Raw genomic sequence first — 56,604 nt, forward strand, 5'->3', positions numbered from 1 at the left:
AGGGCATCGGCCAGCTGGCCTGGGACGCCATCGCCCGCAACGATTTCCCGGTGGTGCAGGCCATCGTCCTCTTGATCGCGTTGATCTATATCGTGCTGACGCTGGTGGCCGATCTGCTCAACGCCTTGCTCGACCCGCGCATTCGCGTGCGCTAGGAGGCTCCATGACCGTCGCCAATCCCTTCGTGCTCGACGACTATCTGCCCCCGCGCCCGACGCTGGGCCGCCAGCTGCGCCGCTGGTTCGGCCACCGCGGCTTCGCCCTGGGCGCCGTGCTGCTCGTCGTCATCGTCTTCGCCGCCCTGGCCGCGCCCTGGCTGGCGCCCCACGACCCCTATGCCCAGGACGTGATGCAGCGGATGAAACCACCGGTATGGATGGCCAAGGGCACCTGGGCCCATCCGCTGGGCACAGACAAGCTCGGCCGCGACTATCTCTCCCGGCTGCTCTATGGCGCGCGCATCTCACTGTTCATCGGTCTCGCCGCGGCGCTCATCTCCGGCGCCATCGGCACCTTGCTCGGGGTACTCGCCGGCTACTACGGCGGCAAGGTCGACGCCCTGGTGAGCTACCTGGTGACCACCCGCCTGGCCTTGCCGGTGGTGATGGTGGCCCTGGCCGCCGCCTCCCTGGTGGGTGGCTCGCTGCAGGTGGTGGTGATCCTGCTCGGCTGTCTGCTGTGGGATCGCTTCGCCGTGGTGGTGCGCGCCGCCGTGCAGCAGATTCGCGACGCCGAATACGTCGCCGCTGCCCAGGCGCTGGGCTGTTCGCCCTGGCGGGTCATCGTCGGCGAGATCCTGCCCAATGTGCTGGGGGCGCTGATCGTGGTGATCACCCTGGAGATGGCCCACGCCATCCTGCTCGAGGCGACTCTGTCCTTTCTCGGCGTGGGCGTGCAGCCGCCGTTGCCGTCCTGGGGCCTGATGATCGCCGAAGGCAAGCCCTACATGTTCTTTTCGCCCTGGGTGATCGCCATTCCCGGCATCGCCCTGATGCTGCTGGTGCTGGCCATCAACCTGGTGGGTGACGGTATCCGGGATCTGGCCGCGCCCAGCGGGCGCAACTAAGCGGAGGACTGACCATGGCACTGCTCGACGTAAGAGACCTGCGGATCGATATCCCCCTGGGGGATGACACCCTGCACGCCGTGCGCGGCCTGGACCTGCAGGTGGAGCGGGGCGAAATGCTCTGCCTGGTGGGCGAGTCTGGCTGCGGCAAGTCGCTCACCTCCCTGGCGCTGATGGATCTGCTGCCGCGCCAGGCCCGGCGCCAGGCGGCGCGCCTGACGCTGGGCGAGCACGACCTCCTGACCCTGGGCGAAAAGGGCATGCGCGACCTGCGCGGCAATCGCCTGGCGATGATCTTCCAGGAACCCATGACCGCCCTCAATCCGGCCTACAGCATCGGCGACCAGCTCGCCGAGGTGCTGCGGCGCCACCGCAGGCTGGATCGCAAGGCCGCCTGGGCAGGCGCGGAGGCCATGCTGGAAAAGGTCGGCATCAGCAACGCCGGCGAGCGCCTGCGCCAGTATCCGCACCAGCTCAGTGGCGGATTGCGCCAGCGGGTGGTGATCGCCATGGCGCTGCTCTGCGAACCGGACCTCATCATCGCCGACGAACCCACCACGGCGCTGGACGTCACCATCCAGGCGCAGATCCTGCACCTGTTGCGCGATCTGCAGCGGGAATTCGGCACGGCCATCGTGTTCATCACCCATGACCTGGGGCTGGTGGCGCGCATCGCCGATCGGGTAGCGGTCATGTATGCCGGCCAGATCGTCGAGCAGGCACCGGCCGCCGAGCTGTTCGCCGCCCCCCGACACCCCTATACCCGTGGGCTGCTGGCGAGCATCCCGGTACCGGGCCGGACCCGTCCCGGGCAGCCGCTGGGCGCCATTCCCGGCCTGGTCCCCAGCCTGGTCGGCGAGCAGCACGGCTGTGCCTTTCGCAACAGATGCCCGCAGGCGGTGGCGGTCTGCGCCGACAGCGTGCCCTTGTTGGAGGAGGGCGCGCACCTGGCGCGTTGCCATTTCGCCCTGCCCAGCGAACCCCTGCGCCGGGTCGGAGGTGTGCGATGAGCCGCGAGATCGCTCTGGAACTGTGCGACATCCGCCGCGAATTCACCCTGGGTCGCGGCCTGTTCCGCCCGCCGGCCACCCTCAAGGCGGTGGATGGCATTTCGTTGCGGCTCCATCGCGGCGAGACCCTGGGTCTGGTGGGGGAATCGGGGTGCGGCAAGAGCACCCTGGCCAAGCTGCTGCTGGGGCTGCTGGCACCCACCAGCGGCGACATCCTGGTAGGCGGCGAGCACCTGCGCGGGGTGGATCGCAAGCGAATGGCCCGGCATATCCAGCCGATCTTCCAGGACCCTTATTCGTCGCTCAATCCGCGCAAGACGGTGCGCGAGATCGTGGCATTGCCGCTCAAGGTGCATGGCCTGGGCTCGACGGCCGAGCAGCAACAGCGGGTCGCCGAGATGCTCGACGTGGTGGGTTTGCCACGGCGCGCCGCCGACAGCCATCCCGGCCAGCTCAGTGGTGGTCAGCGCCAGCGAGTGGCCATTGCCCGCGCCCTGGTGATGCGCCCGGACGTGCTGATCTGCGACGAACCCACCTCGGCACTGGACGTCTCGGTGCAGGCGCAGATCCTCAACCTGCTGCTGGAACTCAAGCGTGAATTCGGTCTGACCTATCTGCTCATCAGCCACAACCTGGCGGTGGTGGAGCACCTGGCCGACCGGGTGGCGGTGATGTACCTCGGCAAGATCGTCGAGGAGCGCGAGCGAGCGGCGCTGTTCGCCCAGCCGGCGCATCCCTATACCCGGGCGCTGCTGGATGCGGTGCTCACCCCTGATCCCAGCCTGGGCCTGCCGGCGCTGGGCCTGGGCGGCAGCTTTCCCAATCCCATCTCGCCGCCCAGCGGCTGCGCCTTCCATCCCCGCTGCCCGCGCTGCTTCGGCCCCTGCGCCGAGCGCTATCCGGAACGCGAACCCATCCCCGGCGGCAGCAAGCGCTGCCATCTGCCCGAACCTGCCTGACCCCGGAGTCCGCCATGACCAGCCGTACCCATGCCCTTGAGCTTGCCGCCGCGCACTTCGACAGCGGCGCCTTTCGTACGCGGCTCGCCACCGCGGTGGCCCATCCTACCGAAAGCCAGGCGCCCGAGCGCCAGGCGGAGCTGCAGCGCTACCTGGATGAATTCATCGCCCCCTATGTGGCCAGTCTCGGCTTCACCAGCCGGCAGCTGGACAATCCGGTCGCCGGCAAGGGGCCCTTGCTGATCGCCGAGCGAATCGAGGACTTGGCGTTGCCGACCCTGCTCAGCTATGGCCACGGTGACGTGGTGCGCGGTGATGCCAGCCGCTGGCGCGAAGGCCTCGCGCCCTGGACCCTGGTGGAGCAGGGCGAGCGCTGGTACGGCCGCGGCACCGCCGACAACAAGGGCCAGCACCTGCTCAACCTGGCGGCGCTGGAACAGGTGATCGCCGCCCGCGGCGGACGCCTGGGCTACAACGTCAAGCTGCTGCTGGAGATGGGCGAGGAGATCGGCTCGGTCGGCCTGCGCGCCTTCTGCCAGGAGCAGCGCCAGGCCCTGGCCGCCGATCTGTTCATCGCCTCCGACGGTCCGCGAGTCTCGGCATCCCGGCCGACGCTGTTCCTGGGTGCCCGCGGCACCTTCAATTTCGATCTGCACCTGGAGCTGCGCGAAGGCGGCCATCACTCCGGCAACTGGGGCGGGCTGCTGGCCAATCCCGGGATCATCCTCGCCCATGCGCTGGCCAGCCTGGTGGATGCCCGGGGCCAGATCCAGGTCGCGGGGCTCAAGCCCACCGAGCTGCCCGCACCGGTGCGCAGGGCGCTGGCCGACATCGAGGTGGGCGGCGCGCCGGGCGATCCGGCCATCGATCCCCACTGGGGCGAGCCCGGGCTGACCCCGGCGGAACGTGTCTACGGCTGGAACACCTTCGAACTGCTGGCCTTCACCACCGGCAATCCCGAGGCACCGGTGAATGCCATTCCCGGCAGCGCCCGCGCCCACTGCCAGATCCGCTTCGTCGCCGGCTGCGATTGCACGACCTTCATCCCGCTGATCGAGGCGCACCTGGCCGAACGGGGTTTCGCCGCGGTGCGCGTTTCCCGTGCCAAGGACGAGATCCTCCACGCCTCGCGGCTGGACCCGGAGAATCCCTGGGTGGATTGGGCGCTGACCTCCCTGACCCGCACCCTGGGCGAAAAGCCCGCCTTGCTGCCCAATTTCGGCGGTGGCTTGCCCAATGACATCTTTGCCGACATCCTCGAACTGCCCACCCTCTGGGTGCCCCATTCCTATCCCGCCTGCTCCCAGCACGCGCCCAACGAGCATCTCCTGGCCCCGGTCGCGCGGCAGGGGCTGCAACTCATGGCCGGGTTGTTCTGGGACCTGGGCGATCGCTGGAGCCGCAGCTGATGTCCCTTGCCAAGACCGCCGCCCTGGAGTGGCTCGCCACCCAGCGCGAGCCGATGACCCTTCTCCTGCAACGCCTGGTCGATACCGATTCCAACAGCTACGACAAGGCCGGCGTCGATGCCGTCGGTACGGTGCTCGCCGCGGCCCTGGCCGAAGACGGCATCGAGGTTGCCCGGACGCCGGTCGCCGACTTCGGTGACGTCCTCGCCGCCCAGGTGGGGCCCGCCACCGGCGCTGCGGTGTTGCTGCTGGGCCACCGCGACACCGTCTTTCCGCCGGGCACCGTGGCCAGCCGCGGCTTCACCCGCGATGCCAGCCAGGCCTATGGCCCCGGCGTCGCGGACATGAAGGGTGGACTGGTGGCGGGCTGCTTCGCGCTGCGCGCGCTCAAGCGCGCCGGCGAGCTGCCGTTTCCGGTACGGGTGCTCTACACCGGTGACGAAGAGATCGGCTCCGGCACGGCTCGCCCGCACCTGGAAGCGGCGGCCCGCGGCGCCCGGGCCGTGCTCAACTGCGAGCCCGGGCGCGTCAGTGGCAACGTGGTCAAGGCACGCAAGGGTGGCGCCACCCTCGCCATCAGCGTGAGCGGTCGCGCCGCCCATGCCGGCGTCAGCCACGCCGAGGGCGCCAGTGCCATCCAGGCGCTGGCGCTCAAGGTGGCCAAGCTGCACGCCCTGACCGACTACGAGCGCGGCATCACCACCAACGTCGGCCTCATCGAGGGCGGTACCTCCAGCAATACCGTCGCGCCCAGCGCCACCGCGCGCCTGGACGTGCGCTTCGTCGCCCTGGCCGACTGGCCCGAACTGCAGACGCGCATCGAGGCCATCATCGCCGAGGTGGAGGTGCCGGGTACGACCACCCGTGTCGAGCCCACCTGCCTGTTCCTGCCGATGGAGGCGCACCTGAGCTACGACCTGCTGGCGCTCTACCAGCGCGAGGCCGAGGACCTCGGCTTCAGCGTCGAGGGCGAATTCACCGGCGGTTGCGCCGACTCCGGGTTCACCGCCAGCCTGGGCGTGCCCACCCTCTGTGGCCTGGGCCCCGTGGGCGGCAAGGTACACACCGACGCCGAATTCCTGGTGCTCGATACCCTGGTTCCACGTACCCAGGCGCTGGTGGCGACCATCCTGGCCCTGGCCGTAAAGGCCTGACCCTCACGCCGGTTTCCGAAACAGGTGCGACTCCTGGTCGGGGAGGGCCACAATTGGCGGCTTTAGATCCTCGAGCTATCGATTCATAGCTGCCCTTGGTTCGGGGCAGCAATCGGCCAGGATCTGATATTGCTGGCGAAGACCTGCCTGTCGATGACAAGGGCGGTAGGGCAGCCATTCGTCAGCGAGACAAAAGGCCCTTCCTTGACAGCGAAGTTGTCTGGGCAAATACTCGCTGCAAGATTCATATAGATGACTAGATAACAAGGTGAATAAAGTCGATGAATTCTTTATCCAGTGATGCCCGACTGCCGCTGTACCAACGCCTGCGTGACCAATTGGCTGAGCAGATCGCCAATAATCGCTGGCGTCCGGGGGAGGCGATCCCTACCGAAGCGGCGCTTTCTGCGGAATATCAGCTGTCCACCGGCACGGTGCGCAAGGCGATTGATGCCTTGGTCAGTGAGGGCATTCTGGAACGTCAGCAAGGGCGCGGGACGTTCATTCGACGGGCGCAGTTTCAATCCTCATTGTTCCGTTTCTTCCGATTCCAGACTGTTTCCGGAGAGCGCCAGGTCCCGGAGAGTCGCATCCTCTCGATCGAGCCCGTTGCCGCACCTTCGGCCGTAGCGCAAGCGCTAGGGTTGCCTGCCGATGCGTTGGTCATTCGTATTGTCCGCGTGCGTCTGCTTGAGGTTAAGCCGGTGCTCGCCGAAGAAATCTGGCTGCCCCGCCAGCGGTTCCAGGCGCTGCTGGAGATCGATCTCAGTCGCGAAGGGCCGCTGCTGTATCCGATCTACGAAGAGGTGTGCGGACAGGTTGTTGCATCGGCCGAAGAAACGCTGACCGCCGAATCGGTGAATGACGTGCATGCCCGCCTGCTCCAGGTACCGGTCAACAGTCCGGTGATCGTGATCGAGCGGTTGGCCCGTGATTACGCGGGTAGCCCGCTGGAGTGGCGTCGCTCGCGCGGCCACGCGGAGCATTTCCGCTACAGCGTGGATATTCGCTGACGCCTGTCTGCGTAGCGAAGCGTTCTGCGGCGGCCAGATCGCCGGCCGATTGCTGTTTGGTTGCCAACGTCGACCCTGTCGCGGCGGGTTGGCCGTCGGCTGTCTTGCGTAACACCTATAAGGATAAGACTCATGTTCAGCTGGTATCGCCAAATCACTCCTCGTGAGCGCAAGACATTTTGGGCCTGCTTCGGCGGATGGTCGCTCGACGCCTTGGAAGTACAGATGTTCGGTCTGGCGATTCCGGCGCTGATCGCCGCTTTCGCGCTGACCAAGGGCGATGCCGGATTGATCAGCGGCGTTACCCTCGTCACCTCGGCACTCGGCGGCTGGGTGGGTGGGACGTTGTCTGACCGCTACGGCCGTGTGCGCACCTTGCAGTCGATGATTCTGTGGTTCTCGTTCTTCACCTTTCTCTCGGCTTTCGTCACGGGCTTCAATCAGCTGTTGGTGGTCAAGGCGCTGCAGGGTTTCGGGCTTGGCGGGGAGTGGGCGGCCGGCGCGGTGCTCATGGCCGAGACGATCAATCCGCGCTATCGCGGCAAGGTCATGGGCACTGTACAAAGTGCCTGGGCGGTGGGTTGGGGCCTGGCGGTCGGGGTGTTCACGCTGATCTATACCTCTGTGCCGCAGGACATGGCCTGGCGTGTGATGTTCCTTGTAGGGTTGCTGCCGTCGTTCCTGATCTTCTGGGTGCGTCGTAACGTCGAGGAGCCGGACAGCTTCCGGCGTCTGCAAGAAGGCAACGCCATTCCGCAGAGTTTCTTCACGTCGCTCGCGGGCATTTTTCGCCCGGAACTGCTTCGCGTGACGCTGTTTGGCGGGCTGCTGGGACTGGGCGCGCACGGTGGCTATCACGCGGTAATGACCTGGTTACCCACTTTCCTCAAGACCGAGCGCAATCTGTCCGTGCTGAACTCGGGCGGCTATCTGGCGGTGATCATCCTCGCCTTCTGGTGTGGTTGTGTGGCCAGCGGTTATTTGATCGATCGCATTGGCCGTCGAAAAAACATCGTGCTGTTTGCCTTGTGCTGCGTGGTCACGGTGCAGTGCTACGTGTTTTTGCCGCTGACCAATACGCAGATGCTGTTCCTGGGGTTCCCGCTAGGGTTCTTCGCCGCCGGTATTCCGGCCAGTCTGGGAGCGTTCTTCAACGAACTTTACCCGGCCGATGTACGCGGCGCCGGTGTTGGCTTTTGCTACAACTTTGGCCGGGTGCTGTCCGCTGTATTTCCATTCCTGGTCGGGCACATGAGTGATGCCATGTCCCTGGGTTCGGCGATCGGTATCGATGCCGGAATCGCCTACGGCGTGGGGGTGCTTGCCGCACTTTGCCTGCCTGAAACCCGGGGCAGGGACCTTGAAGCCAATGCCACCGCCGTTCCGGCCACTATCAACGGCAATCAGCGCGCTCGGGCGTGATGGTCCCAACCTTCAGTAGATAAAACCCATGTCAGCTCCCCGCTCCAAGTCGATCACCGGCATTGACGCCCATGCCCATGTGTTCAGCCGTGATCTGCAGCTGATCGGTGCACGCCGCTACAGTCCCGAGTACGACGCCACGCTCGACCAGTACCTTGAGCATTTGCAAACCCAAGGTCTGAGTCACGGTGTCCTGGTGCAACCAAGTTTCCTTGGCACTGACAACAGCTACCTGTTGGCGGCGTTGAAGCAAGCACCTCAGCAGTTGCGTGGTGTGGTCGTGCTGGAGCCAGGCATCAGTCGTTCTACCTTGAATGACATGGCGCAACTGGGCGTGGTCGGCGTGCGCCTGAACCTGATCGGCAAAGCGTTACCTGATTTTCGTGACAGTGCCTGGCAAGGGTTTTTCAGCGATATCGCCGATCTTGACTGGCATGTCGAGTTGCACCGGGAAGTCAGGGATCTGCCGGGCTTGATCCGGCAATTGACGCCGTTCGGGGTGAAATTGGTGATCGATCACCTGGGGCGGCCGGACGCGAATGCGGGTCTCGATCAGCCCGGGTTTGGCGAGTTGCTTGAGGCCGGATCGAAAGGCTCGATCTGGATCAAGGTATCGGGAATCTATCGTCTGGGAGGTACGCCACGACAGAACATTGATTTCGCTCGAAGGGCATTACCGTTGCTGGAAAAAAGCGTTGGCCTGCATCAGTTGGTATGGGGCAGCGACTGGCCGCACACGCAACATGAGCAAAGCGTTGACTTCGCCACCGTCGTCGACCAGTTGCAAGCCCTGGAGCTCTCCGCGCAAGCCAGCGCCGCGCTGCTGGTGAACGCGCCTCGCAGGTTATTTGGTTTCTAGGAAGACGAACGCTGCAACCTGGCCGTTGCAGAGGCCATTCATTTCACCCTCCTACAAGAGTTTGGCACCAGCCCAACCGAGAACCTTTCATGACTCCCTTAGATATAAATCTGTTACTGACTGCATTGATCAGCGTCGTGGTGCTGGTAGTGCTGATCGTCTCGCGCCTCAAAATGCACCCGCTGCTGGCGTTGCTGGTGGTTTCCGTCGGCGTAGGCTTTGCAACCGGTATGGAGCCAGATCGCATCGTCTCCCAGCTGGTCACCGGCGCCGGCAAGACACTGGGGGCTGTGGGGGTGGTCATCGCGCTGGGGGCGATGCTCGGCAAAATACTTGCGGACGCCGGCGTCACCGAGCAGATTGCCGCGGTCATCCTCAGGCGCACATCGGATCGGATGATTCCGTGGGCGATGATGATGGTCGCGTTCGTGATTGGCATTCCGATGTTTTTCGAGGTCGGCCTGGTGATCATGCTGCCGCTGATCTTTAGCGTGGCGCGCAAGCTGGAAAGTCAGGCGCGCTTCAAGGGGTCAGCCTATGTCTATGTGGGCGTTCCGGTGATTGCCGCACTGGCTGCCATGCACGGTATGGTCCCGCCGCACCCTGGCCCGTTGACGGCCATCGCCGCGCTGAAAACCTCGGTCGGGCCGACCATGCTCTATGGTTTCCTGGCGGCTATCCCGGCTATGATCCTGGGCGGCCCACTGTATGGCGCTTTCATTTCCCCGCGCATGAGCACTCGGCCCGATCAGGTGTTGCTGGATCAGTTCACCCTGGCTGAAAAAGCCGACGATAAACCAGGCCCCAGCGTATACCTTGGCGTACTGGCAGCCTTGCTGCCGGCGATCCTGATGCTGATCCATGCCGTCGCCGAGATGGTATTGGCCAAGGACAATGCGCTGCTGAAAATGGCCGGTTTCCTCGGCAATCCGCTGATAGCGATGCTGCTGGGTGTGCTGTTCGCCGGGGCAAGTCTGGTACTCGCGCGTGGCGGCGATGCGGAGCAATTGCGCGAATCGCTGGGCAAGAGCCTCAAGCCAATCGCCTCGATCATCATGATCATCGCCGGCGGCGGTGCCTTTCAGCAGCTGCTGACCAGCGCCAAGGTGGGCGATGCGATTGTCCACCTGACTCAGCAGTCGGCGTTCCCTCCGCTGGTCCTCGGCTGGTTGATCGCCATGTTGCTTTCGGTCTCTACCGGTTCCGCCACGGTAGGTATCGTAGGGGCTGCCGGCTTGCTGGCGCCGCTCGCCGGTGCCGATCCCAGCCTCAACCTGCCGCTGCTGGCCTTGTCCATTGGCTGCGGCTCGCTGTTCTTCAACTACGCCAACCATGCAGGTTTCTGGATGGTGAAGGAATCCTTCGGCATGACGATGGGCGAAGCCACCAAGACCATTTCGGTGGTGCAATCGATCGTCGCCGTGGTCGGTTTGATCGTGGTGTTGCTGTTGAACGTGGTCGTGTAATGACCTGAGGCGGCGTCAAATAAGGATGCCGCCCTCTGCGAAACCCCTTATCTGAACGGGCGCCGCTCGGTACCCGTCCCACCCTGGGCGCTACCCGCCTGTTCAGATAGGCAACAGCCCCTCGGTCTTGACTTCGTTCAGCACGAAAAAGGTGCGCACCTGGCGCACGCCGGGCAGGGCGATCAGCCGTTCGCTGTGCAGGCGATTGAAGGCGGCGATGTCCTTGACCCTGAGCTTGATGAAGTAGTCGACGTCGCCGGCCACCAGGTAGCACTCCAGCACCGGGGGCAGGGCGCGGGCGGCCGCTTCGAAGGCCTGAAAGGAATCCGGGGTCGATCTGTCCAGCACCACGCCCACCAGTACCGCGGTTTCCCGTTGCACCGCCTTGGGGTCCACATGGGCCCTGACGCTGGTGATGACGCCGCTCTCGAACAGCTTGCGCGTGTGGTTCCAGCAGGCGCTCGGGCTCAGGGCAACCTGGCGCGCCAGCTCGGCATTGCTCAGCCGGCCGTCCTGCTGCAGGGCGCGCAGGATCTTGCGTTCTACCGGGGTCAGTTCCGCGGCTTCGCTCATCGAAAGATTCTCCTTGGAAAGCGGTTGTTGGAGGAACATCCATGCGGATTCTTGGAGTCGTTCAAAAGGAAAGCAGATTTCGTACCGCTCATTCGAAAGCACATTTTTCAGGGTTTTCCCTAGCATTGAAGGCGTTCTCTCACCACTGGAGTCGCTGCTATGTCCCTGGATCTCGAAAAGCGTTTTCCCCGCGTCAAGCTCGGTTACTTCCCATCGCCCCTGCACAAGCTGGAGCGCATGTCGAAGGACCTCGGTATCGAACTCTGGGCCAAGCGTGACGACGTGTCCTCCGGTCTCGCCTATGGCGGCAACAAGGTGCGCAAGCTGGAATGGCTGGCCGCCGATGCCCTGGCGCAGGGCTGCGACACCCTGGTCTCCATCGGCAACATCCAGTCCAACCACACCCGCCAGGTCGCTGCCGTCGCCGCGGTGCTGGGCATGAAGTGCCGGCTGGTCCAGGAGGAGTGGACCAAGTGGGAAGACCCGGTCTACGACAAGGTCGGCAACATCCTGCTGTCCCGCCTGATGGGCGCCCAGACGCTGCTGGAAGGCGAGGGCTATTCCACCGCGGTGAAGGCCACCTGGGAGCGTGCCCTGGATGAGGTGCGGCGTGAGGGCGGCAAGCCCTACGCCATTCCCGCCGGCGCCTCGGATCATCCGCTGGGTGGCCTCGGCTATGCCCATTTCGCCGACGAACTGGCTGGCCAGGAGCGCGAGCAGGGCCTCTTCTTCGATACCGTGGTGACGGCCACCTGTACCGGTTCTACCCAGGGCGGCATGGTGGTGGGCTTTCGCGCCCAGGAGCGCGAGCGGCGCCTGATCGGCATCGACACGGCGGCGGACGCCGAGATGACCCGCGCCGCGGTGACCAAGATCGCGCGCAACACCGCCGAGATGATCGGCCTGAAGCAGGAGATCCGCGACGAGGATGTCATCATCGAGCCACGCTTCTGCGGACCGGACTACGGCCTGCCGGATGGCCCCACCGTCGAGGCCATCCGCTACACCGCGCAGATGGAAGGGATGCTCACCGACCCGGTCTACGAGGGCAAATCCATGGCCGGCCTGATCGCCATGGCGCGCAGTGGCGAGATCGCCAAGGGCAGCCGGGTACTCTATGTTCACCTTGGGGGTGCCCCGGCGCTCAACGCCTACCACAACGCCTTCGCCTGAACCCAGGCCACGACCGATCACCAGGAGGTCCCGCATGACGAGCCAATGCTGGACAGCGGTAGACGACCTCCGACCGGCCGTGGCGCTGGTCATCCTGCATGGCGATCTCGACCCCGCGGTGACGGCGGAATTGCGCAGCGGCTTGCCCGGCTGCAGCGACCTCCCGGTGCTGCAGCTGGAGGACGTCGGCGGGCTGCACGAGGAGTGGCTCACCCAGGGTCCGCAGAGCCGGATCGTACGGCTGTTGTCCCGGCTGGGCGGTGACTGCCTGCTGCTGGCGGTCGAGCCGGCGGGCTCGAACGAGCTGGAATGGCTGGGATCGGTCGCCGGTCAACGGCTGCAACAGTTCACGAGTGGCACATCCACGCGGGAGCTGATTGCCCGCCTGCAGCAGCTCAGACGCGAACGCCTGCTGGCGGTGTTGCCGCTTTGAGCGTGGCCGTCAGGCCAGCCGCTCGACCTGTTCGGCGATCAGCGCCCTGATCGCGCGCAGACAGCGCAACTCGCCGGCGAAGACCGCCCGCAGCTCCGGTCGCGCGACGGCCAGAGTCTGATTTTCCCGCTCGGTCTGTTCCAGCAACTGCTGAGCCTGCAGGGACAGGCGCTGGCGCAGGCGTTGCAACTGGGCAGCAGCCGGCGAGCGCTTGATACCCAGCGCTTCGGCTGCATCCAGCAGTCGCTCGCGGTCGATGGCCACCAGCCGGCTTTCACCCAGGATCGGCCAGGCGAGGGTGGTCGCGTCCGGCCAGCGCTGCTGATCGAAGGCGCGGCTCTCGTACACGGCCGTGCAGAGCAGGTCATAGCAGGGCGCGAGGGCCAGCCCACGGGGTGAGACCAGAAAGCCCAGATTCTTCAGATGGGCATCGGTATTGCCCACCAGCACGTTGAAGGCCAGCCAGTTGAACAGCCGCGTCCGGGTCACGGCGGGCGCCTCGCACAGCCGGGCCAGTTCGGCCAGGCGCTCCACGCTACCCGCCTGGTACTTGAAATGACGGTCCAGACCCAGCACCTGGCAGGCGTCGATGCCATGGCGTCGTTGCCAGCCGCCCGGGGTACGGACGCGGTCGAAGCGCTCGATCAGATAGATCGGCTCGGGCACGTAGCGGCGCTCGACGGCGGGAACCATCAGCCCGGCCAGACCCGCCAGGCGCATGGTGAACCACTCGTTGATCACCGAATGGGCGAAGGCCTCGTGGGGATGGTCCGGCTTGAGGATATGGGTGGAGGGCAGGGCGCCCACGGGTTCCTGCAGCCCCTGGTCATCGAGAATCACCGCCAGCTTGTGCTGGGCGCCGGCCAGCGACATGCGCTTGTGCGCCTCGTGGGTCAGCGGCAACTGCGGCATGGCCTGGATCCGCCGGGAGAGATCGGCATCGCTCAGGGGGCGGCGATCTCCCGGTGGCAGGTGCTGTCCTTCGGCGAGCAGGGTAAGGGATCCGGCGGATTCGGCGCCGTACCAGCTCAGCAGGGCGAAGGCATCGGCGGCATCCAGGCGCGCATCCTGGGCGAGCAGTTGCCGCTGGCCTTCCTCGGGCAGCAGGTTGTCGAAGTACCACTGCACCGGTCGCTGCGAACTGCCATCGATCAGTGGCGCTCGCTGCAAGGGCAATTGCGGACAGAGCCCGAAGGCCTGCCAATCGGACTCGTACCGGAACGACCAGATACCGTTCTCGTCAGCCAGCCGACCCACCAGCTGGTCGTCGATCCAGGCCAGGAGTTCACGCCTCATGGTGTCCGGGTATCCGGCTGGGCTTCCACTTCAGGGGGCAAATCCACGATCAGACGCACCCCCAGGCCTTCCAGTACCTGGAACAGCTTGCCCCATTGGACGGTTTCGCCACCGCGCTCGACCTTGCCGAGAAAGTTTTCACTGACGCCGAGACTGCCGGCGGCATCGTCCTGGCGCAGCGACTGGGCCTTGCGCGCCTGGCGGACGAGGGCGCCCAGGTCGGCGGCATTCTTGAGTATCACCTGCATGATTTATCCTCACGAGCGTGGGGATCAGGCTAACGCCAAAGGGAAAGGCAGCGCAATCCTCAAGGCCGTGAGGATTTCGGTTGCTGGTAACGCTGCAAATACGAAATCCTTTCGATCGTGAGGATTTTCACCTTCTACTAGCGTCGCGCCCCCAGTTGCTGGGGTGCCAGAAAGGCGCTGTGGAAGTAGCTGCGAAAGGCCTGCATGGCCGGTGTCAGGGGGTGTTCGCGGTGCCAGGCCAGCCCTACGCTCATGGGCGTGATGGGCTCCACCAGGGTGCGTGTCTCCAGGCGCTTGCCCTCCAGCGACCAGGGGCGATAGACCAGGTCGGAGAGAATGGCCACGCCGCTGCCGTTGGCCACCATGCTGCGCACGGCCTCCACCGAGCTGGTCCGCAAGCGCACCTGGGGTTCAAGGCCTGACTGGCGCCAGTAGCGCCTGGCACTCTGTTCCGCCTCGTCGACGGTCAGCAGCACATAGGGCTCGCGGGCAACATCGGCCAGGCTGACATTGGGTCGATCGCGCAGGGGATGACCACTGGGCAGCCAGAGACGGCGTTCGGAATTGAAGAGCGTCTCGGAGACGATGTCCTCGTGGGTCAGGTTGGCGGTCAGGACCACCGCCATATCGATGCGCCTGTCCAGCAGCGCCTCCTCGATGGCCTGGCGCTCCTGTTCGTGCACCGCCACCGTCACCTCGGGATAGAGCTGCGCCAGGCGTTGCAGATGGTGCGGCAGGAAGTAGCCGATCACCGTATAGCTGGCGGCGATGCGCAGTTCGCCGCTGGCGCGATGGTCGGGCAAGGCGCTGCTCAGGGCATCGTCGACCCCGCGCAGGATGCCATAGGCATGGTTGAGGAAATGCCGGCCGGCATCGGTCAGCGCCATTCCTTGCGCCGAGCGGACGAACAGACTGGCGCCCAGCAGACTCTCCAGTTCCTGGATGGCGCTGGTCACCGCCGACTGGGAAATGTTCAGGTGGATGGCCGCCTGGGAGATCTGCCCCAGTTCGGCGGTCGCGGTGAAGTAGCGCAGCTGACGCAGGGTAAGGGCCATGACAACTGTCCTGAGGTATCGATTTTTCCGAACGCTGGACCTTGGATAATAAATCTTCCCAAGGGGGCAGGGCAGTCCTAAGGTCGAGGACACCGCACCACTGCAAGGGAATACCGCAATGATCGAGGTGGACTTCAATTCCGACATGGGCGAGGGCTTTGGCGCCTGGACGCTGGGCGATGGCGTGGATGACCAACTGCTCGACCTGGTCAGTTCGGCCAATATCGCCACCGGCTTCCATGCCGGCGATCCCGCCCTCATGCAGCGCACCGTGCTGCAGGCCAAGGCGCGCAACGTGGCCATCGGCGCCCATCCGGGCTATCGCGATCTGGTGGGTTTCGGCCGCCGGCCCCTGCAGATGCCCGCCGAAGAACTGGTGGCCGATATCGTCTATCAGCTCGGCGCCCTGCGTGAATTCGCCCGGTTGCATGGCCTGCGGCTGCAACATCTCAAACCCCATGGCGCGCTGTTCATGCACCTGGCGCGGGACGAGACGGCTGCCCGGCTGCTGGTGGAGACGCTGCAACGGCTCGAACCCGGGCTGCTGCTCTATTGCCTGCCCGATTCGGCCACCTGGCGAATCGGTCGCGAGCTGGGCCAGCCCCTGATGCGCGAGTTCTATGCCGACCGGGACTATGACGCCAGCGGGTCCATCGTGCTGGTCCGGCGCATGGGCGCGCTCGATCCCCAGGCCGTGGCCGAACGGGTACTCAGAGCCTGCCAGCAGGGCAGGGTCGCCACGGTGGAGGGGGGCGAGGTCGAGGTGGCCTTCGAATCCATCTGCCTGCACAGCGATACCCCCGGTGCGCTGGGCCTGGCCCAGGCCATCCGCCAGCGCCTCGCCGCCGCCGGCATCGCCATCCGCGCCCCAGGCGCCGGCTAGTTTTCATGCGGACACCGGCGCCAAGACGCCGGGTCCTCCAGTCCTTCGCTACGCCTGCCTTTCCGACAACATTGCCTAGAAGAGGAATCGTCATGGCCGAACATTCGGTGCTCTCGCCCTTGCCCGGAACGTTCTATCGCAAACCCACGCCCGATGCGGCGCCCTATGTGGAGGTCGGGGAAACCGTCACCGCCGGCACGGTGATCGGCCTGGTCGAGGTGATGAAGCAATTCTCGGAGGTCCATGCCGAAGTGGACGGGACCCTGACGGCCTTCGCGGTGGAGGACGGTGATCCGGTCGAGCCGGGTCAGTTGCTGGCCACCCTGAGCGGAGCCGCCTCGTGAATACGCCAGGGAGCGGCATCCGCCGTCTGCTGGTGGCCAATCGTGGCGAGATCGCCGTTCGTATCCTGCGCGCCGCCAAGGCGCTGGACATCGAGACGGTGCTGGCCTGCAGCGAGGCCGACCAGGATTCGCTGGCGGCGCGCCAGGCCGATGCCGTGGTGGTGATCGGCCCGGCGCGGGCGGATCGCAGCTACCTCGATATAGAGGCGCTGCTCAAGGCCTTGCGTGACAGCGGCGCCGATGCGGTGCATCCCGGCTATGGCTTTCTGGCCGAGAACGCTGCCTTTGCCGATGCAGTGGAGGCGGCGGGTGCCGTCTTCGTCGGCCCTTCGGGTGACATCATCCGCCGCATGGGCGACAAGGCCGAGGCACGACGCACCGCGCAGGCGGCTGGCGTCCCGGTGGTCCCGGGCTCTGCCAGCGAACCGGCTGATATAGAGGCCGCCATAGCGGCAGCCGAGACGGTGGGCTATCCGTTGCTGATCAAGGCAGCGGCCGGGGGAGGAGGCCGGGGCATCCGCCTGGCGCGCGACGCCGCCGAGCTGGCGCGGGAATTTCCCGTCGCCCAGCGCGAAGCCCAGACCGCCTTTGGCAGCGGCGCCCTCTATCTGGAGCGCTTCATCGAGCGCGCTCGTCATATAGAGGTGCAGATCCTTGGCGATGGCCAGCGCGCCGTGCATCTGTTCGAGCGCGAATGCTCGTTGCAGCGGCGCCGCCAGAAGCTCCTGGAAGAAGCGCCATCGCCGGTGCTGAGCGCTGCCCAGCGCGAGACCCTCTGCGCCAGCGCGGTACGCCTGGCCGAACGCCTCGGCTATCGCGGCGCGGGGACCCTGGAGTACCTGTTCGATGAAGCCAGCGGCGAATTCTTCTTCATCGAGATGAACACCCGCATCCAGGTCGAGCACCCGGTCTCCGAGATGGTCACCGGTATCGATCTGGTCCAGGCCATGCTGCGCATCGCCGGGGGTGAACCCCTGGGGCTGCGCCAGGAAGACATCCATCTGCAGGGCGCCGCCATCGAGCTGAGACTCAACGCCGAAGATCCGGCGCGCAACTTCTTTCCCAGCCCCGGGACGGTCGAGCAGCTCGCCTGGCCGCAGGGCCCGGGCATCCGCGTCGACAGTCATCTCTACGCAGGCTATCGGGTGCCCCCTTATTACGACTCGCTGCTGGCCAAGCTCATCGCCCATGGCGCCGATCGCGGCGAGGCCCTGGCCCGTGCCCGCCAGGCGCTGGACGAATTGCGTCTGAGCGGCATGGCCACCACCGCCAGCCTGCATCGCCGTCTGCTGGACGAACCCTGGGTGATCGAAGCGCGCTTCGACACCGGTACCCTGGAACACTGGTTGGCCGAGGAGATCTCCGCATGACGACCGCGATCCGCTATAGCTTCGGTGGCGACGAGCACCTGTTCGTCGAATTGTCCGAAAGCATGTCCCTGGAAGCGTTTTTCCGTGGCCTGGCCATGACCCGTGCGGTGCAGGCGCTGCAATTGCCCGGCATCCACGACATCTGCCTGGCCAATGCCTCCTTCCAGATCCGTTTCGATCCCGATGTGCTGCCGCCCGACCGGCTCCTGGCAGCGGTCCAGGGCGTGGAAGACCAGGCGGTGGCCGAGCGCCAGCTGGCCACGCGGATGATCGAAATCCCGGTGCTCTACAACGATCCCTGGACCCACGAGACGCTGATGCGCTTTCGCGATCGCCACCAGGATCCGTCCGCCACCGATCTGGAATACGCTGCGCGCATCAACGGCCTGGCCGACGTCGAAGCCTTTATCGCCGCCCACAGCGGCGCGCCCTGGTTCGTGTCCATGGTGGGTTTCGTCGCCGGATTGCCGTTCATGTTCCAGATGGTGGAGTCCGAGCGGCAGTTGCAGGTCCCCAAGTACCTGCGACCCCGCACCGACACACCCAGGCAGACCCTTGGCCACGGCGGCTGCTTCGGCTGCATCTATTCGGTACGGGGCGCCGGCGGCTACCAGATGTTCGGTGTGACGCCGGCGCCCATCTACGATCCGGCGCAGCGCCTCGATTACCTGCAGGAGCACATGGTGTTCTTCCGGCCCGGCGACATCGTCCGTTTCCGCGCCATCGACCGTGCCGAGTACGACCGGATGCTGGCCGAGGTAGAGGAGGGTAGCTTCACCCTGAATATCCGGCCGGTTGACTTTTCCCTGGACGCCTTCCTCGACGATCCCCGTGGCTATCCGCGCACCCTGATGGAGGAGCCGGCATGATCAAGGTACTCAAACCCGGCCTGGCCACCTCGATCCAGGACCTCGGCCGTGAAGGCTACTACCACCTGGGCATTCCGCCGTCGGGTGCCATGGACAGCTATGCCTTGCGCGCGGCCAATCTGCTGGTGGGCAACGCAGCCGGCGCCGCGGCCCTGGAATGCACCTTGCTCGGTCCGGAGCTGCTCTTCGCCGAAGACGCGCTGGTCGCCCTGAGCGGCGCGCGCATGACGCCACGCCTGGACGGCGCCGAAATGCCGCTGGACGAAGCCTTCGGCGTACGCGCCGGCCAGGTGCTCAAGTTCGATTACCTCAAGGCCGGTGCCCGTGGCTATCTGGCCGTGGCGGGCGGCTTCGATGTGCCCGAGGTGCTGGGCAGTCGCTCGACGTACACCCTGGGCGGCCTGGGTGGCTTCCAGGGTCGAAGGCTCGCCGCGGGTGACGAACTGGCTGTCGGCACCCCGGCGACAGGCGTCAAGCCTGGCGTCCGGTTGCCAGGCGACCTGGTGCCGGCTTGCGGCGGCGAGGTGATCCTGCGGGTCGTGCCGGGTCTCTATCATCACCGCCTGACCGCGGACGCCGCCGAGGCGTTCTTCGCCGATACCTGGACGGTAGGCTCCGAAGCCGATCGCATCGGCTATAGATTCAAGGGCGGTCGGCCGCTGCAATTCACGCCGCGCGAACAACCCTTTGGCGCCGGCTCGGATCCGTCCAATATCGTCGACAGCTGTTATCCCATCGGCTCGATCCAGGTGCCGGCGGGCCTTGAACCCATCGTCCTGCACCGAGACGCGGTGTCTGGCGGCGGCTACGCCATGATCGGCACCGTCATCAGCAGTGACCTGGATCTGATCGGCCAGCTGCAGCCGAATCAGAAAGCCCGGTTCGTCGCCGTGACCCTGGAAGACGCGCTGGCCGCACGGCGTGTGTACCGGGAACGTCTGCAGCGACTGGAGCAGGTCTTGGCGACCTGAGGGTCGCTGGGCGTTGCGGCGATCGGTCTGGAGATCCTGAAGACGTCGTTCGTAACGGACACGTCTTCAGGATCGTCACTCAAGGAAATCCTGCTCGAAGCTGCACGTCTTGCAAAACATGCTGATCGGCAGCGTCAGGGTAGGGAAGCGAGAGTGGAGTCTGCTGGCTGGATTGGCGAGAACGTTAAACGCCGAGTGGGATGGCAAAGGGCAGTTGTCAGCCCAGGCCTATATCCAATTTAACATAATATACATTATGCGAAGTCATGGTTATGGAGTGCTGCACCAGGTGGCTGCGTTTTCACGCTGGCGGCTTCCTCCAATTCGTCACGACCTCGCCACGTTGCCTGCCATTACGACTCCAGGGATTCAGATCGCCGCTTACCGTACACCTGCACCGCAAATTCCGCAGCGCCCGTTTGTACAAGACGCCGCTGGCGGCTTTAATCGGATGGCGTCCGTTCCCGGAGTTCCTTCCGGTTGTCGCGCCTCTGCCTGTGTCACCGCGCGCGAATGTCCTGGGTTTCCAACACGTATTCCATCCCAAGGAGTTTTGCATGGCTTATCAAGCCGCTTCCGATCGCTATGACCGTATTCCTTACCGCCGCGTGGGTCGCAGCGGTCTCGTGCTGCCGGCGCTTTCGCTGGGCCTGTGGCACAACTTCGGCGACACCACGCCGCTGGATCGTCAACGCGCCTTGCTGCGCACCGCCTTCGATCTGGGCATCAATCACTTCGACCTGGCCAACAATTACGGGCCGCCCTATGGCAGCGCCGAGATCAATTTCGGTCGGCTGCTGCGCGAAGACTTCGCGGCCTACCGCGACGAACTCATCATTTCCAGCAAGGCCGGCTGGGACATGTGGCCCGGACCCTATGGCCAAGGCGGCGGCTCGCGCAAATACGTCCTGGCCAGCCTGGATCAGAGCCTCAAGCGCCTGGGCCTGGATTACGTCGACATCTTCTATTCGCACCGTTTCGACGAACACACGCCGCTGGAAGAAACCGCCAGTGCCCTGGCCACGGCGGTTCAGCAAGGCAAGGCGCTCTACATCGGTATCAGCTCCTATTCGGGGACCAAGACCCGGGAAATGGCCAAGCTGCTGGCCGACTGGAAGATCCCGCTGCTGATCCATCAGCCGGCCTACAACCTGCTCAATCGCTGGATCGAAAAGGATCTGCTGGAGGCGACCAAGGACATCGGCAGCGGCGTGATCGCCTTTACACCTCTGGCCCAGGGGTTGCTGACCGACAAGTACCTCAATGGCGTTCCGGCCGAAGCCCGGGTCAATCAACCCGGTGGCCAATCGCTGCAGCAAGGCCATCTGTCCGCCGAGAATCTGGCCCGGGTCTGCGCCCTGGATGCCATCGCCAAGCGCCGCGGCCAGAGCCTGGCGCAGCTGGCCCTGGCCTGGACCCTGCGCGACCCGCGCATCACCAGCGCCCTGATCGGCGCCAGTCGGCCCGAGCAGATCGTGGAAAACGTGGCAGCTCTGGACAACCTGACCTTTACCGCCGAGGAACTGGCCGAGATCGATACCCATGCGGTCGAAGGCGACATCAATCTCTGGGCCAAGCCGTCCAGCGCGGAATAAGGCGCCGCTTGGCGTAGCGGGCGCTCCAGCGTCAGCTACGCCTACCTTTATAAGCTCCTGGCAGGGCATAACCACCCTCGCCCGCCCTCACCTCTGCGGCTGCTGACGCCGCGTCCCGATCTGTTCCTGGCGATACTGGCTGGGCGTCTGTCCGGTCTCGTTGCGAAAATGCCGGTTGAAATTGGACAGGTTGGAATAGCCCACCTCGAAGCAGATGGCTGCAATGGACAGCTCCGCCTGCCGCAGCAGACGACAGGCCCGCTGGATGCGCAGCTTGCGCGCCAGTTCGATGAAGCCGTGGCCGGTAACCTTCTTGAAAAAGCGTGAAAACCCCGCCTCGCTCATGCCGACGCGCCTGGCGATCACCGGCAGCCGGATATCCTCGGTGAGTTCGCTCAGCAGATAGTCGAAGGCCTGATGCACCCTTGCGGAACTGCGGGCATCCAGCGCCGGCGCATAACAGGCACTGGCCAGGACGAGCCTCTCGCTTTGCGGTGCTTGGGACAGCAAGCCCAGCAAGGCGAACAGCCTGAGTAGCCGCTCGGCGCCCCGGGCCTGGCCCATCGCCTCGATCAAGGTAGCCGCCTGCCGGGCCGTGTCGCCGCTGAACTCCAGCCCGCGGCGGGCCTGTTCCAGCAACGGCAGATAGTCACCCAGCTCCGGAGCGACCGCACTCAGCGAGCGCAACAGTTCGCCGTTGAACTGGACGACCACATCGCGGCCGGCAAGCACCTCGCCAGGTGGCAGATCACCGATCCAGTCATGTGGCAGATCCGGTCCGATCATGGCTACGTGACCTGCCGCAAAGGGCCCGACATAGTCGCCGGCCAGCAGTCGTCCACTGCCCTGGCGGATCAGGTGGATCTCGTATTCGGGGTGATGATTCCAGCGCGCCAGGGCGTAGGGATAGTCGTGCTCGTACCAGCGAAAACTCTGGTCGGGCGCGGCAAGGATTACTTCCAGCTCTGCCGGCCGCGGTTCGAGGAAGGCGGTCGCCTTCATGATGTACCTCTGCGTGTTCTGGTAAGGCCGCACCCGTCCGCCTGGCTATCGATGCTTTTTTGACCTCGGCGCGCTGTGCGATCCAGGTCAAAAATGTATCGGCAACTGGTCAATGCCAGGTTAGCCAGCGGCTTGGCCCTGCTGTTGTAATCCTCTCCAGCGGGCCTGTCGAGATCAGATTTATATCGGCGGCCAGCCGCTCATAACAACAACAAGCTGCCCGCCGTGGCAGTCACGGAGAGAAGAAGATGAAGCGCCCTATCGCGTTGCTGCTGCTGGCCGGTCTCGGACTGACCGGTGTTGCCCAGGCCGTCGAATCGGTCACCGTTGCCACCGTCAACAACAGCGACATGGTGCGCATGCAGCGCCTGTCCCAGGTCTTCGAAAAACAGCACCCCGATATCAAGCTCAACTGGATGGTGCTCGAAGAAAACGTGCTGCGGCAGCGGCTGACCACCGACATCACCACCGGTGGTGGCCAATTCGATGTCCTGACCATCGGCACCTACGAAACACCGCTCTGGGGTGCCAAGAACTGGCTGGAGCCGCTCGACAACCTGCCTGCCAGCTATGACGTCGAAGACATCTTCCCGGCGATCCGCCAGGGGCTGTCGGTCAACAACCGTCTCTATGCCCTGCCGTTCTACGGCGAAAGCACCGTCACCTACTACCGCAAGGATCTGTTCAAGGCCGCCGGCCTGCAGATGCCCGACAAACCGACCTGGACGCAACTCGCCGCCTTCGCCAGCCAGCTCAACCAGCCGGATAAGGAGCAATACGGTCTCTGCCTGAGAGGCAAGGCCGGCTGGGGGGAAAACGTCGCGTTGCTCAGCCTGATGGGCAACGCCTTCGGCGCGCGCTGGTTCGACGAACAATGGCAGCCCGAACTGACCAGTCCCGAGTGGACAGCAGCGGCCAATTTCTACGTCGACAATATGAAGAAGTACGGCCCGCCCGGGGCTTCCAGCAACGGCTTCAACGAGAACCTGGCCCTGTTCAACAGCGGCAAGTGCGCGCTCTGGGTGGATGCCAGCGTCGCCGGCTCCTTCACCACCGACAAGAGCCAGAGCAAGGTGGCCGATGCGGTCGGCTTCGCCGCCTCGCCCCATGAGGTCACCGACAAGGGCTCGTCCTGGCTGTATGCCTGGTCGCTGGCGATCCCGGCGAGCGCCAAGCACAAGGAGGCTGCCAAGACCTTCATCACCTGGGCGACCTCCAAGGAATATATCCAGCTGGTGGCCGACCAGGATGGCATCTCCAACGTCCCGCCGGGCACTCGCCAGTCGACCTACAGCCAGGCCTACCTGAGCGCTGCGCCCTTCGCCAGGATCGCCCTGGAGATGATGCAGCACGCCGACCCGGCCCAACCCTCGGCCAAGCCGGTGCCCTATGTCGGCATCCAGTACGTGACCATCCCCGAGTTCCAGGCCATCGGCACCTCGGTCGGCAAGTTGTTCTCCGCTGCCCTCACCGGCCAGATGAGCGTCGAGCAGGCCCTCAACGCGGCCCAGACCTCGACGACCCGCGAAATGAAACGCGCGGGCTATCTCAAGTAACGTCCCTTTATCCAAGACCTGACTGCGCGCTGCATCGCGCGGTCAGTCTCTCGATCGGAGCCAAGACCATGAACAGACTGGAAGGAAAAAGCGCCCTGATCACCGGCGCCGCGCGCGGTATCGGCAAGGCCTTCGCCGAGGCCTACCTGCGGGAAGGCGCAAGGGTGGCCATCGCCGACATCAATATCGAAAGAGCCCGTGAAACGGCCGAGGAACTGGGCGAGCGCGCCTACGCCCTGGCCATGGACGTTACCGACCAGGTGTCCATCGACACGGCCATCGCCCAGGTGGTCGCTACCGCCGGCAAGCTCGACATCCTGGTCAACAATGCCGCCCTGTTCGACCTGGCCCCCATCGTCGAGATCTCGCGGGAAAGCTATGACCGGCTATTCGCCATCAACGTGGCCGGGCCCTTGTTCACCCTGCAGGCCGCTGCCCGGCAGATGATCGCCCAGGGTCATGGCGGCAAGATCATCAATATGGCCAGCCAGGCCGGGCGCCGCGGTGAAGCCTTGGTTGCCGTCTATTGCGCGACCAAGGCTGCGGTCATCAGCCTGACCCAGTCGGCCGGCCTCGACCTCATCAAGCACCGCATCAACGTCAATGCCATCGCCCCCGGCGTGGTCGACGGCGAGCATTGGGAGGGTGTGGACGCCCTCTTCGCCCATTACGAGCAACGGCCGCTGGGCGAGAAGAAGCGCCTGGTCGGTGAAGCTGTACCCTACGGCCGCATGGGAACCGCCGAGGACCTGGTCGGCATGGCACTGTTCCTGGCGTCCAGCGACAGCGATTTCGTGGTCGCCCAGACCTACAACGTCGACGGCGGCAACTGGATGAGCTGATCCACCCTGCGGTCAGCTCAGGTCATGCAGTTCCTTGACGATCGCCCGACCGATCTGCAGGTCGGCGAAGCTGACCTCCAGGCCCTCGCGCTGCGGCGAGCAGCAATAGGGCCCGACCTGCAAGTCCGCGCCCTCTTCGCTCGCGAACCGGCACAGCCGCAACAAAGGCCAGGTCAGACCATCCAGGGAATACTGGAGGCGCAGCACCTCGTCATGCAGTGTCATCCGCAGCCAGAAGCCGCGCAAGGCATCAGGCATGGGCCCGAGGGCCCAGTCGGAATGCCCCAGGGTGAGGACGCTGCCCAGATGGGCGATGCCATCGCTGATCTCGAGCCCGGTCTTGCACCACTGCTCGGGGCCCTGCCGCACCATCAGGCCGGCCTGGTCATACAGCTCGGAAAAGGTCCCGGTGATCCGCACCTGGGCGGTGAAGTCCGCTCCGGCCGCATAACCGCGGAAATGTCCGCTATCACGCTCGAAGCCGTATTGGGTCTTCTGCCAGAAGTCGGTCTCGCGATCGGTACAGATGTGCAGCAGGCCATCCGTGTCGGACCAGCGCTTCGGCTCGTTCAGCCAGTGGGCGGGCAAGGTCTTCGCAAGGGTCATGACGGTTATCCGCGGCGGATGGGCTGCGCACACGATAGATCAAGGACGCGGGATGCGCCAAAGCTGGAGGTTAATCGTGCTGTCAGGGCAGCCATCCCCTGCCCTCTAGCGACCTTCTTGCAGGCATGAAAAAAGGGAGCCCGGAGGCTCCCCTGTTCAAGTACGTCTGCTGTCCTCTTGTTTTTGTTGTCGGACATCAACGTCATCGATCTTTAGTACGCCCCACCAAGCAGGTGGGAAGTGAACAGATTACTTTGGTTGCTCTGCAGCGTTCCAAAATGATCGGTTCGCGAGCCTTGGCCGTCTTGTTCTTGTTGTGGGCGGTTAGCGGCGCATCTTGTTGTTCTTGTGCCAGTAATAAAGCACTCTCCGTGCCAACATTCATAAGTCTTTGAAATAGCTAGATCTTATTGATTTGAGCCTGACATTGGGACAACTGTTGCGGAGGATTTCGTTACCTTTTCACTCGGCGGTGAAGGATCTGGTTACGACATCCACCCGCTCGGTAACGTCAGCGGCGCTCAGCGGCTGTAGGTCGAACGCTTGAGTGTCGCCTCATTGTTGCGCTGGGCGGCAGGTCGTTCGGGATTGTCGGTAGGCAGGTACAGCAGCCGTGTGGCCAGCACCTCGCGACGCGGCTTGATGTCGGGTCGCAGCGCCCCGCGCTGGGTACGGTCGAAATCGCGCAGGTCGACGACCTGCATGCCGTCCTGGGCCGGTACCACGAAGACCGGCAGGTTGGCGTGGATCATGGCGTCATAGCGACTTTCCTCGCCGAACCAGAGCATCGCCCGTGGATGCGGGGCGATCTTCTTGTGCCGGACCAGGATGTCGTCGTCCGCCATGCGATTGAGTGCCTGATGCTCCTGCCATTCCGGCGTGCGATCCAGGGCGGTCCGCTCCCGATCGGCGCGGGCCATGGCGAGGGTCTTGAGTTGCTCGCGTACCTTGGACACCTTGACCCGCTCTCCTCCGGAGGTATGGCCGGCCCAGGTAAAGGTCAGCTGCCGGACCGGATCGGGAAAGCCATGGACTTTGCGGATCAGTTGCTTGGTATTGAAGGCGCCGCCCAGGGCCTTGCGCATGATGCGCGGTCGCGCCTCGGGCGCCAGCTCCAGCTCCAGGCGCGTCTGTTCGATGGCCGCACTGAAGGCCGCCTTGCAGGTGTTGATGGCCAGGATCTCCTCCATCAGGGGTTCGGTCAGGGCGATATAGCCTGGCAGGCGGCTGACGGTACCCGGCGCCTGGCCGGGCTGCAGGTGGAAGGCCAGCAAGGCATCACGGGTAAGCTCCACCGCAGCGCTACCCTCGAAGGACTCCGCGGCGATGTGGTCCGGCACCCGCTGTTGCGCCAGCAAAGGCAGCCGCCAGACCCGGGCGGCTATCACCTTGCTGGGCCAGCGCTCATTGAAGGTTGCGATGCTCCGCTTCAGCTCTTCGAACGCGTTCTTGATGTCTTCGTGCATAGCCAACTCCAGCCTAATATCTACCAGATTGTAGCATTTGCACGAACTTCACCCTTCTTATTGATTACCTTGCAGAGGGATATCCTAGCAGTAGCACCTATGTAGGGGTGGTATTGATCTAGACCGACTGCAACTTCTGGCTGAACTGCGGTCGGCCGTCCTGATCTCTCAGGGTGACCTGCAGCTCGGCGGTCTTCCCGTCGATCTCGACTTCGCCGAAGAATTGGAAATTACTCAGCGGCGAGGTGTTGGCCTGGGGCGGTGCCTTCTGGAAAACCACCTCGGGACCAAAGGTGGCATCCAGTGGATTGGGCCCGAAGCTGCCTGCATTGAGCGGGCCTGCCACGAATTCCCAGAAGGGTTCGAAATCCTGGAACGCTGCCCTGTCCGGGTGATAGTTATGCGCGGCGCAGTAGTGCACATCAGCGGTAAGCCAGACGGTATTGCGAATCCCCTGCCTTGCGATGAAGCTCAGCAGATCGGCCGTTTCCAGCTCCCGCCCCTTGGGGGCGCCCGGATCGCCATTGGCGATGGCCTCCCAGCGGGCCTGCCCTTGCGCGTCCTTGCCATCCGGGACCTGCAGCCCGATGGGCATATCGGCCGCGATAACCTTCCAGGTCGCCCTGGACGCCTGCAGCTCCTTCTTCAGCCAGTCGAGTTGCTCCTGACCGAGGAAGGCACCCTGACCGCCCTCCTCGTCCCCCAGGTTGTTGTCATTGCCGGCGCGATAGCTGCGCATGTCCAGCACGAAGACATCCAGCAAGGGGCCGTAGGCGATGCGGCGGTAGATGCGCCCTGCCCCGTCTGCCGAGACGCCGCGCATGGGTGCGTACTCCAGGAAGGCCTGGCGCGCCCGACCACTCAGGACAGCGATGTCCTTGACCTGGTAGCGCTCGTCCAGCGTCTTGCTCGGCGACCAGTTATTGGTGGTCTCGTGGTCGTCCCACTGCCATATCTGCGGGACTTCGGCGTTGAAGCGCTTCAGATGGTCGTCCATCAGGTTGTAGCGATAGTTGCCGCGGAATTCGTCCAGGGTTTCCGCCACCTTGCTCTTGGCCTCGGTGGTGATATTGCGCCAGATGCGCCCTTCTTCCACCGTCATTTGCGCTGGCACCGGCCCGTCCGCATAGATGGTGTCGCCACTGTGCAGGAAGAAGTCCGGTCGCCGCTCGCGCATGGCGTTGTAGATGCGCATGCCGCCGATATCGGGATTGATGCCAAAGCCCTGCCCCACGGTGTCGCCGCCCCAGACGAAACGGATATCGCCACGCTGACTCGGCGCCGAGCGCAGGTGACCGGCGACAGCTTCGCTGAGGGCACCACTGTCCACGTCCTCGAAGCGAACGCGGTAGAAGATGTGCTGATCGGCCGGCAATCCGGCGAGGTCGATACGCGCCGTATAGTCCTGCGCGGCCGTGGTGACGGCACCGGCCACCTTGCGCGGTGAGCGAAAGCTCTCCTGGGTATCCCACTCCACCAGCAACCGGGCGGGGCGGTCCGTGCGACTCCAGATCAATGCGCTGCCGTCAGTGACATCTCCCGCCTGGATACCGTCGGGTATTGCTGGACGTCCGGCCGGCGCGGCCCAGGTCCTTTGCCCCAGGGCCGGTAACAGAAGCGAAGCACCCAGGCCTTGCAGGACACGACGACGATCAGGACGAAGAAGGGACATGGCATAGGCCTCTACTGGAAAACCGCTAGCACTACCCCGCCTTGATTACTTGTTCATGACATCAGAGGTATCAGATAAACCGTTTTTACCTTATAGGGGTGGTATTAACCAACAGGCGCTTTGGCCTGGCTCCCCGAAATGGCATCATGGCGCCCCTGTTACGAACCGCCGTCACGGCCGTCGCGAAGTTGCTTGGAGCCTCCATGTCCGCCAGACCCTTTATCACCGTCACCCCGCCCAACGTCGCGCTGCACGGACGGATCGCCCCGCCCGGTTCCAAGTCCATCACCAATCGGGCACTGCTCCTGGCCGCGCTGGCCAAGGGCACCAGTCGCCTGACCGGCGCCCTCAAGAGCGATGACACCCGGCACATGTCCGAGGCCCTGCGGCAGATGGGTGTCACCGTCGACGAGCCCGATGCCACCACCTTCGTGGTGACCAGCTCCGGTCATCTACAGCAGCCGGCCCAGCCACTGTTCCTCGGCAACGCCGGCACGGCGGTACGCTTCCTCACCGCGGCGGTGGCGACCGTCGCGGGCGCCGTGACCCTGACCGGTGACGCCTATATGCAAAAGCGCCCCATCGGTCCCCTGCTGGAAACCCTGAGGGCCAATGGTATCCAGGTGGACGCCCCTAGCGGCTGCCCGCCGGTGACCGTCACCGGCCAGGGCCGCCTCACCGCCCGCCGCTTCGAGGTGGATGCCGGTCTCTCCAGCCAGTACGTCTCCGCCCTGCTGATGCTGGCCGCGCTGGGCAGCGAACCGGTGGACGTCGCCCTGCGCGGCAGCGACATCGGCGCCCGTGGTTATGTCGACCTGACCGTCGAGGCGATGCGCGCCTTCGGGGCCCAGGTCGAGCAGCTGGACGCCGCCACCTGGCGCGTCGCCCCGACCGGCTATGTCGCCCGGGACTACTTCATCGAGCCGGACGCCTCCGCCGCCACCTATCTCTGGGCGGCCCAGGCATTGACCGGCGGCGCCATCGATCTGGGTGTGGCCGACGACGCCTTCACCCAGCCCGATGCCAAGGCCCGCGACCATATCGCGGCCTTCCCGCGGCTGCCGGCGGTCATCGACGGCTCGCAGATGCAGGATGCCATCCCTACCCTCGCCGTTCTTGCCGCCTTCAACGAGACGCCGGTGCGCTTCGTCGGCCTGGCCAACCTGCGGGTCAAGGAGTGCGACCGGGTCGCGGCGCTGCACGACGGCCTCAACGCCATTCGCACCGGCCTTGCCCGCGTCGAGGGTGACGACCTGCTGGTAGCCGCGGACCCGGCCCTGGCCGGTACCCGGACCGATGCCGTAATCGAGACCCACGCCGACCACCGGATCGCCATGTGCTTCGCCCTGGCGGGCCTGAAAGTGGCAGGCATCCGCATTCTGGACCCCGAATGCGTCGGCAAGACCTATCCTGAGTACTGGAATGCCCTGCGCAGTTTGAACGTCCAGCTGAGCGAGGGTATCGAAGCCTAGGAATCGCTAGCCACACGCCCGCTCGCTGAATGGAATCTACGCATGTCGATCTCGCTGCTCGAACAGCAGGCGCTTCTGCAGTTGACGTCCCACGCCCTGGTCATCACCGACCACCACGGGTGCGTCGAGCGCTGGAATCGGGGCGCCGAATTGCTGTGTGGCTGGCCAGCCAGCGAAGCCCGCGGTCAGCGCTTCGCTGACCTTCTGGCGCCCGATCGGGATGATCGGGATATCTCGTTCCTGACCACGGCCCAGCATCAGGCGCTGGTCGATGAACATGGCCAGGGCGCCGGCTGGATCACGGTAGAGGGCGGTACGCCGCGCTGGGTGGAGATCGCCACCACGGCCCTGAAGGACGCCGATACCGTACTCGGCTTCGTGCATGTGCTGCAGGACCGCACCGAACAGCTGATGGCCGAGGAGCGGGTACGCCTGGCCCAGGACGTCGGTCGCGTCGGCACCTTCGAATTGCTGCCCGGAGAGGCCCGCTTGCTGGTGTCCTCGGGGTTCTGCGAGCTGTGGGGATTACCGGTCAGCCGCAGCTATTCCCTCGATGAGCTGGTCCGCCAGCTGCATCCCGACGATGTCGCCAGCCTGCGAACCCTGACTGCCGCGCCGGACGACGACGCCCTCGACTATCTCGAATACCGCATCCGCCGGGCCGACACCGGCGAGGAGCGCTGGCTCGGTCGCCGCGGCCAGCTGATGACCAGCCAGGGCAATGGCCGCTACCTGGGCGTGTGCTACGACATCACCGAGCGCAAGCTCAACGAAGCCGCCATCACCGAGCGCGATCTCTGGCTGCAGGAGCTGTATCACGGCATGCGCGAAGGCTTCTACATGGCCCAGGCGATCCGCGATGCCAGTGGCCGGATGGAGGACTTCCGTTTCCTTGAGGTCAATCCGGTCTTCGCCACCCTGACCGGCATCCCCCTGGATCAGGTCCTGGGGCGGACGCTGCGCGAATCCCTGCCGCAGCTGGAAGCCGATCTGCTGCCCGCCTATATCGACTTCATGAACGGCGATGCCGAATTCACCCAGTTCGACATCCTGCTGCACCTGCAGCACGAACACTGGTACGAGGTGCGCGCCCACAAGCTGCCGGGCGATCGCTTCGCGGTACTCTTCATCGACATCAGTGGTCACCGGCGCCAGGCCCAGGAGCTGGCCCGTAACGAGGCGCAGCTGCGCGCCATCATCAACTCCATCGACCAGATGGTCTGGGCCACCCGCCCCGATGGCCACCACTTCTATTTCAACGATCGCTGGTACGAGTTCACCGGGGTGCCGGAAGGCTCCACGGAGGGCGAAGGCTGGGCCAACGTCTTCCATCCCGACGACCAGGAGCGCACCTGGAAGGTCTGGCACCACAGCCTCAGCACCGGTGAGCCCTACCATATCGAATACCGCCTGCGACATCGTTCGGGCCGTTATCGCTGGGTGCTCGGTCGAGCGCAGCCGGTGCGTGACGCCAAGGGGCGCATCGAGCAGTGGTTCGGCACCTGCACCGACATCCAGAGCATTGTCGACGCCCGGGAAGTGCTCACCCGCTCGCGCCAGGAACTGGAACAGCAGATCGAGCTGCGCACCCGCGAGCGGGATCGGATGTGGCGTATCAGCCATGATCTCATGGTGATCTGCCGCGCCGACGGCGAGGTGAAGACGGTGAACAGCGCCGCCACTCGCCTGCTGGGACGACGCGAAACCGACCTGGCGACCGTCCAGCTCACCGAATTGATCCATCCGGACGATCAGCGCCAGGTCTTCGATACGCTACGCTGCCTGGGCCGCCAGCAGGGCTCGGCGAATCTCAGGGCGCGGGTGCGTGCCCGCGATGGCAGCTATCGCATCCTCGACTGGACCGCCAGCGCCGAGGACGATCTCATCTACGCCGTGGGGCGTGACGTCACCGAGCAGCAGGAGCTGCAGGAACAGCTGCGCCAGGCGCAGAAGATGGAAGCTGTGGGTCAGCTGACCGGGGGTATCGCCCATGACTTCAACAACCTGCTGACCGGCATCATGGGCAGCCTCGACATGCTGCAGCGGCAACAGAAGGCCGGCCGGCAGGACAAGTTCGACCAGTATCTGCATTCGGCGCTGACCTCGGCCCAGCGCGCGGCCGCCCTCACCCAGCGTCTGCTGGCCTTTTCCCGGCGCCAGGCGCTGGATCTGCAGCCCATCCATGTCAACGACAGTGTGCGCTCCATGGAGGAGCTGCTGCTGCGCAGTCTGCGCGGCGACATCGAGCTGGTCCTCGACCTCGACAAGGATGTCTGGCAGGCACTGACCGATGCCCACCAGCTGGAGAGCGCCCTGCTCAACCTGGTCATCAATGCCCGCGATGCCCTGCCCCATGGTGGCACCATCCGCATCGAGACCCGCAATGTCTATCTGACCGACAGCGGCAACGGCCTGGACGCCGTGAGTGCCGGCGACTATGTGGCGCTGCTGGTAGTGGACGATGGTACCGGGATGCCGCCCGAGGTCATGGCCCGCGCCTTCGACCCCTTCTTCACCACCAAGCCCATCGGGCAGGGGACCGGCCTGGGGCTGTCGATGATCTACGGCTACGCCAAACAGTCCAAGGGCCATGTCCGACTCGACTCCCTGCCCGGCAAGGGTACGACCGTCGGCCTCTATCTGCCCCGCTACCTGGGCGCCGATGTCGAGCCGCCGCGGCTGACGTCGCCCACCGTCACGCCCCAGGGCGCGGGCAAGACCGTGCTGGTGGTGGAGGACGAACCCGTGGTCCGGCAGATGGTGGTGGATCTGCTGCGGGAGCTGGGCTATGCCACCCTGCAGGCCGAAGACGCCCGTGGCGCCCTGCCATTGCTGGAAAGCGGACGTCCGATCGATCTGCTGCTGTCCGACGTCGGGCTACCGGGTATGAACGGTCGCCAGCTGGCCGAGATCGCGCGGCAGCGCCGGCCCGGCCTCAGGGTACTGTTCGCCACTGGCTATGCCGAAGGGGCGCATCTGGACGGCTATCTCGACCCCGGCATGACGCTGATCACCAAGCCCTTCAACCTCGACGCCCTTGCTGCGCGGGTCGGCGAAACCCTGGCAGCCGTCAGCCCTGCCGTTGCTGGCCCGCCAGACGCCGATAATTGAGCGGGCTCTGCCCGGTGCCGCGGCGAAAGAAGCGCGCGAAGTAGGCCGGATCGGCGAAGCCGAGGGCATCGGCGATCTCGCCCACCGACGCCTGGGTGTAGCTCAGGGTGCGGCGCGCCTCCAGCAGCAGGCGCTGGTGCACGATGGCCAGCGCCGAGGCACCGGCCAGCTGCCGACACAGACCGTTCAGGTGTACCCCTGAAATACCGAGCGCCGTCGCGTAGCGACCCAGACTCCAGTGCTCGCGATAATGCTGCTCGACCAGCGCCAGGAAACGTCCCAGGTGCTGTTCGGCACGCCGCGGCAAGGCCGTGCCCTGCTCATGGCGATGTTGCCGCAGCAGCCAGATCGCCAGGCTGTCGAGCAGGGCCTCGAGCACTATCTCGCGACCCGGCTTGTGCCCTTCGTATTCAGCGACCAGTTGGCCGATCAACTGATCGATCCAGAGGGCATCGGGCGCTGCCAGGTCCAGGCACTCGGCCCCCAGGAACAATCCCTGACCGGCTCGCTGGCAGCGCTGCTTCAGCCGCTCCACCTGGGGTACCGGCAGGGTAATGACGAAGCCTTCGACCGCCGGATCGAAGTCAAAGGCATGGACGCACAGCACCGGCAGCACCACCAGCAGCGGTCCGCGCCTTTCCCCCTGCCAGTCTTCCAGCTGCAGGCGCACCCCACCGGTGCGCACATAGAGCAGTTGCGCGAGATCCGCGTGGCGATGGGTGTCGATATGCCAGGCATGCAGCCGACTGCGACTCTCGATGGTCTCGCAATGCAGCAGATCCGGTGCCGGCCAGGCCTGAGCCTCGCCATACAGCTTGAAGATGGGTGGAAAGGCGTTGGTCATCGTCAGTCCCTGGGCGATAGCCGCACGAATCATTGAAAAGTACCAGAAAGTATCGGAAAGGTCCCTGTCGATACCAGCCAAAATCGTCCAAAAATACCGGAGCCCTATAACAAGACGGCGATCACGCCAGACAAGAGGACAGACTCCATGCGTACCCAAGTCGTCATCATCGGCGCGGGCCCATCCGGGCTGCTGCTGGGTCAACTGCTCACCCGTTCGGGCATCGACAATGTCATCGTCGAGCGCCAGAGCGCCGATCATGTGCTCAGCCGCATCCGCGCCGGCGTGCTCGAACAGGGCACGGTCGATCTGCTGCGCCAGGCCGGCGTCGCCGAGCGGCTGGAACAGGAAGGCCAGGTACACGAGGGGGTCGAGTTCGCCATCCATGGCCAGCGCGAGCGGCTGGACCTGAACGATCTGCTGGGCGGACGCTGCGTCACTGTCTATGGCCAGACCGAGGTCACCCGCGACCTGATGGCCGCCCGCGAGGCCAGCGGCGCCCCTACCCTCTACCAGGCCAGCGATGTCCAGCCCCATGAGCTCAAGGGCGAGCGCCCCCATGTCACCTGCCAGGTTGCCGGTGAGACCCTGCGCATCGACTGCGATTACATTGCCGGCTGCGACGGCTTCCATGGCGTCTCGCGCCGCAGCATCCCGGACGGTGTGCTCACCGAATACGAGCGGGTCTATCCCTTCGGCTGGCTGGGACTGCTGAGCGATACCCCGCCCGCCGCCGATGAACTCATCTACGTCAACCACCCCCGCGGCTTCGCCCTGTGCAGCATGAGATCGGCGACTCGCAGCCGCTATTACCTGCAGGTGGCAGCCGGGGACTCGGTGGAGAACTGGCCGGACGAGCGCTTCTGGGCGGAACTCAAGGCCCGCTTGCCAGCCGAGACGGCGGCCCAGCTGGTGACCGGTCCGTCCCTGGAAAAAAGCATCGCCCCACTGCGCAGCTATGTGGTCGAGCCCATGCAGTACGGCCGCCTGTTCCTGGTCGGCGATGCCGCCCATATCGTCCCGCCCACTGGCGCCAAGGGGCTCAACCTGGCCCTGGGCGACGTGCGCAATCTGCATCTGCTGCTGGAGCAGGCCCTATCGCACCGGCGATGCCGCCTGCCTCGAACGCTATTCGACGCTTTGCCTGAAACGCATCTGGGCGGCGGTGCGCTTTTCCTGGTGGATGACCACCGCCCTGCACCGCTTTCCGGATACCGACGCCTTCACCCAGCGGGTGCAGGACGCCGAACTCCAGGCGCTGCTCGATTCCAGAGCGGGTCGCACGACCATCGCGGAAAACTACGTCGGACTGCCCTTCCCCGCACTGGACTGACCAGGGGCGGCGACAGGTGGTGACGGCTGCGCGTCTGATGCATGATGGCGCCCCCGTTCCATCTGGCGCCCTACCCCATGCTCGAATTCGCCCTGGACCCCATGACCCTGACGCTGCTGGCGGGGGTCGCCTTTCTGGCCGGCTACATCGACGCCATCGCCGGCGGTGGTGGCCTGCTCACGGTGCCGGCCCTGCTGATGGCCGGTGTGCCGCCTCATCTGGCGATCGGCACCAACAAGCTCAGCTCCACCTTTGGCAGCGCCACCGCCGCCTACACCTTCTATAGACGCAAGCTGTTCCATCCCCGTCAGTGGCGGCATGCCCTGGTGGCTACCGCCATCGGCGCGGGGATCGGCGCCCTGGTCGCCCACCATCTTTCCGCGGACTTCCTCAATCAGCTGTTGCCGGTCGTGGTGTTCAGCTGTGCCCTCTATCTGCTGTTCGGCGGTACGCCCAAGGCGCCGGTGCTCAGCGATGCGCCCGTGCCGCAGCGGCGCCAATGGCCCCAGGGCCTGACGTTGGGCGCCTATGACGGCCTGTTCGGACCGGGCACAGGCGCCTTCTGGACCGTCAGCAGCCTGCTGCTCTACCCGCTGGACCTGCTCAAGGCCAGTGGCGTGGCCCGCACCATGAATTTCGTCAGCAACGGCGTCGCCCTGGTGATGTTCATCGCCCTGGGGCAGGTGCTCTGGGTACTGGGGCTGACCATGGGCCTATCACTGACCCTGGGTGCCTATCTGGGCGCGCGCAGCGCCATCGCCGGCGGCGCCAAGTTCATCCGCCCGGTGTTCATCTGCGTCGTGCTGGCCTTGACCGTCAAGCTAATCTGGCAGCACTGGTTCAGCGCCGCCTAGCCGCTCGACGCGATAGCGATCGATCAGAAAGCGCGAGATGGAAAAGGCCGGCGGCAGCGTCGGCAACTCGCGCAGATGGAACCAGCGGGCGTCTTCGATTTCCTCCGGCTGGCAACGGATGTCGCCACTCAGATAATCGACGTGGTAACCCAGCATCAGGGAATGCGGATACGGCCAGTTCTGGCTGCCCTGGTAGCGCAGGTTGGTGACCGCAACGCCCACCTCTTCCATGATCTCCCGGTGCACGCAAGCTTCCGCCGACTCGCCCGGCTCGACGAAGCCCGCCAGGGTGCTGAAGACGCCGGGCGCGAAACGGGGCGATCGCGCCAGCAACACCTCATCGCCACGGGTGACCAGGGCGATCATGCTGGGCGACAGCCGTGGGTACTGGGTGAGCTGGCAATTCGGGCACTTGAGGCCGCGCTGGCCATCGAGCGCGAAGGTCCGGGTACCGCACTGGCCGCAGAAGCGATGCTGCCGCGCCCAGGTTCCGATCTGGTTGGCATAGCCCAGCAACTTGAACAGCGCATGGGGCGATTGCAGCATCAACGGCCGCAAGGGCTGCCAGAGGCAGCCATCGATATCCTCAGGGGTATCCAGTTCGAGCAGCGTGACCGGCTGCGCCTGCCACTGCCCCAGCCCATGGCGCTCCCCTTCGAAGCCCTGGACGCGCGGATCATCCAGGGCGAAGAGCACCTCGGTGCCCGAGGTCAGAAACGCCTGGCCGCTGTGGACGACCAGCCAGCCACCGGAGGGCTGGGCGGTCTGGAACCAGCCAGGCTGCCAGACACTCATGCCGCAGCCGAGGTCCAGCCCAGGGCGCGAATGCTCTGCGCCGCGATATCGAGAATCTCCGGGGTGCCGTCCTGGCTCTCGGTGCCACCGCTTTCGACAAAGAACTCGATGCTGCTGAGGGCATCCGCCAGCACTTCGAGGGTCGCCGACTCGCAGGCCTGACCACCTTCGATCAGGCAGCGCTGGATGTAACCGGTACAGGCCCGCACCAGCTCGGCCGCGCGGGGATTACCCAGGAAGAACAAGGCACCGCGGACGGTATCCAGCAGCGCCGGCACGGTGGCCAGGTGCAGGGTATCGCCACGGGAATCGAGAAAGGCGCCAATGGCGCGCTTGGCGTCGGTCAGGCCCTTGTAGGCCTCCCGGTGCAGCAACGCCTGGGCCTCGCCCAGCTGATAGTTGGCGACGCTGACCTGGACACCCTCGGCTTCCAGCGGCACGTCGATCAGCGAGCCCTGCCCTTCGGGCTGGCCTAGCAGGCTTTCCACCAGCAACAGGGCATCGGCCAGGGGCGCCAGGTCCTCCAGCACGACCGTCCGGTCGCGGAACTGGGAGATATTGGGCAGGCACTGCTGCAGCACCTGACCGGCGTTCTCCTGCCCGACCATCTCCAGGGTCTTGCCCAGCAGGCCGACCTGGACATACAGCCGGGAGAAATTATCGGAGCGAGGCAGGCGATTCTGCTCGGCGCCGGTGCGCAACTCGGCCTCGATGAGGTCGATCAGGTCCTTGACCGTCTCCACCTCTTCGCGGATCGCCGCGGACAGCGAATGCATCACCGCATGACCGGGGCCGGCGAGCCGCTTCTTGCCGGCTTCGAGCTGGGCATCGGTAAAGCCGAGTCGCTCGAAGCCGTAGGCGTTCATGACCTCTTGCGGATGGGCGCCTTCGACACCGGCCAGCGCCAGCAGATAGAGCAGCTCCTTGAGAGTGCTGCGAGCCGGCTCGTGCAGCTCGCTGCCCAGCATCTGACGCAGTTCACGATCGACCCGGGCGAACAATTGTTTGCGTTCACGGGTGGCCGTCAGGAGGCCCTGAGCGAAGCCCTCGACCGTGGCCGCGGCGACCCAGGGCAGGTAGCCGCCGACATGATCGTGCAGCAGCGCCGCGGAGCGCTCCAGTGCCCTGGCCATGAGCCTGAGGCTGGCCACGCCATTGATGTCGCGCAGGAAACCCAGCAGGCCGACCTGGTACATCTGACGCATCCGGCGCGCCTGGGCCTGACGCTCACGCACACCAAGACTGGTGGTCTCGCTGATCAGGGGACGCTGATCGAGACGGACACTGAAGAAATAGCTTTCCGGGAGTTCGGGTTCGCCGCCAGCGAGTCGCAGGGCGTTGATCGCCGGCAGCAGCAGTTCAGGCATCTCGTCCTGACCGCTACGCAGTTGTTCGAGATAGCGGCGCAGCACATGCAGTCCACGGCAGATCGCCATGAGGTGCTCGTCATGTTCGGCACCGGCGCCGGCAGGAATGTCGTTGGCGATCTGCAGCGTCTGATGGGCGAGCAACTGGGCACCAGTCAGCTCTATCAGCGTGAGGGCGCCACGAATCTGGCCGATGCTCTCGACCGCGCGCTGCAACAGGCTGCTGCAGTGCCGCTCGACGATGAATCGCTCGAGATGGGATTCAGCTTCCTCGATGGTCGCGAACAGCTGTTCGCGGACCAAGCTCAAAGCTCTTGCTCCGGTCACCATGGTGCCTTACGCCTCCTGCGCCATTACAACCTCGCCAACGCCATTTTAAAACGGGAAAAAAGGCTTGCTATTCCAACTGGAGCCTAGGTACCTGCGTCTTCCTGACCGGGTCACACTAATCATTCCAGGCGGACGGGTATGGGACTACTCGCCACGCCAAAGAACCTTGCTCTGGAACGCTAGACCTGTAAATCCACAACAGCGAAGCGATAATTCCGAATCGTCATATGATTTTGAGGAACAAATAAAGTTCCGCGCAATTCGAAATTCGAGGCTTCATGCGGGCTCAAATGACCAGCCTGCAGCATCTTAGTTGAACAATAGCTGAAAATTGTGAGGTCTTTCAGCTTATTCAGACGAACGCGAACGCCCGTTCCCGGACCGAGCGGGCGTCTGGCGAGCGTTGAAAGGCGCTATTCGGCGTCGGCGCCGGCCAGCCAAAGGGGGGGCCGGCCGCAGCTCTTTTCGATGGCCGCCATGCGCGCCGCATGGGCATCGAGATCGGTGCTGGTCGCGCTGATCACCCGGGTCCGCGGGCGATCGGCCGGCAACCGCCTGATCGGCATGACGTAATTGCCGTCACCATTGCCTTCCTGGCCGTGGGCGGCCAGCGACAGGCTGGTCTGGCCACCGGTCATGGCCAGGTAGACGTCCGCGAGGATCTCGGCGTCCAGCAGGGCGCCATGCAGCTCGCGGTTGGAGTTGTCTACGCCATAGCGCTTGCAGAGGGCATCCAGGCTGTTGCGCTGGCCGGGATGCCGGCCGCGGGCCATGACCAGGGTGTCGAGCACCGAGCAGTGCTGGGAGATGTCGGCGCGCTCGGGATGGACACCCAGCCGGGCGAACTCCATGTTGATGAAGCCCACGTCGAAGGGCGCGTTGTGGATGACCAGCTCGGCACCTTCGATGAACTCGAAGAAGCTGTCGGCGATCTCGGCGAAGCGCGGCTTGTCGGCGACGTAATCATCGGTGATGCCGTGGACCGCGATGGCGCCCTCGTCGATCTGCCGATCCGGGTTGAGGTAGACATGGAAATGCCGCCCGGTCAGGCGCCGGCCGACGACCTCGACCCCGCCGATCTCGATGACCCTATGGCCATCGGTCACCGGCATGCCGGTGGTTTCGGTATCCAGAACTACGTATCTCATCGCTAACCTCTTGCCTGGTTACGCCTTGGCGGCCTGCTTGGCCTGCCGGACGTCGTCGACACCGCGGTTGGCCAACTGGTCGGCTCGCTCGTTCTCGGGGTGGCCGGTGTGGCCGCGCACCCAGCGCCACTCGACCTGGTGGCGCTGAACCTGTTCGTCCAGGGCCTGCCACAACTCGGCGTTCTTCACCGGCTGGCGCGCGGCGGTCTGCCAGCCCCGCTTCTTCCAGTTCACCAGCCACTGGGTGATGCCCTTCATCACGTACTCGGAGTCGGTGGTCAGGCGGATCTGGCAGGGGCGCTTGAGCGCCGCCAGGGCCTGGATGGCCGCCATCAACTCCATGCGATTGTTGGTGGTGTTGGCTTCGCCGCCCCAGAGCTCTCGCTCCGCACCCTTGAACTTCAGCAAGGCGCCCCAGCCACCGGGGCCGGGATTGCCCTTGCAGGCGCCGTCGGTAAAGACCTCGACGATGTCGTCACTCATTGGATTCACTCGATTCGCGGCGGCTGATCTTGGCCACCGGCATGGGCACCAGCTTGCCGCGCGGTTCCTTGCGCGCCTGGGGCACGGGGCGCAGGCCGAACATCAGCTTGCGCGCCGACAGCAGATAGAAGCCCGCGCCCGCTGCCTGCTCGCAGTTGGGTTCGGCTTCACCCTGCTCCATCCAGGCCAGCCGCTGCTGCCACTTGGGGGATGAAAGCGGCGGACGATAACACCCGAAGCGCCGTTTCTCCAGCGCGAAGCCCAGCACCGACAGCCAGTCGCCGACCCGGCTGGGGCCGAAACAACGGGCCTTGCGCAGGGCATCCCGAGCCAGGTAATGGCGCACGCCCCAGAGACTCCAGGGATTGATGCCCACCACCACCAGGTGCCCGCCCGGGCGCACGCTCAGTGCCGCTTCACGCAACAGCCGATGCGGCGCCAGGGAGAAATCCAGACCGTGCTGCAACAGGACCACGTCGGCCGCGTGCTCGCCCAGGGGCCAGGCACCCTCTTCGCAGACAATGTCCACATCACCCAGCGGCGGCCCTATGCGCACCGCATGGCGGAGCTGACCGCAATTGGCCGGCGCCTCGGGGTGCGGACCGTAATGGATCAGGTAACTGCCGAAGTGACGCTTGAGCTCTTCGTCGATCAGCACGCGCTCCTGCTCCAGCAGCAGTTGGCCCAGTGGACCGGCCAGCCAATCCCGCGCCGAGCTCATCAGCCTCAGCCAGCGCGGATCGACCTGGGCGGAGAATTCATCGTGCATCGTCTGGTCCTCTCATATTGAAGCCTTAGCCCTACCACCCACTGCTACCCTAGGGGCCTGCAGTCCGACCAGAGAGCTCGTCCATGTTCGACATTCTTCCGCTGCCCGCTTTCAACGATAACTACATCTGGCTGATCAAGGACGCCGCGACAAGACAGGCGGTTGTGGTCGATCCGGGCGATGCCGCCCCCGTCCTGGCCTGGCTCGATGCCAATCCGGACTGGCGCCTGACCGATATCCTGATCACCCACCACCATAACGACCACACCGGTGGCATCACTGCGCTCAAGCAGCGCAGCGGCGCCCGGGTCAGTGCGCCGGCTGACGAACGCATCGCCGCGGTCGACCTCCCGCTGGCGGACGGCCAGCGCCTGGAGGTGCTGGGCGTTCCCTTCGAGGTCCTGCGGGTGCCCGGCCATACCGCCGGCCACATCGCCTTCCATGTCGCGGGTGAGCGACCCCTGCTGTTCAGCGGCGATACCCTCTTCTCGGCCGGCTGCGGCCGGCTCTTCGAAGGTACGCCCAGCCAGATGCTGACCTCCCTGCAACGCCTGGCCAGCCTGCCGGACGCCACCGAAATCTACTGCGGCCACGAATACACCCTCAGCAACCTGCGCTTCGCCCAGGCGGTAGAACCGGAAAACCCCGCGGTGCAGCAGGCCCTGGCCGAGACGCAGCAGCTGCGGGAGACCCAGCGTCCCACCCTGCCCTCCACCCTGGGCCGCGAACGCCGCATCAATCCCTTCCTGCGTACCGCCGAAAGCAGCGTACGTCTGCGTCTGCAAGAGGAGCGCGGGGTGGCGGCAGATGCGCCGGAGGATACCTATTTCGCGGCCTTGAGAGGCTGGAAGGACACGTTCTGACACCTATTGCCCAGACCCCGTCAGCACGCTGTAAGCCAGGGTTTGCGGTCGTCGTACAGGTCACAGGCCAAGGGGTTGTTCCTTGACCCCCCGGGATGCGGTTCCTAGAATCGCCCATCCTCCAGCTCCCGGAAAGCCCAGACCGATGCCGCCAGCGACGCCGAAAACCCGCGAACCAGACGTGCTGGCCACCTCCTTCAAAGTCTCGGCGCTCTGCCTCGCCGTCTTCCTCGCCGGCTGCCAGAGCAACCAGCAGCCAGACAATCGTGCCTATCAGGCCGATCTGCACATGACGCAAAGCAAGATGCAGCGTCCGCCGGAATGGCTGCGCAAGGCACCGACCGCGGCGGCCACCAGCGGCGACATCTGGGACCGGGTGCGGGACGGCTATCAGCTCCAGGGGGCCGGTGACAACGGCACCAACCCGCGCATCGATCGTCAGCGCCTCTGGTACGCCAGCCACGAAGCCGCCCTCGCGCAGTCCTGCAGCCGCGGCGCGCCCTATCTGCATTACATCGTCGAGCGCCTCGAAGAACGCAACATGCCGCTGGAACTGGCCCTGCTGCCGGTGGTGGAAAGCTCTTTCAATCCCAACGCCCTCTCGCGCAGCGCCGCCTCCGGTCTGTGGCAGTTCATCCCGACCACCGGCAAGTATTTCAATCTGCGCCAGACCCGCTTCTATGACGGTCGCCGCGACATCACCGCCTCGACCAACGCCGCCCTGGACTACCTGAGCAAGCTGCACGACATGTTCGGTGGCGACTGGCTGCTGGCCCTGGCTGCCTACAATGCCGGCGAAGGCACGGTCAGCCGCGCCATCGAGCGCAACCAGTCGCTCGGCCTGCCCACCGATTACTGGAACCTGTCGTCGCTGCCGCCGGAAACCCAGGACTACGTCCCCAAGCTGCTCGCCGTCTCCCAGATCGTACGCAATCCGGACGCCTACGGCCTGGCCCTGGAATCCATCCCGGACGAACCCTATTTCGAAGTCGTGGACATCAAGCAGCACCTGGATCTGGCCCGGGTGGCGGAACTTGCGGATCTGGATGCCAACGAACTCTATCGCCTAAATCCCGCCTATACCCAGCGTGTGACCATGGACGGCCCCAAGCATCTGCTGGTGCCGGCGGAAAAGGCCAAGCGCCTGGTCGCGACCCTGCCCAACATCGCCTCTGATGCCGTGGTGCAGTGGCAGGAATACCAGGTGCGCCGCGGCGATACCATGCGCAGCGTGGCCAAGCGTAATCGTGTGAGCGTCGAGCAACTTGCCGCGCTCAACAAGCTCAGCAGCAGCAGCCGCCTGTCCGCTGGCCGGGAATTGATGATCCCGCGGCGCGAGACCGGCAAGACCACGACGCCCCTGGAAACCATCGCCGTGGCCGAAGAACCCGTGGTGCGCACCTACCGGGTGCGCACCGGCGACAGCCTCTGGTCCATCGCCCGGGCCAACGAGGTGGAACTGGGTGACCTCAAGCGCTGGAACGATCTCGGCAAGCGTGGCCTCAAGGTCGGCGAAACGCTGAAGCTGCATGGCACGGGCAGCAGCACCGCCACGGCCGTGGCGATGCCGGCCTCCTATACCGTCAAGACCACCAAGCCGGCGGTAAAGACGGCCAAAACGACCAAGGCCGCCCCCACCTACTATCGGGTCAAGGCCGGTGATTCCCTCTATCAGATCGCCAAGCGTTACAACATCGGCGTGCAGGCGCTGCAGGACTGGAATCCGCGCAGCGCTTCCGCCCTGACCCCTGGTCAGACCCTGACGCTGTTCCTCAACTGAGGCGCGACCGCGCACCGCAGCGGTCAACCAGCGCTTTTGTCCCGGGTATCGACCTGCTACCTTACCGCCCCACCCGTGCCTGACCCCTAGCGGAGCCAGGCCAAGATCTCGCTCTGACCTGCGCAGAGCCCTGCCCAACCCGGACCTCAGCCCCTGGCTGCTGCCTGGGATTCAACACAGAAGAGGAAAAAACCATGGGATTTCTCGCCGGTAAGCGCGTTCTCATCGTCGGCGTCGCCAGCAAGCTGTCCATCGCCTCCGGCATCGCCGCGGCCATGCACCGCGAAGGCGCCGAGCTGGCCTTCACCTACCAGAACGAGAAGCTCAAGGGTCGCGTCGAAGAATTCGCCGCCGGCTGGGGTTCCAATCCCGAGCTGTGCTTCCCCTGCGACGTTGCCGACGACGCCCAGATCGAAGCCGTGTTCGCCGCGCTGGCGAAGAAGTGGGATGGCCTGGATTGCATCGTCCACTCGGTCGGCTTCGCCCCCGGCGACCAGCTGGACGGCGACTTCACCGCCGTGACCACCCGTGACGGCTTCAAGATCGCCCACGACATCAGCGCCTACAGCTTCGTCGCCCTGGCCAAGGCCGGTCGCGAGATGATGCGCGGCCGCAACGGCAGCCTGCTGACCCTGTCCTACCTGGGCGCCGAGCGCACCATGCCGAACTACAACGTCATGGGCATGGCCAAGGCCAGCCTCGAAGCCGGCGTCCGTTACCTGGCCGGCAGCCTCGGCCCGGAAGGCACCCGCGTCAACGCCGTGTCCGCCGGTCCCATCCGCACCCTGGCCGCATCGGGCATCAAGAGCTTCCGCAAGATGCTGGCCGCCAACGAGCGTCAGACGCCCCTGCGTCGCAACGTGACCATCGACGAAGTCGGCAACGCCGGTGCCTTCCTCTGCTCCGACCTGGCATCGGGCATCAGCGGCGAGATCCTCTATGTCGACGGCGGCTTCAACACTACCGCCATGGGTCAGCTCAACGACGACGAGTGATCGAAGCAGCTACCTGATCACCGCGAAGGGCCGGCAATTTGCCGGCCCTTCCGCTTTCAGGTGTCGCTGCGCACCTGGGCATGGCTGATCAGCGCGAAGATCAGACTGCCCCCGACGATGTTGCCGGCCAGGGTCGGCCCGGCGAAGGTCAGCCAGAAATCGCCCCAGCTCGCCTCTCCGGCGAACACCAGGTAAGCCACCTCCAGACTGCCGACCACGATGTGAGTGAAGTCCCCCAGGGCCATCAGGTAGGTGATGAGCACGATGATCCAGATCCTGGCGTGCTCTGCAGCGGGCAGCATCCAGACCATGGTGGCGATCATCCAGCCGGATACGATGCCCTTGGCGAACATCGCCGAGGCATCGTTCTCCATCACCTTGGTACCGATTTTCAGAAAAGCGGCGTCGGCCTTGGCATCGAACAGCGGCAGATTGAGGATCACGTAGGCGACTAGGATGGTCCCGATGAGATTGCCCACCAGTACCACACCCCACAGCCGCCCCAGGCGACCGAAATTGTGCAGCGTGGGTTCGCTCATCACCGGCAGTACCGCCGTCAGGGTGTTTTCGGTAAACAGCTGCTGACGCGCCAGGATCACCGCCAGAAAGCCAGCCGAATAACCGAAGCTGGCGATGGCCTTGCTGTAGCCACCCTCGGGCAGATTGGCATTGAGTAGCCCCATCGCCATCAACGACAGACCCATGGTCAGGCCGGCGGCCAGCGCCGACCAGAACAGCGCCGCGATCGTTCGTTCGAGTTCGTGATCACCCTGGGTACGGATGATCTCGTGCAGCACCACGGCGCGTGGCAGCTGGTTCTCGTCGACGTCCTCTTCTTCCTCGCGACTCAGTTCAGGGTCGTCCGGACCGGATTCATGCCGCTGTCGGGGTTCTTCGCCCTGTTCCTGGTCTCTCTTCATCAGACGGCCCGCTCGTCCCAGAGGAGTTCATCGTCGTCGCCGATCTCGGTCACGCGATTGAGCGCGGCATCGGCGGCCTCCTCCGCCTCGGAGGCCAGATCGAAATGACGCTCGGTGGCGACCTTGTGAAAGGTCGGATGGGCATCCTCGCGCCGCGCCTTGACGGCGATGACCGCTTCGAAACCCTGTTCAGCCGGAACGGCGGAGGAAATCGCTTCGTGATGATTGAAATGCTTGATAGCCATGGGCGCCGTTATCTCCAACCTGAGGCGACCGGATTGGTCGCACCTGACAGATAGACTGTGCCGGCGGAAAAACGATCTGTGGCGAGGGAGCGGATCAGGCGCCGAGCAGCTTCTGCACCTGCAGGTGGAGACGCTCGAGGGAGAATGGCTTGGTCAGCAAGGGGACCTTGCCCAGCAATGGCGAGCCGGTATCGATGATTTCGGCTGGGTAGCCGCTGATGAAGAGCACCTTGAGATCGGGGCGCAACTTGAGCGCGGGCTCGGCGATCATCACGCCAGAGACGTCGTCGGGAAGGCGGAAGTCGGTGATCAGCAGATCCAGGCGTGGCCGACCGGCCAGGATGCGAAAGGCTTCGAGTGACGAGGGCGCCTGCAGGACGGTGTAACCCAGTTCGGAAAGATAATCCGCCAGAATCATCAAAATCTGCGGCTCATCTTCGACGACCAGGACAACCTTGCTCTGTTCCGCACTCACCATCTGACCCCTGTACCCACACGCTCGGCCCCCTTGGACACAAGAGGCCTGCAAAGTTCCATTCTAGACGCAGATTTAGGGGGCGCCAGACGTGCCGGCGACCCCCTGGACATTACTGCTGTTGCTTCTGGCCTTGCTCGTTGAGCGTGGTCTTGCCGGCGCCGGTCGCGGCGCCTGCACCTTCACCGGTCTTCTGACCAGCCGGGGTGCCCATACCAGCGCTGTTGGCCTTTGGCGGATTGCCTGCACTTTCGGTGGCGAAAGCAGCGCCACTGGCAGCGATCAGACCAGCAAACATCAAGGCAGAGATTTTCTTCGCGTTCATGGTAGGACTCCGGGTTGATTGGACACTGTTTAGGCAGGCCAAGCGCCGATTCGTTCTCTACCCGATGCCAGAGGCGATGTAACGGAATACTAAAGACTGTCGGGCGGGCATTCCAGCGGCGAGCAGGCGTGCCAGCGCAGCGCAGTCGCACGGGCGAATGCCCCAGAGCCCTTGTTAGTCTTTCTATTGCCGCGACGAACCTGGAGCCAGTCGCAAAGGACGCCTTCCCGCCGCCGCGTGGCGAGAAGGCCTCAAGGCCCTCCTCCTAGACGGCGAATTCGCGAACCACGCGATTCAATCCGCTGGCCAGCCTGGAGACCTCGGCGCTGGCGCTGGCGGTCTGGGTGGCGCCGGTCGCGCTCTGGGTGGCCAGGTCACGGATACTGGTGATGTTGCGATCGATCTCCCGCGCCACCTGCGCCTGCTCTTCAGCGGCGGTGGCGATGACCGCATTGCGATCGTTGATCTGGGAGATGGATTCGGCGATCTGCTCCAGGGACACATTGGCCAGCTGGGCGACCGAGGTGGATTCACCGGCCAGCTGCTGACTCTCGGCCATGGCCCTGACGGCCTGGGATGAATCATTCTGGATGGCGCCGATCATCTGCTCGATCTCGCGAGTCGACTGCTGGGTACGATGGGCCAGTGCCCGTACCTCGTCGGCGACCACGGCGAAGCCCCGGCCCTGCTCACCCGCCCGGGCCGCCTCGATGGCAGCGTTCAGCGCCAGCAGGTTGGTCTGTTCGGCGATGGCGCGAATGACCTCGACCACGGCGTTGATGTCCTGGGCGCGGGACGATAGGGCCTGGATCTGCTCGCTGGTGCTGGCCACGTTCTGCGCCAGCGCCTCGATCGACTGCACTGTGCGGGTGACCTTGTCCAGGCCGTCGCTGGTCAGGTTCTGGGTATGCAGCGAGGTGCTGGCCGCATCGGCGGCGTTGCGCGCGACCTCCTCCACCGCCGAACTCATCTCGGTGACGGCACTGGCAGCCTGGTTGACCTCGTCGTTCTGCCGCACATAGCCGCGGCTGGCTTCGTCGATCACCGCGGTCATCTCTTCCGCGGCGGAGGCCAGCTGGGTCGAGCTGTCGCCGAGATGGGAAACGGTGCCGCGCAGATTGCCCTGCATCTGGGCCAGGGCCTGCAGCATGCCGGCCGCTTCGTCGCGACCGACCACGGTGATCCGTTCGGTAAGGTCCTTGCGGGCGATCCGCTGGGCAATGCGCAAGGCCTCACCCACCGGCAGGGTGATGCTGCGGATCAACAGAGCCGCAAGCACGACGGTGGCCGCTATGGTCAGGCCGATCAGCCCATAGACCCAGAACAGGCCGTTGGCATAGGTGGCGCCCGCCGCCTGCCCCGCAGCCTGGGCACCGCGCTCGTTGAAGGCGCTCAGTTCGGCAATGGTCTTTTTCCAGCGCGTTGGTGAGCGGACGGATCGAGGTGTTGATCAGGACGATGGCGCCTTCGTTGTCACCCGCGCGCAGCTTGGGCTCGAAGGCATCCAGCAGGGTCCGGTAGCTCTCGGCGCCCTTGACCACGGCGCCGTACAACTGGCGGTCTTCAGCGTTGGCCAGGGTCTTTTCGTAGTCCTTGACCGCCGTGAAGAAGGCATCGCGATAACCGGGAAAGGCCGCGACCGTCTGGGCGCGCAGCTGCGGATCCGGTGTGGTGGTGGCCCTGAGACTTTCCAGGCGCAGCCGCAGCAATCCGCCACTCATCTTCGCCGCCAGCTGGTTGCCCGGCAGCCAGTTGGTCTCCACTTCCTGCTCCGCCTCGAAGAGCTTGCCCATCTGCACCACGGCGACGCCACCGAGGGCGAAGACGATCAGGACGATGACGGAAAAGAACAGCACGGCGCGGGGCGCGACGTTGAGGCTGCGAAGACTCATGAGGGTTATCCCTAATAAAATGACTATTAGGGCTATCGGCGCAGCGGGGCCCGCTTAAGCCAGCGACGACGGACGGCCGCGAACCGCTTGCCAGCGGTCGCGGCGTCCATTGGGGATTACGCGAGCGTCAGAGCAATTGCAGCGGATAGTCGAGGATGACCCGCAGCTGATTGACCGAACCGCCGGTGGACGGCGAGCCGTGGTGCCAGGCCTGGCGGACCCGGATCGACAGTCCTTTGGCCGCTCCCGCTTGCAGGACGTAGCGACCCTCCAGGTCGACTTCCCGCTCGTGATCGTCTGCGCCGTAGAGCCCACGATAGGCGCTGTTGACCGGCAGCTCGCGACCATCGATACCGGAGCCCTCGAGGTAGCGGGTCATCAGGCTGAGGCCGGGCACGCCGAGCGTCTTGAAGCTGAGATCGTAGCGCGCTTGCCAGGAGCGTTCGCCAGGGGCATTGAAGTCGGAGAGCATCACGGCGTTGCCCAGGAGGATACCGCCGCCGAGGCGATCGTTGTCGCCCAAGGCCACGTAGTCGAACGGCGTATCCCCATCGATCTGCTGCCAGCCCAGCGTGAAGGTGTGAGGTCCCTGGCTGAAGGCAGCGGCCAGGCTATAGGACGTATTGTCGATCGGGCCAGCCTTGGCCGCTCCGGTATCCCGTGTGTGATAGAGATTGGCATCGAAGGTGAGTGCCTGGGTGCTGGACAGCGCCCTTACCAGATTCAGGTTGCCGTAGTACTGGTTCCAGATGTCATCCAGCTGCGCCGCATAGAGCGACAGGCTGACCCCCTTGACCGGGCTGTACTTGCCACCGGCGAAATCGATGTGATCGGCGCGCTGCCGCGCGTATCCGGCCCAGAGATCGCCATCGCGGTTAGTGCTGACCTGATCGGTGGAAGAGGTGAAATGCCCTGCTTCCAGCAACAGATCCGCCATGTCGCTACTGAGCACGCTCCACCCCGTGGCGGTCTGCGGCAGCAGGCGACTGGTGCTGATGGCGAAGACCGGCGCCGTGGGCGCCTGTTGACCATAGCGCACCACGGTATTGCCCAGCCGCAGCTTCAGCGCAGCACCGGCACGGGAATATTCATCAGCCGGCTCATTCCCGGCATGAACGGGCAAGTTACCGGTGCCACGGCGTCCGGGGCCGCCATCGAGCTTGAGGCCCAGATAGCCGAAGGCATCGACCCCAATACCCACGGGACCCGGTGTGAACCCTGACTGATAGTCCAGCAGGAAACCCTGGGTCCAGTCTTCCTGATTCGCCCGTCCGTTGGCGCGGTCACTGTTGAAGTAGAAGTTGCGTACCGTCAGCACCAGTTTGCTGTCGTCCACCAAGCCCTCCGCGAAGGCTGCATTGCAGCCAAGCAGCAGCGTACAGCCGCCCACCACCCCAAACGTCCAGCGGCCGAGGAGTCGGCTGAAACTGGTCAAATGGGTATTGGATATCGCTCCTTTCTGATTACGCGTGCTTTGCATAACTTCCCCTATTCATTGTCGGCGACTACTAGTGGTTGAAGACGCGCAGCCAGACGCGCACCGGACAGCAGAGCCGCACCGGCGTGGCTTGAAATGCGCGTTGAAGAGAGCCCGCACTCCCCAGTACGGGCTCTGAAATCAGGTCATAGTGCTGGCGAATCGACTACCAGAAAGAAAACAAAGCGGACATAGGAGTTACTCGATCTCTTAATTTTCGAAAACAACGGACTTGCAAGCCTGCCTGTTCAATCTTTCGATATAACTCACTGCCACGCCGAAACTAGCCAGATAAAACCGCTGAAAATCTCGCACACAGTCAAAGAAGTAGAAATCAGTTGTCACATGAACTTCGCGGGCAGCTTCTACTTACGTGCAGACACTGCCGCGCAATCGACTAGTGCAGTCGATTGGCAGCAAGGGCACGTCGACACGGGATGCGTAATGCTGCTTTTTCCTATCGCCAGGCGTCAAGGTTTACGGCGTCTTTTCACCTAAAATTCAAATTTGGATATTTAAGTTATTAAGGTTTTTTACCGCAGCTCACCTCCTATATCTCCAATAGAAATCGAGCACCTACTATAAAAAGACGGACATATTATAAGAATGTTCTAGCGCGATTCACGAAGCCCACGCCTTGTCCCTCATCTAACAGATACAGACGGAAAAACATCGATCCCATCGCTCAGTGCGCCAGCTCAGGAAGTTTCGACTCAGGAGCTGTGCAAGTTTGCTTGGCCAACCCAGGATCTCTTTCTAACCAGTCCAAAAATCACTACCAAGAATTCTTGGTAAAGTAATACCAAGTTGAAACCTGCCGCTTTCGGAGCAGGGCCTGGATACCCGACGCTTTTTTCAGCGCGCAGCGAACCTCACTGGACGTTTGTTGCGCCCAGCACGTGACCGCTGCCATCGCATGTCAGACGAGTCGCTTAGCTGGAAGGGTGCTGCCGGTACTGAGGGATACCGGCGAAAATCCTAGTCGTGGGCGGCGAAAGCCACCTCCGGCGCCTCAGGCCGGGAGTTCAACTCCGCCTGACTGCGCATCGGCGCCGCCGGATCTGTCAGGTGGATGCGCCGATCGGCGACGGCGCCCACCAGGTCCTCGTCGTGGCTGACCAGGAGGATGGCGGTTCCGGATTCCTCGGCGGTCTCGACCAGCAGCTCGATCATCTCCTTCTGGGTAATGAGGTCCAGCCGCGAGCTGGGCTCGTCAGCGAAGATCAGCGCCGGGTCGAGCAGCAGCACGCGCAGCAGGGAAAAGCGCTGCAACTCACCTCCGGAGATGTTGCCGGGCAGTCGATCCAGCAGGCGCTCGTCGAGGCGCAGGCGCTGCATCAGCCGCCCAATCCGCGCTGTATCCAGCCGATGCAGCCGCACCAGATCCGCCAGCAGTTGGCGAATGGTCACCGAGGGCGCGAAGGCAGCCACCGGATCCTGGTGCAGCTTCTGGAAGGCGAAGCGACCGAGACCCGGCTGGCGGCGGATCGCACCCGCGCTGTGCGCGGCCAGGCCAAGCAGGATGTCGCCGAGGGTCGACTTGCCGCAGCCAGACGGTCCCGTCACGCCGAGAATCTCCCCAGGCCGGACGCCAAAGGACAATCCCTCGAACAGCTGCTTGCCACCGCGCTGGGCGGCAAGGTCCTCCACCGTCACCACGGCTTCGTCGGTAATGGCTCGCGAGGTACGCTTCGGCCACTGGGCGGGATCGGCGGCCAGCAGTTCACGGGTATAGGCATGCTGCGGCTGGCGCAGCACCTGCTCGGCCGTACCGGATTCGATGACCCGTCCCTTGAGCATGATCATCACCTCGCCGCCCAGGCGGCGCGCGACTTCCAGGTCGTGGGTGATGATGAGCAGGCTGCCTCCCTCGGCCAGCATGGCCTTGAGCAGGTCGATGACCTCGTCGATGCGGTCGCGATCCAGCCCTTTGGTCGGCTCGTCGGCGATCAGCACTGGCGAGCCACCGGCATGGGTGGCGGCAAAGGCCAGGCGCTGGGCCATGCCCCCGGACAGCTGGAAGGGATACTTGCGCTCGGCGCCGGCCAGGCCCAGCCGCGCCAGATCCGCGCTGGCCCGGTCGCGGGCTTCGGCACGGGCGAGGCCGACGACCTGGGTGTAGGTCTCGGCGACCTGGGAGCGTGCCTGCATGGTCGGGTCCAGGCTCAGCCAGGGTTCCTGGGGCAGCACCGCCAGCCCCCTGCCCCAGTGCTTACGGCGACCGGCCTCGCGGCCTTCTTCGCTGAAGCCGTCCGCCAGGCCTATCTGCCCGTGGGCCTGCAGCCCCGCCGGCAGGTTGCCGACGACGCCCTGGGCGAACAGGCTCTTGCCCGAGCCGGTCTCGCCGATAATCGACAACACCTGCCCCGGCGCCAGGCGGATTGACAGCGGTTCCACCAATCGGGCCTCGGCGGTGCGGATCTCCAGCGCCGTGGTCGTGAGCAAGGCGGTCATGGCTTGCGCCCTCCGGTGATGAGCAGCAGCGACAGCACGGTTAGAAAGATCGCCAGGATAGGCAGGCCCATGACCAGGGGTGCCTCGGCGTAATAGGGCAGCAACTCGGTGATCATCAGGCCCAGCTCGGCCGTGGGCGGGCGCACGCCGATGCTGACGAAACCCAGGGCGGCGATGGCCATGATGGTCGAGGCGGCGCCAAAGGCGGCGATGGTCAGGAGCAGCGGCGCCATCTGCGGCCAGAGATGGCGGCGGATGATGTAGACGGGGCCGAAGCCCAGCAGCCCGCTGGCGGCCACCGCCGGCGAGGCCAGCACGGTGCGCGCCAGCGCCCGGGTCATGCGGAAATACTCCACCCAGAGCACCAGGGCCACGGCGCTGTAGAGGGCGACGAAGGAGCCGGGAAACACCGCGACGATCAGCAGCACCAGCAGCAACCCCGGCAAGGCCAGGAACAGCTCGGCCAGGCCGCCCAGCAGCTTGTCGACCAGTCCGCCTTTCCAGGCGGCCAGGATGCCCAGCAGCACGCCGGGAATGGCAGCGGTGCAGACGCTGATGAAGGCCAGCCCCAGCGAGAAGCGGATGGCCACCGACAGCCGCGCCAGCATGTCGCGGCCCAGGTGATCGGTACCCAGCGGATAGGCGCTGCTGGGCCCCGCGAGAATCGCCTCATAGTCCTGATGGGCGATATCGCCCGGGCAGAGCAGCGGGGTGAGTACGGCGAAGGCGATCAGTGTCGCCAGCAGGCCCAGGCCGAGCCCGCGCGCGGAAGATTTGCCCGGAGGCGCCGCCGCAGCGAGGGTAGCGTCGAGATTCATGCGTTTCTCCCGCGCGGATCGATCAGGTGGTTGGCGAGATCGACCAGGGTATTGAGGATGACGAACAGCAGCCCCATCGCCAGGGCGGTGCCCTGCACCATGGGCACGTCGCGCTGGACGATGGCGTGGACCAGACCGTGACCGATGCCCGGCCAGGCGAACAGCGTCTCCACCACCACCACGCCCTCGATGAGATACACCAGCTGCACGCCCAGGTAGGTCACCACCGGCACGCCGATGTTGCGCAGGCCATGGCGCAGGAAGACGCTGGCGCCTTTCAGGCCCTTGAGGCGGCCGAAGCGGTAGTAGGCGGACGCGGCGACCTCCACCGTGGCGTCCCGGGCGACCCGCGACGACACCGCGGCGAGCCCCAGGGCCAGGGTCAGCGTGGGCAATACGCTGTGCCAGAAGGTACCGTGACCGGCCGCCGGGAACAGCTGCCAGGAGATGGCGAACAGCAGCACGAAGATCACGCCCAGGACGAATTGCGGCAGCGCGCGGATCGCGGTGGTCAGCACCAGCAGGCCGCGGTCCAGCAGACTCCCCGGACGCAGACCGGCCACCACGCCCAGCGGCGGGCCCAGGAGCAGCGACAGGCAGACGGCACCGATGGCCAGGCGGATGGAGCTGCCCAATTCGTGGGCGACGACGTCCATCACCGGCTTGCCGGAGACCAGCGAATGGCCGAGATCCAGGGTCAGCAGATCGCCGATCCAGGCGAGGAAGCGCCACAGCAGGGGCTGATCCAGATTCAGCTCGGCCCGCACCGCCGCAGCTGCGGCGGTATCCACCAGATCATAGCCGTAACGCCCGGCCGCGATGCGGTAGGCGGCGTCTCCCGGCAGCAGATTCATGAACAGGAAGGTGAGACCGCCGACCAGCAGGGCGACCAGCCCCGCCTGCAGCAGGCGAAAGGCAAGCAAGCGGGTCATGGGGTCCACCGCAGCTTGCTCAGGCCGAAGGTGCGCTCGAAGGGATCGATGGCGGCGCCTTCGACGGCATTGGACACGGCCATCGTCTGGCGATACCAGGCCACCGGAATCACCGGCAGGTCCTTTTGCACCTGGGCCATGGCGGCATGGCGCTGGCGCTGTTGCTCGGCCGGATCGTCGCTGGCCAGCAGCGCGGCCAGAGCCTGGTCGAAGACCGGGTTCTTCCAGCCCAACGGACCCCATTCCGCACCGCCGTGGCCGAAATCATTGAGCAGAGTAACCAGGGGATCCGGGACCAGGGCGAAGTTGCGGCCATAGAGCGCCAGTTGCAGCGAGCCATCGTTGTGCGCGGCCGGGATGGCGCTGGAGTTCTGCACCGCGACCTCCACGTCCACGCCCACTTCGCGCAACTGCGCCTGCAGCGCGGTGGCGATCAGCGGCAGCTCGGGTCTGTCGGAATAGGTCAGCAGCTTGAGCCTGAGCGGCGTGCCGTCCTTTTGCAGGATGCCATCGGATCCCGGTGTCCAGCCCTGCCCGGCCAGCAGCTTGCGCGATGCCGCCGGATCGTAGGCGAGCGGCGCCAGCTCGGGGTCGTGCCAGGCGGGCACATTCCTGGCAAACAGCTGAGTCGCCCCGGTACCCGGCGCGCGTAACACGGCGGCGGCGACGCCTTCGCGCTGGATGGCCAGGCTGAGTGCCTGCCGTACTTCCACCGGCGCGGTGGCGCCGGCACCGGAGTTGGGGGTCAGCAGCACCACTCGCGGGACTGGCTCGATCAGCACCTTGAGACTGCTGGAGCGCTTGAGGCGGGCAATGCTGGGCGGGTCGAGCTGGAACACCAGCTCAGCATCGCCGCTCTCGGCCATCAGGGTGCGGGTCTCACCGCGGCCCGCGGCCAGGTAGGAGGTCCTGGCGATCTCCGGCTGGGCGCCCCAGTAGCCCGCGAAGCGCTTGGCAGCCAGGCGTTGCGGGGGTTCTAGCAGGGTCAGCTGGTACGGCCCCGTGCCGATGATCTGCTGTACCTTGCCTTCGCCGTCGTAGGCGGCCGGCGCCAGGATATTGGTGGAGGAATGCGCCAGCAGCGCCAGCAAGGGCTTGAAGGGTTTCGTCAGGCGGATCACCACCTCGTTGCCCTCGGCAGTGACCGATTCCATGCCCGCCTGCTTGAGCACCCCGGGCTTGCCCCGTGCCGCATTGAGGGCAGCGGCCGCGGCTTCTGCCGTGAGGACGCTGCCGTCATGGAATTTCACCCCCTGGCGAATGGTGAGCCGCCAGGTAAGGCCATCCGCCGATTCGGTCCAGCGCACTGCCAGGCCAGGGAGCGGCTGGCCCTGGGCATCGGCTTCGAGCAGCGTCTCGGTGATCTGCATGCGCTGGAAGACGAAGCCGGAAATCGACGGATCCAGCCCACCGATCTCGAAGGGGCCGACCACGTCGAAGACGCGTTCCTCGGCGCTGGAAAGCGGCGGCACGAAGGCGACCAGGGTCGCCAACGCCGAAGCGGTCAGCGCCGACCGGAGGGTGCGAGATACAGGCATAACAGTCCTTAGCAGAGCGAAAGCGCCGATACCCGCAGCTGACAGCCGAGCATCGGCCAAACCAATGAAGGCGCACGTTATATCATAACGTTTTCGCAACAAGCCAAGCCCTACCGGCGATAGCAACATCTTGAAACAGCTGGAGAATTTTTCGCGGAGCGGCGGCAGGCGATGAGGTCCAGTCCGATTAGCCGTAAGCCAAGGTACTCGCCCCTGAAGGGAGCTGGTGGCAAGAAGGGAATCGAGTGCAAGGTGATTGCGCAGACCGGACGGCCGCTGGCCGCCCTGCCCTGTGTTGCCGATCTCCGCTCAGGCGGCCACGTTCAAGGTGCTGCCCATGGCGGTGCTGCTGCCGTTGCTGCCAATGCTCTGGTACTGCCGCAATACCGCCTGGACCAGTTGCGTGTAGGGGCTCGACGACGTCTGAGCGCTGGAATCGGCCTCGCTGTCCCCTTGCCCGCTCGCCTCCTGCGGCGGTGGCGGCGGCATGCGCGGACGCGCCGAACCACCTGGTCCGGCGACGCTGGAATCGCCGGAATCCTCGGTGCCCCCTTGCCCCTGGGGACCACCGGGAGGCGGTGCGAAGACCGAAGCGAATTCGCTTTCGCCGACGCTGCCATCACCATCCTGGTCGAGCATGCCGAGCAGCTTGTCGACGTCGATAGCCCCGCTCTGGTCGGTATCCGTCTGGGTATCGCTCGCCGCGCTGGCGGCGGTGGCGAGTTCGCTCTTACTGATGGAACCGTCGCCATCGGCGTCGAGCTTGCCGAACAGCTTCTGCAACGGATTGCCGTCTTCGCTGCCGCTGACGCTATTACCGGACGCTGTCGTGCCTGTGCCTTTGATCGCGCTGGCACTGCTGTAGTAGCTGGAGTAGCCACTGCCTATTCCGCTGATCATGGATGTCTCTCCCGGGAAATGCGGACATCAGTGTTCCGCACCGCCCAGTATCCGCCGGGTAGATGTCAGCCATTTGGTCACTTTGTATGCCCGGCGATACATCAGGGGCGTGGCAGCACCACCTGGCAGGTCAGGCCGCCGCCGGGCGTTTCCCCGAGGGTCAGCTCGCCGC

Annotated in this window: 53 protein-coding genes and 2 pseudogenes (2 of these 55 only partly in view); 27 read left to right on the top strand and 28 right to left on the bottom strand. The window is 64.9% G+C overall.

What is annotated here, in order from left to right; genetic code table 11:
- From QE444_RS13845 to QE444_RS13890, 10 genes are all read left to right on the top strand, one after another.
- Window positions 1–155: the final stretch of an ABC transporter permease gene (locus QE444_RS13845; protein WP_133861710.1), read on the top strand. 763 nt of this gene lie to the left of the window's left edge; only the last 155 of its 918 coding nucleotides appear in the window; the start codon falls outside the window, past its left edge; its stop codon occupies window positions 153–155.
- 8 nt (window positions 156–163) lie between these two features.
- Entirely contained in the window at window positions 164–1,066 is a 903-nt protein-coding gene (locus QE444_RS13850) for an ABC transporter permease (protein ID WP_158895531.1), read from the top strand.
- Window positions 1,067–1,080: 14 nt separating this feature from the next.
- The gene (locus QE444_RS13855) at window positions 1,081–2,076 is read left to right on the top strand and encodes an ABC transporter ATP-binding protein (protein WP_133861708.1); all 996 of its coding nucleotides are present in this window, start codon (window positions 1,081–1,083) and stop codon (window positions 2,074–2,076) included.
- Complete coding sequence (locus QE444_RS13860) at window positions 2,073–3,035, top strand: ABC transporter ATP-binding protein (RefSeq protein WP_133861707.1); 963 nt, start codon at window positions 2,073–2,075, stop codon at window positions 3,033–3,035. Before QE444_RS13855 ends, QE444_RS13860 begins: the two co-directional genes overlap by 4 nt.
- A gap of 14 nt (window positions 3,036–3,049) precedes the next feature.
- Window positions 3,050–4,444: a M20 family metallopeptidase gene (locus tag QE444_RS13865; protein WP_309739189.1), complete on the top strand. Its 1,395-nt coding sequence runs from the start codon at window positions 3,050–3,052 to the stop codon at window positions 4,442–4,444.
- Window positions 4,444–5,598 (top strand): M20 family metallopeptidase, encoded by a 1,155-nt coding sequence (locus tag QE444_RS13870; RefSeq protein ID WP_309739190.1) that lies wholly within the window; start codon window positions 4,444–4,446, stop codon window positions 5,596–5,598. Before QE444_RS13865 ends, QE444_RS13870 begins: the two co-directional genes overlap by 1 nt.
- Window positions 5,599–5,879: 281 nt before the next feature.
- On the top strand, window positions 5,880–6,611 hold the full coding sequence (locus tag QE444_RS13875; RefSeq protein ID WP_285386707.1) for a GntR family transcriptional regulator: 732 nt from the start codon (window positions 5,880–5,882) through the stop codon (window positions 6,609–6,611).
- Between the two features lie 132 nt (window positions 6,612–6,743).
- Window positions 6,744–8,033 carry an MFS transporter gene (locus tag QE444_RS13880; RefSeq protein WP_309739193.1) on the top strand — a complete coding sequence of 430 codons (1,290 nt, stop codon included), beginning with the start codon at window positions 6,744–6,746 and terminating at the stop codon, window positions 8,031–8,033.
- 28 nt (window positions 8,034–8,061) lie between these two features.
- Window positions 8,062–8,892: an amidohydrolase gene (locus tag QE444_RS13885; RefSeq protein ID WP_285386709.1), complete on the top strand. Its 831-nt coding sequence runs from the start codon at window positions 8,062–8,064 to the stop codon at window positions 8,890–8,892.
- Between the two features lie 89 nt (window positions 8,893–8,981).
- Window positions 8,982–10,358, top strand: a complete 1,377-nt coding sequence (locus QE444_RS13890) for a GntP family permease (RefSeq protein ID WP_208691225.1) — start codon at window positions 8,982–8,984, stop codon at window positions 10,356–10,358.
- A gap of 102 nt (window positions 10,359–10,460) precedes the next feature.
- Here the strand turns inward: QE444_RS13890 and QE444_RS13895 are convergent, their stop codons facing one another.
- On the bottom strand, window positions 10,461–10,931 hold the full coding sequence (locus QE444_RS13895) for an Lrp/AsnC family transcriptional regulator (RefSeq protein ID WP_208691226.1): 471 nt from the start codon (window positions 10,929–10,931) through the stop codon (window positions 10,461–10,463).
- A 159-nt stretch (window positions 10,932–11,090) separates the two neighbouring features.
- On the opposite strand from QE444_RS13895, the gene QE444_RS13900 reads away from it, so the two are divergent.
- Both QE444_RS13900 and QE444_RS13905 read left to right on the top strand, forming a co-directional pair.
- Window positions 11,091–12,104, top strand: a complete 1,014-nt coding sequence (locus QE444_RS13900) for a 1-aminocyclopropane-1-carboxylate deaminase (RefSeq protein WP_133861699.1) — start codon at window positions 11,091–11,093, stop codon at window positions 12,102–12,104.
- Between the two features lie 34 nt (window positions 12,105–12,138).
- Window positions 12,139–12,537: a hypothetical protein gene (locus QE444_RS13905; protein ID WP_187979278.1), complete on the top strand. Its 399-nt coding sequence runs from the start codon at window positions 12,139–12,141 to the stop codon at window positions 12,535–12,537.
- Window positions 12,538–12,546: 9 nt separating this feature from the next.
- Here the strand turns inward: QE444_RS13905 and QE444_RS13910 are convergent, their stop codons facing one another.
- The 3 genes from QE444_RS13910 to QE444_RS13920 form a co-directional block, all read right to left on the bottom strand.
- Window positions 12,547–13,833, bottom strand: a complete 1,287-nt coding sequence (locus tag QE444_RS13910) for a HipA domain-containing protein (protein ID WP_273861548.1) — start codon at window positions 13,831–13,833, stop codon at window positions 12,547–12,549.
- Complete coding sequence (locus tag QE444_RS13915) at window positions 13,830–14,081, bottom strand: helix-turn-helix domain-containing protein (RefSeq protein WP_173147459.1); 252 nt, start codon at window positions 14,079–14,081, stop codon at window positions 13,830–13,832. Before QE444_RS13915 ends, QE444_RS13910 begins: the two co-directional genes overlap by 4 nt.
- A 137-nt stretch (window positions 14,082–14,218) precedes the next feature.
- Complete coding sequence (locus QE444_RS13920) at window positions 14,219–15,136, bottom strand: LysR family transcriptional regulator (RefSeq protein ID WP_133861695.1); 918 nt, start codon at window positions 15,134–15,136, stop codon at window positions 14,219–14,221.
- Between the two features lie 118 nt (window positions 15,137–15,254).
- Here QE444_RS13920 and QE444_RS13925 point away from each other — a divergent pair, with 118 nt between their 5' ends.
- From QE444_RS13925 to mgrA, 6 genes are all read left to right on the top strand, one after another.
- Window positions 15,255–16,019, top strand: coding sequence for a 5-oxoprolinase subunit PxpA (locus tag QE444_RS13925; RefSeq protein ID WP_309739205.1), 765 nt, complete (start codon window positions 15,255–15,257; stop codon window positions 16,017–16,019).
- 92 nt (window positions 16,020–16,111) lie between these two features.
- Window positions 16,112–16,363, top strand: coding sequence for an acetyl-CoA carboxylase (locus QE444_RS13930; protein WP_158896781.1), 252 nt, complete (start codon window positions 16,112–16,114; stop codon window positions 16,361–16,363).
- 17 nt (window positions 16,364–16,380) lie between these two features.
- On the top strand, window positions 16,381–17,733 hold the full coding sequence (locus QE444_RS13935; protein WP_405046472.1) for an acetyl-CoA carboxylase biotin carboxylase subunit: 1,353 nt from the start codon (window positions 16,381–16,383) through the stop codon (window positions 17,731–17,733).
- Complete coding sequence (locus QE444_RS13940; protein ID WP_187979283.1) at window positions 17,730–18,602, top strand: allophanate hydrolase subunit 1; 873 nt, start codon at window positions 17,730–17,732, stop codon at window positions 18,600–18,602. The genes QE444_RS13935 and QE444_RS13940 overlap by 4 nt, the downstream gene beginning before the upstream one ends.
- Entirely contained in the window at window positions 18,599–19,573 is a 975-nt protein-coding gene (locus QE444_RS13945) for a biotin-dependent carboxyltransferase family protein (RefSeq protein WP_187979284.1), read from the top strand. The genes QE444_RS13940 and QE444_RS13945 overlap by 4 nt, the downstream gene beginning before the upstream one ends.
- A 557-nt stretch (window positions 19,574–20,130) precedes the next feature.
- A complete protein-coding gene (mgrA, locus tag QE444_RS13950) occupies window positions 20,131–21,168 on the top strand; it encodes an L-glyceraldehyde 3-phosphate reductase (protein WP_309739213.1) in 1,038 nt (345 codons plus the stop codon).
- Window positions 21,169–21,255: 87 nt separating this feature from the next.
- Here the strand turns inward: mgrA and QE444_RS13955 are convergent, their stop codons facing one another.
- The gene (locus QE444_RS13955; RefSeq protein ID WP_309739215.1) at window positions 21,256–22,170 is read right to left on the bottom strand and encodes an AraC family transcriptional regulator; all 915 of its coding nucleotides are present in this window, start codon (window positions 22,168–22,170) and stop codon (window positions 21,256–21,258) included.
- A 248-nt stretch (window positions 22,171–22,418) separates the two neighbouring features.
- On the opposite strand from QE444_RS13955, the gene QE444_RS13960 reads away from it, so the two are divergent.
- Window positions 22,419–23,726, top strand: a complete 1,308-nt coding sequence (locus QE444_RS13960; protein WP_309739217.1) for a sugar ABC transporter substrate-binding protein — start codon at window positions 22,419–22,421, stop codon at window positions 23,724–23,726.
- A 68-nt stretch (window positions 23,727–23,794) separates the two neighbouring features.
- Entirely contained in the window at window positions 23,795–24,568 is a 774-nt protein-coding gene (locus QE444_RS13965; protein ID WP_187979287.1) for an L-iditol 2-dehydrogenase, read from the top strand.
- 12 nt (window positions 24,569–24,580) lie between these two features.
- Here QE444_RS13965 and QE444_RS13970 read toward each other — a convergent pair whose 3' ends face one another.
- The 3 genes from QE444_RS13970 to QE444_RS13980 all read right to left on the bottom strand — a co-directional run bounded on the left by QE444_RS13970 (window position 24,581) and on the right by QE444_RS13980 (window position 28,312).
- The gene (locus QE444_RS13970; RefSeq protein ID WP_309739220.1) at window positions 24,581–25,174 is read right to left on the bottom strand and encodes a DUF1349 domain-containing protein; all 594 of its coding nucleotides are present in this window, start codon (window positions 25,172–25,174) and stop codon (window positions 24,581–24,583) included.
- 521 nt (window positions 25,175–25,695) lie between these two features.
- On the bottom strand, window positions 25,696–26,640 hold the full coding sequence (locus tag QE444_RS13975) for a DNA replication terminus site-binding protein (protein ID WP_285386725.1): 945 nt from the start codon (window positions 26,638–26,640) through the stop codon (window positions 25,696–25,698).
- 118 nt (window positions 26,641–26,758) lie between these two features.
- Window positions 26,759–28,312: an alkaline phosphatase gene (locus QE444_RS13980; protein ID WP_280307396.1), complete on the bottom strand. Its 1,554-nt coding sequence runs from the start codon at window positions 28,310–28,312 to the stop codon at window positions 26,759–26,761.
- 203 nt (window positions 28,313–28,515) lie between these two features.
- Between QE444_RS13980 and QE444_RS13985 the strand changes: the two genes are divergently transcribed.
- Both QE444_RS13985 and QE444_RS13990 read left to right on the top strand, forming a co-directional pair.
- Window positions 28,516–29,784, top strand: a complete 1,269-nt coding sequence (locus tag QE444_RS13985; RefSeq protein WP_280307397.1) for a 3-phosphoshikimate 1-carboxyvinyltransferase — start codon at window positions 28,516–28,518, stop codon at window positions 29,782–29,784.
- Window positions 29,785–29,826: 42 nt separating this feature from the next.
- Window positions 29,827–32,895, top strand: a complete 3,069-nt coding sequence (locus QE444_RS13990) for a PAS domain S-box protein (RefSeq protein ID WP_309739223.1) — start codon at window positions 29,827–29,829, stop codon at window positions 32,893–32,895.
- On the opposite strand, the gene QE444_RS13995 is transcribed toward QE444_RS13990, so the two are convergent.
- Window positions 32,855–33,772: a helix-turn-helix domain-containing protein gene (locus QE444_RS13995; protein ID WP_309739225.1), complete on the bottom strand. Its 918-nt coding sequence runs from the start codon at window positions 33,770–33,772 to the stop codon at window positions 32,855–32,857. The genes QE444_RS13990 and QE444_RS13995 overlap by 41 nt on opposite strands.
- Before the next feature lie 114 nt (window positions 33,773–33,886).
- Between QE444_RS13995 and pobA the strand changes: the two are divergent.
- Together pobA and QE444_RS14005 are read left to right on the top strand one after the other, a co-directional pair.
- Window positions 33,887–35,072 (top strand): annotated as a pseudogene (gene pobA / locus QE444_RS14000) (4-hydroxybenzoate 3-monooxygenase).
- Between the two features lie 77 nt (window positions 35,073–35,149).
- On the top strand, window positions 35,150–35,926 hold the full coding sequence (locus QE444_RS14005; RefSeq protein ID WP_017640224.1) for a TSUP family transporter: 777 nt from the start codon (window positions 35,150–35,152) through the stop codon (window positions 35,924–35,926).
- Here QE444_RS14005 and nudC read toward each other — a convergent pair.
- The 5 genes from nudC to QE444_RS14030 all read right to left on the bottom strand — a co-directional run bounded on the left by nudC (window position 35,894) and on the right by QE444_RS14030 (window position 40,818).
- Entirely contained in the window at window positions 35,894–36,721 is an 828-nt protein-coding gene (nudC, locus tag QE444_RS14010) for an NAD(+) diphosphatase (protein WP_309739227.1), read from the bottom strand. The two genes, QE444_RS14005 and nudC, sit on opposite strands and share 33 nt — an antisense overlap.
- On the bottom strand, window positions 36,718–38,397 hold the full coding sequence (locus tag QE444_RS14015) for a ferrous iron transporter B (protein WP_309739229.1): 1,680 nt from the start codon (window positions 38,395–38,397) through the stop codon (window positions 36,718–36,720). The genes nudC and QE444_RS14015 overlap by 4 nt, the downstream gene beginning before the upstream one ends.
- 434 nt (window positions 38,398–38,831) lie before the next feature.
- Window positions 38,832–39,566, bottom strand: coding sequence for a DNA polymerase III subunit epsilon (gene dnaQ, locus QE444_RS14020; protein ID WP_309739231.1), 735 nt, complete (start codon window positions 39,564–39,566; stop codon window positions 38,832–38,834).
- Window positions 39,567–39,584: 18 nt separating this feature from the next.
- Window positions 39,585–40,049 carry a ribonuclease HI gene (rnhA, locus tag QE444_RS14025; RefSeq protein ID WP_133861675.1) on the bottom strand — a complete coding sequence of 155 codons (465 nt, stop codon included), beginning with the start codon at window positions 40,047–40,049 and terminating at the stop codon, window positions 39,585–39,587.
- Window positions 40,042–40,818, bottom strand: coding sequence for a methyltransferase domain-containing protein (locus QE444_RS14030; RefSeq protein ID WP_133861674.1), 777 nt, complete (start codon window positions 40,816–40,818; stop codon window positions 40,042–40,044). Before QE444_RS14030 ends, rnhA begins: the two co-directional genes overlap by 8 nt.
- A gap of 83 nt (window positions 40,819–40,901) precedes the next feature.
- Here QE444_RS14030 and gloB point away from each other — a divergent pair, with 83 nt between their 5' ends.
- From gloB to fabI, 3 genes are all read left to right on the top strand, one after another.
- Complete coding sequence (gene gloB / locus QE444_RS14035; RefSeq protein ID WP_187979295.1) at window positions 40,902–41,681, top strand: hydroxyacylglutathione hydrolase; 780 nt, start codon at window positions 40,902–40,904, stop codon at window positions 41,679–41,681.
- A gap of 145 nt (window positions 41,682–41,826) precedes the next feature.
- On the top strand, window positions 41,827–43,461 hold the full coding sequence (locus tag QE444_RS14040) for a lytic transglycosylase domain-containing protein (protein ID WP_187979296.1): 1,635 nt from the start codon (window positions 41,827–41,829) through the stop codon (window positions 43,459–43,461).
- Window positions 43,462–43,655: 194 nt separating this feature from the next.
- Window positions 43,656–44,456 (top strand): enoyl-ACP reductase FabI, encoded by an 801-nt coding sequence (gene fabI, locus QE444_RS14045; RefSeq protein WP_042134086.1) that lies wholly within the window; start codon window positions 43,656–43,658, stop codon window positions 44,454–44,456.
- Between the two features lie 56 nt (window positions 44,457–44,512).
- On the opposite strand, the gene QE444_RS14050 is transcribed toward fabI, so the two are convergent.
- The 14 genes and pseudogenes from QE444_RS14050 to QE444_RS14105 all read right to left on the bottom strand — a co-directional run.
- On the bottom strand, window positions 44,513–45,376 hold the full coding sequence (locus QE444_RS14050) for a formate/nitrite transporter family protein (protein WP_133861671.1): 864 nt from the start codon (window positions 45,374–45,376) through the stop codon (window positions 44,513–44,515).
- Window positions 45,376–45,621, bottom strand: coding sequence for a hypothetical protein (locus tag QE444_RS14055; protein WP_133861670.1), 246 nt, complete (start codon window positions 45,619–45,621; stop codon window positions 45,376–45,378). Before QE444_RS14055 ends, QE444_RS14050 begins: the two co-directional genes overlap by 1 nt.
- Before the next feature lie 94 nt (window positions 45,622–45,715).
- Window positions 45,716–46,099, bottom strand: coding sequence for a response regulator (locus QE444_RS14060; RefSeq protein ID WP_085982650.1), 384 nt, complete (start codon window positions 46,097–46,099; stop codon window positions 45,716–45,718).
- A gap of 109 nt (window positions 46,100–46,208) precedes the next feature.
- Window positions 46,209–46,421 (bottom strand): hypothetical protein, encoded by a 213-nt coding sequence (locus tag QE444_RS14065; RefSeq protein WP_187979297.1) that lies wholly within the window; start codon window positions 46,419–46,421, stop codon window positions 46,209–46,211.
- A 265-nt stretch (window positions 46,422–46,686) separates the two neighbouring features.
- Window positions 46,687–47,571: a methyl-accepting chemotaxis protein gene (locus QE444_RS23630; RefSeq protein ID WP_405046473.1), complete on the bottom strand. Its 885-nt coding sequence runs from the start codon at window positions 47,569–47,571 to the stop codon at window positions 46,687–46,689.
- 21 nt (window positions 47,572–47,592) lie between these two features.
- A pseudogene (locus QE444_RS23635) lies at window positions 47,593–47,700 on the bottom strand (hypothetical protein); the annotation flags it as partial.
- The gene (locus QE444_RS23640; RefSeq protein WP_405046426.1) at window positions 47,654–48,313 is read right to left on the bottom strand and encodes an MCP four helix bundle domain-containing protein; all 660 of its coding nucleotides are present in this window, start codon (window positions 48,311–48,313) and stop codon (window positions 47,654–47,656) included. The pseudogene QE444_RS23635 and the gene QE444_RS23640, both read right to left, overlap by 47 nt.
- Window positions 48,314–48,440: 127 nt before the next feature.
- A complete protein-coding gene (locus tag QE444_RS14075; RefSeq protein ID WP_273861534.1) occupies window positions 48,441–49,649 on the bottom strand; it encodes an OprD family porin in 1,209 nt (402 codons plus the stop codon).
- Between the two features lie 1,119 nt (window positions 49,650–50,768).
- Window positions 50,769–52,244, bottom strand: coding sequence for an ATP-binding cassette domain-containing protein (locus QE444_RS14080; RefSeq protein WP_309739238.1), 1,476 nt, complete (start codon window positions 52,242–52,244; stop codon window positions 50,769–50,771).
- The gene (locus QE444_RS14085; protein WP_280307403.1) at window positions 52,241–53,062 is read right to left on the bottom strand and encodes an ABC transporter permease; all 822 of its coding nucleotides are present in this window, start codon (window positions 53,060–53,062) and stop codon (window positions 52,241–52,243) included. Before QE444_RS14085 ends, QE444_RS14080 begins: the two co-directional genes overlap by 4 nt.
- Entirely contained in the window at window positions 53,059–53,994 is a 936-nt protein-coding gene (locus tag QE444_RS14090; RefSeq protein WP_133861665.1) for an ABC transporter permease, read from the bottom strand. Before QE444_RS14090 ends, QE444_RS14085 begins: the two co-directional genes overlap by 4 nt.
- Window positions 53,991–55,532, bottom strand: coding sequence for an ABC transporter substrate-binding protein (locus QE444_RS14095; protein WP_280307404.1), 1,542 nt, complete (start codon window positions 55,530–55,532; stop codon window positions 53,991–53,993). The genes QE444_RS14090 and QE444_RS14095 overlap by 4 nt, the downstream gene beginning before the upstream one ends.
- Window positions 55,533–55,841: 309 nt before the next feature.
- Complete coding sequence (locus QE444_RS14100) at window positions 55,842–56,432, bottom strand: EF-hand domain-containing protein (protein WP_285386732.1); 591 nt, start codon at window positions 56,430–56,432, stop codon at window positions 55,842–55,844.
- 101 nt (window positions 56,433–56,533) lie between these two features.
- Window positions 56,534–56,604, bottom strand: partial view of an ATP-binding protein gene (locus QE444_RS14105; RefSeq protein WP_285386733.1) — the 3' portion only. The gene runs 988 nt beyond the window's last position; 71 of the gene's 1,059 nt are visible here — the last part of the coding sequence; the start codon falls outside the window, past its right edge; the stop codon is at window positions 56,534–56,536.

Source organism: Pseudomonas sp. SORGH_AS_0199 (assembly GCF_031453735.1).
Classification (GTDB): Bacteria; Pseudomonadota; Gammaproteobacteria; order Pseudomonadales; family Pseudomonadaceae; genus Chryseomonas; species Chryseomonas aestiva.

Coding starts and splice junctions, on each gene's coding strand:
- QE444_RS13850 (WP_158895531.1), top strand. CDS start 164: ATGACCGTCGCCAATCCCTTCGTGCTCGACGACTATCTGCCCCCGCGC.
- QE444_RS13855 (WP_133861708.1), top strand. CDS start 1,081: ATGGCACTGCTCGACGTAAGAGACCTGCGGATCGATATCCCCCTGGGG.
- QE444_RS13860 (WP_133861707.1), top strand. CDS start 2,073: ATGAGCCGCGAGATCGCTCTGGAACTGTGCGACATCCGCCGCGAATTC.
- QE444_RS13865 (WP_309739189.1), top strand. CDS start 3,050: ATGACCAGCCGTACCCATGCCCTTGAGCTTGCCGCCGCGCACTTCGAC.
- QE444_RS13870 (WP_309739190.1), top strand. CDS start 4,444: ATGTCCCTTGCCAAGACCGCCGCCCTGGAGTGGCTCGCCACCCAGCGC.
- QE444_RS13875 (WP_285386707.1), top strand. CDS start 5,880: ATGAATTCTTTATCCAGTGATGCCCGACTGCCGCTGTACCAACGCCTG.
- QE444_RS13880 (WP_309739193.1), top strand. CDS start 6,744: ATGTTCAGCTGGTATCGCCAAATCACTCCTCGTGAGCGCAAGACATTT.
- QE444_RS13885 (WP_285386709.1), top strand. CDS start 8,062: ATGTCAGCTCCCCGCTCCAAGTCGATCACCGGCATTGACGCCCATGCC.
- QE444_RS13890 (WP_208691225.1), top strand. CDS start 8,982: ATGACTCCCTTAGATATAAATCTGTTACTGACTGCATTGATCAGCGTC.
- QE444_RS13895 (WP_208691226.1), bottom strand. CDS start 10,931: ATGAGCGAAGCCGCGGAACTGACCCCGGTAGAACGCAAGATCCTGCGC.
- QE444_RS13900 (WP_133861699.1), top strand. CDS start 11,091: ATGTCCCTGGATCTCGAAAAGCGTTTTCCCCGCGTCAAGCTCGGTTAC.
- QE444_RS13905 (WP_187979278.1), top strand. CDS start 12,139: ATGACGAGCCAATGCTGGACAGCGGTAGACGACCTCCGACCGGCCGTG.
- QE444_RS13910 (WP_273861548.1), bottom strand. CDS start 13,833: ATGAGGCGTGAACTCCTGGCCTGGATCGACGACCAGCTGGTGGGTCGG.
- QE444_RS13915 (WP_173147459.1), bottom strand. CDS start 14,081: ATGCAGGTGATACTCAAGAATGCCGCCGACCTGGGCGCCCTCGTCCGC.
- QE444_RS13920 (WP_133861695.1), bottom strand. CDS start 15,136: ATGGCCCTTACCCTGCGTCAGCTGCGCTACTTCACCGCGACCGCCGAA.
- QE444_RS13925 (WP_309739205.1), top strand. CDS start 15,255: ATGATCGAGGTGGACTTCAATTCCGACATGGGCGAGGGCTTTGGCGCC.
- QE444_RS13930 (WP_158896781.1), top strand. CDS start 16,112: ATGGCCGAACATTCGGTGCTCTCGCCCTTGCCCGGAACGTTCTATCGC.
- QE444_RS13940 (WP_187979283.1), top strand. CDS start 17,730: ATGACGACCGCGATCCGCTATAGCTTCGGTGGCGACGAGCACCTGTTC.
- QE444_RS13945 (WP_187979284.1), top strand. CDS start 18,599: ATGATCAAGGTACTCAAACCCGGCCTGGCCACCTCGATCCAGGACCTC.
- mgrA (WP_309739213.1), top strand. CDS start 20,131: ATGGCTTATCAAGCCGCTTCCGATCGCTATGACCGTATTCCTTACCGC.
- QE444_RS13955 (WP_309739215.1), bottom strand. CDS start 22,170: ATGAAGGCGACCGCCTTCCTCGAACCGCGGCCGGCAGAGCTGGAAGTA.
- QE444_RS13960 (WP_309739217.1), top strand. CDS start 22,419: ATGAAGCGCCCTATCGCGTTGCTGCTGCTGGCCGGTCTCGGACTGACC.
- QE444_RS13965 (WP_187979287.1), top strand. CDS start 23,795: ATGAACAGACTGGAAGGAAAAAGCGCCCTGATCACCGGCGCCGCGCGC.
- QE444_RS13970 (WP_309739220.1), bottom strand. CDS start 25,174: ATGACCCTTGCGAAGACCTTGCCCGCCCACTGGCTGAACGAGCCGAAG.
- QE444_RS13975 (WP_285386725.1), bottom strand. CDS start 26,640: ATGCACGAAGACATCAAGAACGCGTTCGAAGAGCTGAAGCGGAGCATC.
- QE444_RS13980 (WP_280307396.1), bottom strand. CDS start 28,312: ATGTCCCTTCTTCGTCCTGATCGTCGTCGTGTCCTGCAAGGCCTGGGT.
- QE444_RS13985 (WP_280307397.1), top strand. CDS start 28,516: ATGTCCGCCAGACCCTTTATCACCGTCACCCCGCCCAACGTCGCGCTG.
- QE444_RS13990 (WP_309739223.1), top strand. CDS start 29,827: ATGTCGATCTCGCTGCTCGAACAGCAGGCGCTTCTGCAGTTGACGTCC.
- QE444_RS13995 (WP_309739225.1), bottom strand. CDS start 33,772: ATGATTCGTGCGGCTATCGCCCAGGGACTGACGATGACCAACGCCTTT.
- QE444_RS14005 (WP_017640224.1), top strand. CDS start 35,150: ATGCTCGAATTCGCCCTGGACCCCATGACCCTGACGCTGCTGGCGGGG.
- nudC (WP_309739227.1), bottom strand. CDS start 36,721: ATGAGTGTCTGGCAGCCTGGCTGGTTCCAGACCGCCCAGCCCTCCGGT.
- dnaQ (WP_309739231.1), bottom strand. CDS start 39,566: ATGAGATACGTAGTTCTGGATACCGAAACCACCGGCATGCCGGTGACC.
- rnhA (WP_133861675.1), bottom strand. CDS start 40,049: ATGAGTGACGACATCGTCGAGGTCTTTACCGACGGCGCCTGCAAGGGC.
- QE444_RS14030 (WP_133861674.1), bottom strand. CDS start 40,818: ATGCACGATGAATTCTCCGCCCAGGTCGATCCGCGCTGGCTGAGGCTG.
- gloB (WP_187979295.1), top strand. CDS start 40,902: ATGTTCGACATTCTTCCGCTGCCCGCTTTCAACGATAACTACATCTGG.
- QE444_RS14040 (WP_187979296.1), top strand. CDS start 41,827: ATGCCGCCAGCGACGCCGAAAACCCGCGAACCAGACGTGCTGGCCACC.
- fabI (WP_042134086.1), top strand. CDS start 43,656: ATGGGATTTCTCGCCGGTAAGCGCGTTCTCATCGTCGGCGTCGCCAGC.
- QE444_RS14050 (WP_133861671.1), bottom strand. CDS start 45,376: ATGAAGAGAGACCAGGAACAGGGCGAAGAACCCCGACAGCGGCATGAA.
- QE444_RS14055 (WP_133861670.1), bottom strand. CDS start 45,621: ATGGCTATCAAGCATTTCAATCATCACGAAGCGATTTCCTCCGCCGTT.
- QE444_RS14060 (WP_085982650.1), bottom strand. CDS start 46,099: ATGGTGAGTGCGGAACAGAGCAAGGTTGTCCTGGTCGTCGAAGATGAG.
- QE444_RS14065 (WP_187979297.1), bottom strand. CDS start 46,421: ATGAACGCGAAGAAAATCTCTGCCTTGATGTTTGCTGGTCTGATCGCT.
- QE444_RS23630 (WP_405046473.1), bottom strand. CDS start 47,571: ATGCTGCAGGCCCTGGCCCAGATGCAGGGCAATCTGCGCGGCACCGTT.
- QE444_RS23640 (WP_405046426.1), bottom strand. CDS start 48,313: ATGAGTCTTCGCAGCCTCAACGTCGCGCCCCGCGCCGTGCTGTTCTTT.
- QE444_RS14080 (WP_309739238.1), bottom strand. CDS start 52,244: ATGACCGCCTTGCTCACGACCACGGCGCTGGAGATCCGCACCGCCGAG.
- QE444_RS14085 (WP_280307403.1), bottom strand. CDS start 53,062: ATGAATCTCGACGCTACCCTCGCTGCGGCGGCGCCTCCGGGCAAATCT.
- QE444_RS14090 (WP_133861665.1), bottom strand. CDS start 53,994: ATGACCCGCTTGCTTGCCTTTCGCCTGCTGCAGGCGGGGCTGGTCGCC.
- QE444_RS14095 (WP_280307404.1), bottom strand. CDS start 55,532: ATGCCTGTATCTCGCACCCTCCGGTCGGCGCTGACCGCTTCGGCGTTG.
- QE444_RS14100 (WP_285386732.1), bottom strand. CDS start 56,432: ATGATCAGCGGAATAGGCAGTGGCTACTCCAGCTACTACAGCAGTGCC.